The following is a 55,629-nucleotide window of genomic DNA, read 5'->3' as shown; positions in this document are numbered from 1 at the left end:
GTCAGTTCGGGAGGCGTTCGGCGAACGACGTGCGGGCGTGCACGCGTTCGATCGCGCCCAGGGTGAGGCGTTCGGACTCCTCGATGGCGACGCCAAGTCCGGCAAGGGTGGCGGCGGGCCGACGGGTGTAGTGCTCTCCCTGCAGGGGAATGCTGGCCAGCTCCACCATGCGTTGCGCCGCGCGGAACCACCACGAGGACGAGACCACGTGGTCGGCCAGCAGGAGGCTTCCGCCCGGCCGGAGCACGCGGAGCGCCTCGGCCAGCGCGGCGCGTTCGTCCGGTACGCAACACAGGGAGAAGGTCACGACCACGGTGTCGAAAGTGGCGGCGGGGAAGGGCAGTGCGCCCGCGTCGGCGCGCTGGAACGTGACGGCTCGCCCAACCTGGTCGGCCCGCTGCCGTGCGGCGTCGAGCATGGCGGGGCTCCAGTCGACCGCTGTCAACTCGACCTTGCCGGGGTAGTACCGCAGGTTGGCGCCGGTGCCGACGGCGACCTCGAGTGTGCGGCCGTGGGCGCGACCGCAGACCCAGCGGCGGCTGTCGGCGAGATAGCGGCGTTCCACGCCGGCCATCTTCGTGTCGTACGTGGGTGCGCGACGGTCCCACTGGCCGACGAGGGCTCGGGGCGACCTGCTCACGGCATACCGACGATCTGCGCGAGCGCGGACTTCACAGTTGTCAACCGGCCCTTGCCGACCACCTCGACCCAGCGGGACTCCAGGTCCGCGAAGTACTTCGTCGCGGTCTCCGCGGCCTGCGTACCGCGGTCGGCGTAGACGACGACCCGGCTCCGGCCGTCGGTCGGGTCGGGAACCCGCCGGACGTAGTCGTGGCGTTCGAGGTAGGTGACGAGCTCACCCATCGCCTGCGGTGTCATCCCGGCGCGCCTGGCCAGCGTGGTCGGCCGGGTGCCGTCGCAGTCCATGAAGCGGAAGACGTTCAGGTAGTGCGTGGGCCGCAGGTCGTCGTGGCCGGACTCCACCAGGTGCCGGTGCAGGTCGTCCATGAGGGTGGCGAACGCCTGGGCAATGAGCTGCGGCAGGAACGGATCCGAGCTCGGGTCGTTTGCTGGCATTTCCTAAGGTTACCTTCTAAGGTTGCCTGAGTACAGCTGGATGGAGAGAGGCGGGAGGTCGTCGTGAACGTACGCAGGATCGCGCGGATGCTGGTGGGTGCGGTTCTTGTCGCGCTCGGCGCCCTGTGGGTGTTGCAGGGAGCCGATCTCGTCCGCATCAAGCCCGTACTGTGCGTCGCCGACTGTCAACCGCTGGTTGGCGGGTCGCCGGTCTGGCTCGCCGTCGGCGTGGTGGCGTTCCTCGCAGGGCTGGCACTGCTGACCGTACGCCGGGGGAAGGCCCGGCCGAGGCAGGGTCAGGAGCGTCAGGAGTCGAGGGAGTATCAGGAGTAGAGGCAGAACGGGTGGCCCGCGGGGTCGAGCATCACGCGAACGTTGTCCTGCGGCTGGAAGCCCGCGACGACCGCGCCGAGTTCGACCGCGTGTTCCACGGCCGCCTTGAGGTCCTGCACCTCGATGTCCAGGTGCGACATCATCTGCTGCTGACCGGGCGCGCCCGGCCACACCGGCGGCACGTAGTCGGGCTCGCGCTGGATGGCGAGATAGGCCACGCCCTCACCGGGGTAGAGCGTCACCCAGTTCGGCTCGTCCCCCTTGATCTCCCAGCCCAGCACCGCGGCGTAGAAGGTGCCGAGCACCTGGGGATCGGGTGCGCCCAGCACGACACCCCAGTAGTCACTCCTCTTCGCCGGATCGGCCGAGGGATCCGGGGTTGCCCGTCCGCGCAGCATGCGGGCAAGCAGACCACCCCGGCCGCGGTCGGTCAAGAGGCGGGTGATCAGGGGTCGGGAGGTTCGAGCCCGCCGTGCGGGGCGGATGGTTCGTGGCCGGTACGGTCGACAGGTGACAACAGTCGAGATCGCCGTCGCCACCCCGGCCGACCGTGACCGGGTGATCGGTTCGCTGGTCGCCGCGTTTTCCGGCGACCCGGTACTGCGGTACCTGTTTCCGGACGAGGACACCTATCCGACGTACGCGGGGGCCTTCTTCGGAGACCTCTTCGACCGGCGCGTGCACAGTCGGACGATCTGGACGATCGGCGGCGCCTCGGTCGCGATGTGGCAGCCCCCGTCGATCGGAACCGGCCCGGCCGACCCGCTCGGCACAGCCGGCGACGAGTCCGGCGACCAGGCCGGCGACAATCTCGAGGCGCGGTTGCCGGCCGACGTGTGGGCACGCGTACGCACCTACGACGAGGCCGTGCACGTGGCGTTGCCGACCACGCCGTTCTGGTATCTCGGTGTCCTGGGCACCCACCCCGACAGCGCGGGCCGAGGGTTCGGCCACGCCGTCATGAACGCCGGCCTGCGGCGCGCCGCCGCCGACGGCCTCCCGGCGGTTCTGGAGACCAGCAACCCCGCCAACGTCGAGATGTACCGCCGTGCAGGCTGGCAGGTCACACACACGGTCGACGAGCCGTTGCCCATCTGGGTGATGACCCAGCTACCGCGCTGACGTCTCCGGCTCGGCTGACGGGAAGACCGTGAGCCGCAGCAGAGTGTTGCCGTACGGCACGAGCTCGATCCGCTCGGTCTCGTCCGCGAGGCGTTCGGCGAGGGTGTCCGGCGCGGGCAGCGGCGGTGTCAGGGTGAACCGGCCCTCGACCTCGTGCTCGACCATCCGGAACCGGCCGTTCTCGAACGACGGCAGCAGCCGGCTCACCCGGTCGGTCTCGGCCAGAGTCCAGTCGCGTACGCGCCGGGCCGGCACGCTGACCCGTACGGCCGGAGTCTCGACGTCCAGCGGGAACGCGCGGGTGCCGTCGGTGTCATCGGTGTCATAGGTGTCCGTCCACACCACCTCGGCGGCGTCGGCGAGGTTCGTCTCGTCGACGGCCAGCGCGTACGCCCACTCACCTTCCGGTACGAGCGTGTAGGCGGGGAAGTCGGGCAGCCGGCGCTGCGGTCCGGCCAGCCGGAACTCCACCGGGGTCCGCTCCCAATCGTCCTCGGTGTCGACGGTGAGGGTGGTGGCGATTGGCAGGCTCAGCGTCAACGGGCCGAGCTCGAGGCTGATCCCGCCGTCGGCCCAGCGCCGCGACGTCAGCGGGAAGGGCAGCCGCACCTCGACCCGGTCGCCTGGATGCCACTCGCGTTCGATTCGGCAGAAGGTGCCCGGGACGGGAGCCTGGTCGACAGGCTCACCACCGACGGTGACAACCGGCGCTTGACACCACTCCGGAATGCGTACCGTGAACGTGAAGCGGGCGGCGCGTTCCGGGGTCACGGTGAACGAAACGCCGGGCTCGAAGGGATACCGCGTCTGTTCCTCGATCGTCACCGTCGTGCCGGCAAGCGGCACCTCGATCCGGCTCGGGCCGAACAACGCGGCGACGATCTCCTCGCCGTGGCCGTCCTCGCCCCCGCCCGGACCTCTCATCCACATGCGTTCGACGTAGTTCGGCAACGCCCGCTGGACGTTTCCGGTGCAGCACTGCACCGGATGACCGGGGCGGAAGGACATCCGGTTGTCGCCGCGCGACATCGGGTTGTGGTTGCTGGTGCTGGTGGCGATCATCTGGTTGGCGCAGGAGAAGTACTGCAGCGCGGTGAAGTCCTTCGTCACCGCACCGGGAAGTGCGTTGAAAACAACGCGTTCGAGCCGGTCGGCGTAGCGTGCGTCGCCGGTGATCTGCAGCAGGTGACCCAGCGACCAGGTGTGGTCGGCGATGGTGCAGGTCTCGTGCGACTCCAGCGGCCCGTTGCCGCTCATCGCCTCCGCGCCGGAGTGCAGCCCGTCGGCCAGCAGGTGGTCGCGTTCCACCTTGGCGTACGCGTGCACGGTCGCGTCCAGGCTCTCCCGGTCACCGGTGGCGGCGTACATCAGGGCGCCGAGCTTGGCGAGTTCGTTGAACGACACGCCGTGCGTGGTGACCGGCCGGTCCGAACGCATGCCGGCCAGGGTGTAGTCGCGACCGTGCTCGCTGTCCTGGGCGTTGAACCGCGCGTACAGGTCGGTCGCCCTCTCCAGCAGGTCGGGCTCACCGGTCTCGGCGTACAGCGCCAGCAGGATCTCCACCCCGGACACGTCCCGCGCGAAGCCCATCGGGTGGGGCGTACTGCGGTAGTGGCGGACCAGCGCGTCGATCAGCCGCTGGTCGCCGGTGATGGCGTACTGCGTGAGCACGGCACGGAAGAAGACGAGGTACGCCCACCGGTGGGCGTCGCGGAACATCTCCGGGCCGATGAAGCCGTCCGGTGCGGCGTTCGCGATGGCGTCCTCGACCTGGGCCACCGCGAGCTTGCGTACCGACTCCTCACCTGCCAGGAAGCCCGCCTTGAGCGCGCCGTCCACCCAGTACGCCGTCTGTTCGTACGGCCACCAGGCCATCGCCGGGTCGGCCACGTCGGGCAGCCGGGACGGGTCGTCCCAGAAGGTGTGGTCCAGGGGATAGCCGCTGGCCTGCGGGTTGCCGGTGATCCCGGCGCACTGGCGGCGGAGGAACTCCAGCAGCCAGCCCTGAGGCCGGACCCCGGCCAGCCGGACGGGCTCGTACCGGGCGTGTGGCAGTGCGGCCATGAGGACTCCCGAGCGTGATCAAGGATCGGCGATCTCCGTCAGTCTCCCAGAGCAACGTCACAGGTGCCTGCCGACCGGTGTCCACGTGGTCGGGACCGGCCAGGACCTGGCCGGCCGCGGCAACCTCGCTGGAAGGGAGCGGCTTCCATGTCTGTCGCGCATCTCGTGGTCACCCTCTTCGCGGCCGTCTGGGTGGGTTTCTCCGCCTTCTCCATCTTCATCCGCGCGAAGTGGGTGGTGGAGCCGCTGTCGGAGTACGGCGTCCCCCGGTCCTGGTGGCCGTGGCTGGGCACGGCCAAGGCGGCCGGAGCGGTCGGGCTCGTGGTCGGCCTGTTCGTCCCGCTCCTCGGTGTGGCCGCGGGCGTCGGCCTGATCCTCTACTTCACCGGCGCCGTGATCACGGTCCTGCGGGCGCGGTCGTACGCCCACGTCCCGTTCCCGCTGCTGTATCTGGCCCCGGTCGCGGCCGCGCTGGCTCTGGGTCCGGGGATCTGAGCATCCGCGAACGCCCGCCACGTTTCGCCGCTTACGGCCCGTAGGTGAGGTCGGAGCACGCCGCGTCCGCGGCGGTGCGGGTCTGGGTGGCCGGAAGCGACAGGCGGGCGGAGCGTGTGCCGGTCGGTTTCGTGGACGTCGGCCGGTAGTCGCTGCCGAGCACGAGGTCGACCCCCGAGCCGGTGATCGGTTGCAGTCGGGCGTGCGGGACGGCTACGGCGAGGGCGCTCGCGTCAGCCTTCCGGCCAGGGCCGTACTCGACCAGAGTGGCGCCGTGGTCCTGCGACTTCGCGTTGGTGGTCCTGGTCACCTTGAAACCGTCCGCTCGAAGCCGGCCTGCTGCCGCAGCGGCGAGCCCCGAAGTCCTGGTGCCGTTGAAGACCGAGATCGTGATGCCGTGACCGGTGTTCGTGCCGCCGTTGTCACCGCCGGCATCCAAGGGCCGATCGGCCCGCAGCGCGGACCAGAGCTGCTCGGCGTCGGGCTGGACCATCCGGACGTGGGAACCTTCGAACTGCCACGGCACGGTGACGAACCTGATGTCGTGCAAGCCGAGGTTGCGCATCGACAGGGCGAAGGTGAGCAGCTTCGTCGCCGACCCCAGGTCGGGATCGACGGTGAGGGCCTTGGAGGCCGCATCCGCCAGCGGTGCCAGTTTGGTGGGATCGAACTCGGTCGCGCGGACCTTCGCGGCGAGGCTGGCAAGGAACGCCTGCTGGCGTTTGATCCGGCCGATGTCGGATCCGTCGCCGATGCCGTGGCGGACCCGCACGTAGTCCAGCGCGGTACGCCCCGAGACCGTCCGTATGCCCTTGCCGAGAACCAGCTTGCCGCGACGACCGAGATTCGGGTTCAGATCGCCGGCGTACACGTTGTTGGGCACGCAGACGCGAACCCCGCCGACCGCCTTCGTGATGGCGGCGAATCCTTCGAAGTCGACGACGATCGTGTGGTCGACCCGCATCCCGGTCAGCTTCTCGACGGTGTTCTGGGTGCACGCCGGGTTGCCGGCGACGGTGAGTCCCATCGTGAAGGCGGAGTTGAACATCGTCTGTGACTGCGGTGAGGACCACGTGCCGTCGGGCAGGCGGCAGTGCGGGATGTCGACGAGGGTGTCCCGCGGAATCGACACGGCCACCGCGTGCCGGTGGTCCGCGTACACGTGCACCAGGATGGCCGTGTCCGAACGCCCGATCGCCGCGCCTCCGCCGCCGAGGGTGCGGTTTCCGGCTCCCGCGCGTGTATCGGATCCGAGTAGGAGCACGTTCTCCGGTGTGTCCCCGGCGGTGTTCGCCTTCTGCGGTGGCGGTCGGTGCATGGCGAGGCCACGTGCATCGAAGGTGCTGACGTTCCCGCTCAACCGCGACAGGGCGAATCCGGCTACCACGGCGATGATCACCAGTACGACGGCGAGGACCAGCGCGGTCAGCCGGAGAGCCCGGCGCCGACGGGGTGCACGGGACGAGCGATCCGCCCGAGCTCCACCATCCATGCCTGATCCCTTCCGCCTGATGCCGGGTGTGCGCGGTGGCAATCTAGGCGGCAATGTTGTGAGTGGCCTGTGCGTCGCCGGATGGCAGCACCTTCGACACTCACAAAGGGCCGGCAAACGAGACGCAAAACTCCTCGTTTGTCCTAGGCTGTCCGGGTGAGCGAGCCGGAGTTCGCGGGGGAAGTCGTACGTGAGGATCCGCCCGTCGCGGCAGGGGAACGGGCGATGCTCGAGTCCTGGTTGGAGTTTCACCGGGCGACCCTCCTGACCAAGTGCGAGGGGCTCACCGAGGACCAGCTCAGGACCCGGTCGGTGCCGCCGTCCTCGCTCAGCCTGCTGGGGCTGCTCGGTCACCTGACCGGCGTCGAGCGGAACTGGTTCCGGTCGGCGTTCGCGCCCGCAGGCACGCCGGCGACAGACAGCCCCGACGTCCGTACGGACGACGATGTCGACGACGTGAAGGACATCGACGTCGACGACGTGAAGGAGGTCGACGCGGCCACCGTCCTGGCGCGCCTGCACGCCGAGGTCGCCCACAGCCGCCGGGTCGCGGCTGAGCAGCCGAGCCTGGACTCGCTCGGCACCGGGATCCGTGGCGGCGAGCGCATCGCACCCTCGCTGCGCTGGGTCTACGTGCACATGATCGAGGAGTACGCCCGGCACAACGGCCACGCCGACCTGCTGCGGGAACGCATCGACGGGGTCACCGGCGTCTGACCTACGCCGACAGCGCCGCCTCCGGCCGGGCACCGCCCGCCCGCGGCTTCGACCGCGCACGGCCGCGCTGCATCCGTGGTGCGGTGGCCGAGCTCACCGATCCGGATGACTTCCCGTTTCCGCTTGACCATCACACCGGTGTGAACGTTGACGATAGCTGGGTGACAACCACTTCGTCGCGGACACGGGAGGACATCATGGAGAACACGCTGTACGACTACAGACCGATCACCGAGCGCGCGCCCATCCACTGGCCGGACGGGAAGCGGGTGGCGTTCTACATAGGCCTGAACGTCGAGCACTTCCATCTGGACAAGCCGTCCACCAGCATCATCCAGGACACGTCCACGCTTCTGCCGGACGCGCTCAACTACGGGTGGCGCGACTACGGCGTACGTGTGGGCATCTGGCGGCTGATCGAGTCCATGGACCGGCACGGCATTCGCCCCAGCGTGCTGCTCAACTCCGAGGTCGCCCAGCACTACCCGCAGATCATCGAGGCGGGACGCAGGCGTGACTGGGCCTGGCTGGCCCACGGCCGCACCAACTCCGTGCTGCACACCGACCTGGAGCCGGAGGCCGAGCTGGCCGAGCTGACCGAGATCGTGGAGACGATCCAGAAGGCCACCGGGCAAAGGCCACTGGGCTGGATGGGGCCCGCGCTGACCGAGACGCTCGCCACGCCACGGCTGCTGGCCGACCTCGGGCTGCAGTACGTTCTGGACTGGACGGCCGACGACCAGCCCTTCGCGCTCAACGTCCCCGGCATGCTGAGCGTGCCGTACACCGTCGAACTCAACGACCTCGGCATCTTCGGCATCAAGGGCTTCACCGGGCCGGACTTCCTGCAGATGTTCACCGACCACCTCGACCAGCTGGTCGAGGACTCGGCCGACAGCGGCCGGGTGATGGCGCTTGCCCTGCACCCGTTCGTGATCGGGCAGCCGAGTCGGCACAAGTACCTCGACCAGGCCCTCGAGTACGCCGCGAACCACCCCGACGTCTGGCTGACGACCAGTGACGAGATCGCCGGCCACTACAGCCGGGAGGTTCTGGGAACGATCCCACAAGCGTGACCGTCAGGATGCCGGTCATGGAACGAGGTCAGGGCGTGGGCGAGTCGTCGAGCAGGTGCGCCAGGGTGCGCAGGCCCATCGTGCTCATGGCCGGGTTGGTGTGCTCGTAGTACCACACCACCCCCATCGCCTGTTCGAACGCCCACGCCTTGCCGCGTTCCCATTCCAGGTCGTCGCAGCCGAGTTCGCTGCGCAGGATCCGGCGCGGGCCGGCCTCGAGCAGGTGCCACGCGCCGACCAGTTCCAGGGCCGGGTCGGCGGGTCCCAGGCCACCCACGTCGAGTACACCGGCCAGCCTCCCGTCCGCGACGAGAACGTTGCCGGGGATGAGGTCTCCGTGGCTCATCACGTCAGGGTCGTCGCCGCGGGGCAGGTCCCGCCATCCGGCCCACAGCCGGCGCAGCCGCGGGACGTCGAGCAGGCGCTCGCTCTCCCGCAGGCAGGTCTCGATCCATTCCTCGTGGTCGGCGATCGTGCCGCCGCGTCCGGACCCGTTGAACGTGCGGCCGCGTACGTCGATCGTGCGTACGTCGCGAATGAACTCGACCAGGTCGTGCGCGAAGGCCTCCGACTCACCCGGGTCCTGCTCGGTGGCAGTGACGCCGGGCACCCAGGTCTGGACCGACCACGGCATCGGATAGCCGAAGCCGGGCTCGCCGAGGCCGAGCGGCTCAGGGGTGGGGAAGCGCGTACGCCCCAGCAGTTCGCGGGCCGCGTCGGCCTCGGCCTCCAGCCACCGCCGTGCCTCCTCGACGCCCGTCGGCCGCAACGGGAACCGTGCCGTCACGTGGTCACCGAGGCGAAAGATGGCGTTGACGGTGCCGGCCGACACGATCTGCCGGATGGGCAGGTCACCCCACTGTGGGAACTGGCTGCGAACGAGGTCGGACGCGGTGCCGGGCGAGATGGCGAGCTGGTCGGTATGCATCTGCACGCCCGAGAGGATGCCCTCTGCCGCCGTACCGTCGCAACGTCGTTTCCGAAACGCGCTTGTCTATTGACCGAGGAGCCACCCTGATGGAGCACACCCCACGCGCCACCCACGCCGAGGTGCGGACGGCCGTTCTCGACGGCCTCACCGACATCATCCTGGTGGCCATCCATGCCTGAACACCTGTTCGTGGACGTCGGGAAGGTGCGGCTGGCGTACCGCGTCGTGGGTGATCCGGAGGCTCCGCCGCTGGTCCTGCTGCACGGGGTCGGGTCCGACGGGTCGAGCTGGGATCCGGTGGTGCCGGGCCTCGCCCGGGACTGGCGGGTTTTCGTACCCGACCTCCGCGGGTTCGGCCGCAGCGACTGGCCGGGCGACTACTCGTTCGAGCTGATGGCAGCCGATCTGCTCGGCTTCCTGGACGCACTCGACCTGGACCGGGCGGTGCTCGCCGGCCACTCGATGGGCGGCGTCGTCTGCTACCTGCTCGCCCAGGACCACCCCGACCGGGTGAGCGCGCTCGTCCTGGTGGAGACCCCGCCACCTCTGCCGCAGCATCGCCCCGAACCGCAACGGCCGGACGAGCAGGACGGGCCACTCGGGTACGACTGGCCGGTTCGCCCCGCCATCGTCGGACAGGTCAACCGTCCCGATCCGCGTTGGTGGCACCGGCTCGCCGAGATCGCTGCGCCCGCGCTGGTCGTCGCCGGAGGTCCCACGAGCCCGTTCTCCCAGGAGGAGATCGCGGCGATGGCGGCGCGGCTGCCGGCCGCGCAGTTGGTGACGGTCGCCGTCGGCCACGGCGTGCACAAGGAGGCGCCGGAGGAGTTCCTCGCCGTGGTATGCCGATTCCTGGCCGGCGTACGACTCCGATGAGGTCACTCGTACGGGGGAGGAATCTCCCGAGACCGAGCGACGGAATGATCGGCCGGTCCGCGCAGGATGGGCGTCATGCGTACTGCGACGAGTGTGCCCGCCAGCGGAGGCTTCGGGCTTCAGGTGGGAAGCCTCGGCCCGCGGGACGGGCGCCGGCCTCCGCGATGGACCGTGCGGACGGCGCACCTGATCACGGTCATCCTGCTGCCGTCAGGATTGTGGCGTGTGGCCGTCGCCTTCGGGCTCACGATGGGCATCAGCAACGCGGCCGGCGTGGACGCCTCGCTCGGATTCGTGCCCGGCTGGCAGGCGGTTGCCATCCTCGGGTTGACGGCACTGTCGGAGGGGGTGGGCCTGCTGTCGCTGGGACTGGTCCGGCCGTGGGGCGAGGTGTTCCCGCGATGGATGCCGGTGATCGGCGGCCGGCGCGTTCCGCCCTTGGGGGCAACGGTTCTGGCGGCCACGGGCGCGATCGCACTGACGGCGATCTGGACCTTCGCGACGGTGAACTTCTTCCTACTCACGGTGTTCGGCCCACCAGGAAGGGGTTTCGCGTTCGTCAACGGCTGGTGGGAAGCTCTGCTCATCCTGTGTTACCTGCCCCTTCTGCTGTGGGGGCCGCTGCTGCTCGCTCTCACCTGGGCCTACTACCGCCGCAGGTGCCGGGACTGACAGGCCCGTGACAACCGTTTCCTGACGGGGGATCTTTTCCTGACGGGGGATTCGGTGGAAGGGCTAAGGTCTGTGGGGTGTTTCCCGCCGCGATCGACGACGTGCCGGTCCGCTATCTCGAACGACTGGGCGGGATCTTCGCCCGCTTCGGCGCCGACACCCAGGACTCCGGCAACGTCTCCTACGGCGTGGCCGCGGGCGGCCGGCGGTACTTCGTCAAGACGGCCGGCGATCCGGGTGACACCACCCCGTACCTCGACTTCGGCGGCCGGACAGCCCTTCTCCACAACGCTGCCTGGCTCGCCGAATCCGTTCAGCACCCGCTCCTGCCGGCCTTCCATGGGCTGATCGAGTCGCCGGGCGGCCCGCTTCTCGTCTACGACTGGAGGGACGGTGACCACCTCGGTACGCCGTCGGCTCGGCGCAACGATCCCGGTACCGCGTTCCAGCGTTTCCGTGCCCTGCCCGCCGAGGAGGTCCTGGCGGCTCTCGACGGGTTGCTCGACCTGCACCGGATGCTGGATGCCGCCGGCTGGGTGGCGGGGGACTTCTACGACGGTGCTCTGCTGTACGACTTCGGCCGGCGCCAACTCACCGTGGTCGACCTGGACTCCTACCGGCTCGGGCCGTACCGCAACGACATGGGGCGGATGTTCGGCTCCACCCGGTTCATGGCGCCGGAGGAGTTCTCGTTCGGCGCGCCGATCGACGGCCGCACCACCGCGTACGTGATGGCCCGAACGGTGCTCGTCCTCCTGGCGGACGGCTCACTGGACCGGGGCGCCTTCCGCGGACCGGACGCGGTGTACGCGGTCGTGCAGGAAGCGGTCACCGCGAGGTACACCTGCTACTCAGCCTTCCATCGTGCGTGGCTCGCGGCCAGAACCTGACTGCGACTCGCCCACGCGGTCAGCCGAAGACGATGCAGAACGGATGGCCGACGGGGTCGACGAAGACCCGGAAGCCCGTCTCGCGCTTGGCCGGCACACGACGTGCACCGAGCGCGAGAAGTTGGTGCTCGGCCGCATCGGCGTCGGCGACCCGCACGTCCAGGTGCATCTGCTGCGGATGGTCCGGGTCCGGCCAGCGCGGCGGGACCCACTGTTCGGTCCGCTGGAACGCCACCTGCCGCATGCCAGGCTCGGAGCCGATCACCACCCAGTCCTCGCTGTCCTCGTTGACCCGCATGCCGAGGATCCGGCAGTAGAAGTCGGCGAGGGCCCGGGGTTCGGGACAGTCGACGACGGTCTTCTCAAGCTGTCCGATCATCCCCGCAGTATGCGCCGTTCAGAAGTCGACGCGCATGACGGCGCGGTTCTTGGTGGGTCTGCTCACCTCGACCAGGCCCGCGGCGGCGAACGTCGCGGCGGTGCCGAGATGACTGGGCTCGCTGAGATGGGGATAGGCCTCCAGTGCACGGGCACCGCGTCGCCGGGCGAAGTCCACGGCGCTGCGGGCGAGGGACCGGCTGACCCCACGGCGGCGGAAGCCGGCACGGGTGAGGAGACAGGTCACCGCCCAGACGGTGTTGTCGTCCTTGTTCTCGTTCCGGCCCACCCAGGGGACCGGAACGTTGCGGAGCAAGCGGGGGTTGGCAGAGCGCGGGTCGACCGCGCACCAGCCGACGGGTTCTCCGTCGAGGTAGGCGACCAGCCCGCTCGTGGCCGGCGCGTCCGGGTGATCGCCGGCGGTCTGCTCGCGAAGGCGCGCGGCGAGCCGCTCCGGTCCGAGGTTTGCCCACGTCTCCCTGGGCAGCATCTTGAACCGCTGGCACCAGCATCTGGACGAATCTCCGCTCGACCCGAAGATCGCTTCCAGATCCTGCCAGGACGCCTCGTTCGCGGGGACGATCGAGAGCTGGTCGTCGGTGACCTGAGGGCCCCTCCGATTCGTCGGCCGGGCAGTGGGTGGGGTCGGCTTGCGGGGCGCCGCGGCCTTGCGCTGACGTCGACCGGCCGGCCGGTCGACGGTGGAGAGCCGGATCGTCACGGTGTCGCCGGGGCCGAGCTCCAGGGGTTTGCGTACGGCATCCTTCAGCGGGACGACGTAGCCGCCGTCCTTGGGCCACAGCGACGTCGACCACTCGGTGGAGGCGATCCGCGCCCGGACCGGGAGCATGCCCCATCCGTAGCTCGCGCCCTCCGGCGACCCGCGCAACGAGAGGCTTTCCTCCTTCGGCACGGTGACGAAGTGGTACGGCGCCGGGCCGCGCCACTCCCAGATCTCGCCGCTGAACTCAAGATCCATCTTCTGGTGCCTCTCCGTTCGCCGGACCGGCCGCACGCCGAGTGCCGTCGAGTATCGCGCACCGGAACGGTCCGAAGCGATGGGTTCGGTCGGACTCGCGACCCGGATCGTCGGCGAAAGTGGCTTGCTCGGGCTCGTCCTACGGAAGAGGCTGGGCAGATCGATTATTCGATGTAAATGCCTGGATTCCCGGATCGTCGGTGACGGACGAGGTGAGCGAATGAGTCCTGCGCAGAATGTGTTGTCCCTGACGCTGAGGCGACGTGGCGACGACGGTGAGCCGGTGACGTCGGTTCGGCAGGTTCCCGCGGCCCAGGCGGCGCTGGTGCTCTGCGACGTTTGGGACCGCCACTGGAGCCGAGGTGCGGCGGAGCGGGTCGAGGTGCTCGCGCCGGTCATCGACCAGGTTGCGCGCCACCTGCGGAGCCTGGGTGTGCTGGTCGTGCACGCGCCGTCGGACACACTCGACTTCTACGCCGGACACCCAGCACGTCAACGGGCGCTTGACGTTCCGGCGGTGGCACCACCGTCCGCACCCATCGCGCCCGAACCTCCGCTTCCCATCGACGACTCCGACGGCGGCTCCGACACCGGCGAAACGTCGATGCCGGCGGTGTGGACCCGGCAGCACCCCGCCATCGCGATCGAGGACGGCGACGCCATCTCCGACGACGGCGATGAGATCTACAGCCTGCTCCGGCAGGAGAAGCGCGACGTCGTGCTGCTCGCGGGGGTGCACACCAACATGTGCGTGCTCCGCCGCTCGTTCGGGCTGAGAAACCTGGTGCGCTGGGGATTGTCGCCGGTCCTGCTCCGCGATCTGACCGACGCGATGTACAACCCGGCCATGCCGCCGTACGTCAGCCACCAGCGCGGAACCGAACTCGTGGTGGAGCACATCGAACGCTACCTGTGCCCGACGGCCCTCGGCGCCGACCTGCTTCCACCCGCCTGACAAGCGGGGCGGACCGACCTCGGTGTCACCCCGCCGGGCCGTCCGTACCTTCAGACCAGGAACGCCTTGTCCAGCGCGGTGCAGCAGGTGTCGACCATGAGCCGGGTGACGACGTAGGGGTCGACGTTCGCGTTCGGGCGCCGGTCCTCGATGTAACCCTTCTTGTCGACCTCGACCTGCCACGGGATGCGGACCGAGGCACCGCGGTCGGAGACGCCGTAGCTGTACTCGTTCCACGGCGCGGTCTCGTGGGCGCCGGTCAGCCGAGCCTCGATGCCCGCGCCGTACTGCCGGATGTGCTCGAGCGGCTTGTCGTCGCGGCCGAGAGCCTCGCAGGCCTCGATGATCGCGTCGTAGCCCGACCGCATCGCCCTGGTGGAGAAGTTGGTGTGTGCACCCGCGCCGTTCCAGTCTCCCTCGGCAGGCTTGGGATCCAGGCTGGCGGAGACACCGAAGTCCTCGGCGGTGCGGTAGAGCAGCCACCGCGCGATCCACAACTGGTCCGCGACGTCCAGCGGGTTCAGCGGGCCGACCTGGAACTCCCACTGACCGGGCATGACCTCGGCATTGATGCCGGAGATGGTCAGCCCGGCGGCGAGGCAGTTGTCGAGGTGCTTCTCGACGATCTCCCGGCCGAAGATCTCATCCGCACCGACACCGCAGTAGTAGCCGCCCTGCGGAGCCGGGTAGCCGGCCTCGGGGAAACCGAGTGGCCGGGGGCCCTGGAAGAAGGTGTACTCCTGCTCGATGCCGAACAGCGGCTCCTGGTCCGCGAACTGCTCGGCGACTGGACGTAGCAGCGACCGGGTGTTGGAGCGGTGCGGCCTGTCGTCGACGGTGAAGACCTCGCAGAGTACGAGAACCGCGCTGCCGCCGCGGATCGGATCCGGGTAGGCGGAGACCGGCCTGAGTACGAGGTCCGAGAAGTTACCCGTGGCCTGGTTGGTGCTCGAACCGTCGAAGCCCCACGTGCCCGGCTCTGCGCCGTCATCGATGATCCTGGTCTTCGAGCGCAGTTTGGCAGTCGGCTCCGTACCGTCGATCCAGATGTACTCGGCCTTGTAGCTCACGGGGGCACCATCCTCAGGACGCGGGATCTCGCGGAAGTCGCGGATCACCCCAGCGTCACAACCGGCGGTTTCGAATCAGTTGCCCGGGTGTTACACAGCGGTGAACGGCTCCGTCGGAGCTGTCCGGCCTGTCGGGATGCCATGTGGCCCTGTCGCCTCCCGCGCGGGACGGGAGGCGACAGGGCCCTCTGGGTGCGCACCGGCTAGCAGTTGATGGCGACTCCGGTGAGATGATCGACGTTGCCGGTGCAGGTGTTGCCATTCCCGGCCTGGTAGCTCGCGACGTAGCCGTACTGGGCTCGGGCCATGCGGTTGTTGGTGATGTGGATGTTCGGACCGGCGCCGCTGTAGATGTTGTAGCCGCCGCCCAGCAACAGATTGTTGTTGACTGTGGCGTCGTGCGGCGTGCCGAAGTCGGAGAACAACGCCACGTTGCCGGTCTGCGGCAGCCCGGTCATGTTGATCGTGTTGTGGTCGATCACCGTGCCCGAGCAGTCGCCGTTGCACTGGAAACCGTCGACGTGTGCACCGGCCGGGTTCGCCAGATCGTGGATGTAGGAGTCGTACATCTTCACGTGCTCACCTTGCACGCAGTCCGAGCAGTTCGACATGTCCACGTTGCGGATGGTCACCTGTGCGGTGTCCAAACCGCGGATGGCGAACTGCGTCGACCCGGTGGTGGTGTCCCGGCCGGCGATGTCCGCGTAGCTGATCGTCGCCGACCCACCGGACCGAACGATGATCGGAGTGCTCACCCCGGTGGGGGAGGTGAACGTGAACCGCACGTTCCGGATCACCACGCCGGTCACGCCCTGCGGGACGTTGATGTCGCAGTCGACGAACGAGCGATCCTCGATGACCTGGTTCGTCGAGGCGGTGATGCAGCCGGACGGGGTGAGGGTGTGGCCGGGCTGCACACCGGTCGTCGACGCGTCCGGGAAGCCGGTCGGTGGCGGCGTGGGCGTGGGTGTCGGCGTGGTCGGAGTGGGCGTCGGCGTGGGCGTCGGGGTGGTGGTGGGCGTCGGTGAGGTAGGAGTAGGCGTGGGTGTGGGCGAGGCGGAGGCCTGGAACGCGGCGTAGGTGAACGTCACCGCTCCCACGTAGGCGGTGCCGTTGGTGGCCAGGACGCGCATCCGGAACGAGGAGATCGTCCGCCGGTCGACGGTGACGAAGCCTGCCGGCGACTGCAGGGTCACTCCGACGTGGGTCGGCGCCACTCCGAGGTTGTGCGGAACGACGCAGTACCCGCCACTGGTGGTGGTGCACGTGCGTGCGCCGACGTCGACCTCGTCCGGCGACTGGGAACTGGCCGTGTTGGCGATCACCGCGGTGAGAACCACCGCCAACGCCAGCGTCACAAATGCCGCGATCTTCGGGACGTGCTTCATGACGTGTGTTCCTGTTCTGCCCGCTCGATGGGCGGCTTCGGCCTTCCCGGCAAGGACTGCGGCGGCGGCTGCTGCGGCGGCTTCGGCGGTGATGGTGCGACGTGAACCGGCGTCCGGATGGACGGGCATCTGCCCTTGTTTTATTGAGCTTTTCGTCTCTCGTGAGGTACCGGCTCAGGTGATGGTTGGTCGCTTCCCGGGCGTCCGTCGGCACAAACGAGATTCGGTGGGGAAGCGGATAGCGGTTCGGCCGGCTCGCCCGCGGGGCGGTTTACGGGGCTGACCGCATACTGGGTTGACGAATGTGGCCGACCCGGCAAAGGTTCTGTCGCATGGTGTCCGAGGCGCAGATCGCCGCTTTCGTCCGCGACGGCTTCGTTCGAGTGTCGGTGGCCGTCCCGCGCCCGACCGTCGAGGCGTGTGTCGACGTGATCTGGGACCGGCTCGCCGAGCGCGGTGTTCTGCGTACGGACCGGTCGTCGTGGTCGGCGCCGGTCGTACGCATCGACTGTCCCGATGCCGGGACCGACGGTGAGCCGTTCGCCGCGGCGGGAACCTCGCCGGCGCTGTGGGAGGCGTACGACCAGCTGATCGGGCCGGACCGCTGGTGGAGGCGTCAGGGCGTCGGCGGGACCGTGCCCGTCCGCTTCCCCTCGGCCGAGGATCCCGGCGACACCGGATGGCACGTGGAAAGCAGTTTCCCGGTGGGTGACGCCTGGCACACCAACGTGCGCAGCCGCGACCGCGGGTTGCTCGCGCTCTTCCTCTTCACCGACGTGGGGCCCGACGACGCACCGACCCGGGTGCGCGTCGGTTCGCACGTGGACGCGGCGCGGGTGCTCGCCCGGCGAGGCGACGAGGGTTTCGAAGGGGCCGAACTGGGCCCACTCGTGCAACGGGCGAGTGCGAACCGGCCGCTCGCACAGGTCACCGGGGCGGCCGGCGACGTCTATCTCTGCCACCCGTTCCTGGTGCACGCCGCGTCCTGGCCGCACCGCGGCACGACGCCGCGGATCATGGCGCAACCCGGGGTTGCGCTGCTGGGATCGTTCCCGCTTGCCGACCGGGACGGTGCCTATCCAGTGGAGGCCGCGATCCTGGACGCGATCGGCACGCAGGCGGCGGAAGCTCCCACGACGTAGGGACGTCTGTTTCTCGATCGGCCGAGAGAGTGCTGTCAGCGGCTGGGGATCGGCGGCCCGTAGGACAGGTCGTCGCAGGGATTGTCGGCGGCGGTGCGCGGCCGGACCGCAGGAACGGAGGTGGGCGGCGCCTCGGCCCTGGTCGTACGGGCCGCGTAGTCGCGACCGAGAACGAGGTTCACGTCGGCACCATCCGTACCGTCCTTACCGTCCTTACCGTCCTTACCGTCCTTACCGTCCTTACCGTCCTTACCGTCCGCACCGCTCGCTTCGCCCGGTCCGGCCGTCGGCAGCAGTCGAGCGTGGGGGAACAGCGCGGCAAGGGTGAACGCGGCGGTCTGGTAGTCGGGAGCGTAGGTGATCGTGGTGGTCGCAACCTCGGCTGTCCCGCCGTCGACGATGGAGCCGCCGCTGAACCCGACCGTCTGCAGCTGGGTCGCGGCGGCCCGGGCGAGGCGCGGGATACCGGTGCCGTTGTAGACGGCGACCTGGGTGCCGAGGCCGGACCCCGGGGCACGGTTGTTGCTCACCCCTCCTCCCTGCGGGGTGCGCGGAGCTGTCAACGGACGGTTGCCGCCCGAAGGTTGCTCCCCACCCGACGGCGCGACGGCGCCCACCGGCCGGTCCGCTCGTAACGCTGCCCACAACCGTTCGGCGGCCGGCTGGACGAACGCGACCTTCGTCCGCCCGGCGTAGCGAGACGGCACGGTGACGAACTGGATGTCTTGCAGGCTCAGGTGGCGCAGCGACATGGCGAAACCGACCAGCCGTGGCGCGGATCCCAGCGTGGGGTCGACCGTGAGTGCTCCGGTGGCCGCTTCGGCAAGCGGTGCCAGCGTTGTGGGATCGATGCCGGACCTGCGGACCTTCGCGGCCACGGCGGCGAGGAATGCCTGCTGACGTTTGATCCTGCCGATGTCGGAGCCGTCGCCGATGCCGTGCCGAAGGCGTACGTAGTCCAGCGCCCGGCGCCCGGACACGGTCTGCATGCCCTTGGCGAACAGCAGGCTGCCGCGTGTGCGGAGGTAGGGGTTCAGGTCGCCGGCGTAGACGTCGTTGGGTACGCACACCCGGACCCCACCGACGGCGTTGGTGATCGCGGCGAAGCCCTTGAAGTCGACGACGATCGTGTGGTCGACCCGAAGCCCGGTCAGTCTCTCCACGGTGTTCTGGGTGCACGCCGGGTTGCCCGCGGCAGTTGATCCCGTGTTGAACGCGGCGTTGAACATCGTTTGCCGGCGTGGCGCCGCCCACCTGCCGTCCGGCAGCCGGCACCGGGGAATGTCGACTAGGGCGTCACGCGGGATCGACACCGCCACGGCACGCCGGCGGTCGGCGTACACGTGCACCACGATCGCGGTGTCGGACCGGCCGGCCACTCCGGTCCCGCCGGCAAGCCGGTCGTTCGCGCCGGCCCGGGAGTCCGAACCGATCAGCAACACGTTCTCCGCGGTGGCGCCGGCCCGGCCTGGTTTCGCGGGCGGTGGGCGGTTGGTGTCGACTCCTCGTCCGTCGAAGGTCCGGAGGTTGTCGCCGAGCCGGGACACGACCGTCCTGGCCGCCGCCACGGCGGCGACCATCACCACGACGAGCATCAGCACGGTCAGACATCTTCGGCGCCGGCGCGCACGGGCTGGGTGGTACTCCCGTGCGACGCCGCCCGACATGCTCAGACCCCGTGCCTTCCGGATCGTTCCGCCCGGTTCCCTGGCTCCCGGCCTGCGGACCGGGCTCCTGCTGACCAGAGTCGCATCGCCGTCGGGGTGTCGCACACCGATGCGCGCAACGCCTTCCGCCGCGGGCGCGGGGCCCTGCCACCTGTCACCGGACCCGCCCGGGCCAGGGCCGTTCGGCAGGCGTGCGGCAGCACACCGGGGGACACTGGGCGGGTGGCCCAGGAGGATCCCAAGGCGGCGTACGAGCGGCTGCGAGCCGCCCACCTGCACGACGTACGCGCCGCGCTCACCGATCACGTGGCGCGGCTCGCGTGGCCACGGGAGCGAATCGACCACTACCGGACCGAACGGCTGCGGTCCCTGCTCGGGTTCGCCCGCGAGCGTTCGGCCTTCCACGCCGCCAGGATCGGCGACGTCGATCCGGCCACGGCGACCGTCGACGGTCTCGCCCGCCTGCCGATGATGGTCAAGCAGGACGTCAACGCCGAGTGGGACCGGATCGTCACCGTGCCCGGGATCGACCGTGCCGGCGCGGAACGGGTCCTGGCCGAGGAGAGCTGGTTCTCCTACACGCCCTCGGGTCTGCAGGTGTTCAGCTCGGGTGGCTCCAGCGGCGTGCGCGGTGTGTACGTGTGGGACCGGGAGCAGTTCGTCACCCTGGCCTGTCTCGCCTGGCGGTGGCAGACGCGAGCTGAGCATCTTGCGAGCGCGGCCGACGGGCACCGTCAAGCGCGGCTTGCGGTGCTCGAGGCCGGCGAGCCACCCCATGCCAGCACGCCGTTGTTCGACATCGCCACCCTGCCGGGGATGGTGACCTTCGTGATTCCGGCGGCGGCACCGTTCGACGAGGTACTGCGCGCGGTGGCAGAGGTGCGGCCGACCCACCTCGTGGGCTACGCGTCGGTGGTGGGACGCCTCGCCCGGGCGGTGGTCGCGGGAGCGCTCGACCTTCGCCCGGTCCGGGTGAGCACGAACTCCGAACCGCTCGGCGAGGAGGACCGCGACGCGATCGACACCGCCTGGGGCGTACCCGTCCACAACCTCTGGGGCTCGACCGAGATCGGAGTCCAGGCGGTCGGGTGTGGTCAGGGCGAGGGTCTGCACATCTGTGAGGACGAGGTGATCCTGGAACGCGTCGACGCCTCAGGGCGGCCCGTCGCGCCCGGCGAACCGGCCGTACGCACCCTGGCCACCGGGCTCGCCGGCCGGGCGTTTCCCTTCATCCGTTACGACCTCGGCGACGAGGTCACCCTGCTGCCCGGACGGTGCGAGTGCGGCAGCGCGATGCGCCGGGTCGCGGACATCGCGGGCCGCCGCGACGACGACTTCCGCTATGGCGAGCAGGTGGTCCCGGCGGCCGCGTTCCGGCACGTGCTGGGCACCGACCCGCGGATCTCGGAGTACCAGGTACGCCAGACCACGGCCGGCGCGGAGGTGCTGGTGGTCGGCACACCGGACGTCGGTGACGTCCTCACGGAACTGGGCGTTTCCCTGCGCCCGTACGGCATCCCGGCCGCCGCGATCACCGTGCACGCCGTTGAGGAGATCCCGCGCACCGCCGCGACCGGAAAGCTCAGGCGCTTCGTCCCTCGCCAGCGGTGACGTCGTTCCGCGCCCCGCGTGATTTCGTACCCGGGCGGACGACGGGAGATCAGTCCACGATCGCGCCGCAGGTGATGTTGAGTTCGGCGCCGGTGATCGAGGCGGCACGGTCGGAGGCGGCGAACGCCGCGGCGTTCCCCACGTCCTCGAGGGTGGCTGTCCGGCCGAGCATGGTGGGCTCCTCCAGGGACTTCACCAGAGCCTCTCGCCCCTCGAAGTCTTCCGGGAGGGTCTCGGCCACCCCGCCGGTCTTCAGGCCGACGACGCGAACGCCGTAGGGACCGAGCTCGGCGGCAAGCTGCTTGCGAAGCGTGTCGCAGGCCCCGAGCGCAACCTGGAAGCCGCCGATGAAGTAGTCGCGAAGCGGATCGCCGACGCCGCCGAAGGTGAGGATGACACCGGATCGTTGCCGGATCATGTGCCGGGCCGCCGCCTTCGACGCCAGGAACGTCGTTCGAACGGCGGTGTGGACCGGACGCTCGAAGTCGTCCAGGGACATCTGCGCGAGCGGCGTGCCCTGGACGTCCCCGACGGAGATCAGGTTGATCGACACGTCGACGGTTCCGGCGCTCGTGGCAACGGAGTCGGCGTGCTCGGTGACAGCTGCCTCGTCCAGTGCGTCGACCTTCGCCGTCGTCACGGACCTGCCCAGCGAGCGGATCTCCTCGGCGATGCGATCCATGCGTTCGGACGTACGACTTGCCAGATGCACTGTCGCGCCCTCGCGGGCGAACCCGAGCGCGACCGCCCGTCCGATCGGCCCCGCTCCATAGACGATCGCGTTCTTGTTCTGCAGCAGCATCGGTGGTCCTCACTGTTCGAAGATCGATGACAGGTCGGCGAGCCAGGCCCGCCAGATCGCCTGCTCTCGTCGGGCGACGTCGGACGGTGTGCCGTACAGCCGCGCCATCACGTTCGCCGAGAGCGGCGCTCCGTCGGCCATCGGGAAGCAGGAGATCGCATACAGCGCCGCGTACGGCTGGGTCACACGCAGTAGTACATATCCCGGGTCGAGGTGTTCGACTGTTCCCTCCAGGGCGGGTGTGCCCGCGGGTGTGCGGAAGTCTTCACCGGCGGCGAGGCCGCTCAGTCCGAGCACGTCGAACAGGACTGCGGACGACTGGCGCCGTTCCGGCTCGGGAACGCGCAGGGGTGCGCTCGCATCGAGCTGCACCGCCCGTTGTCCGGCGAAGTGGGTGAGGTATGCCCGCAGGACGGTCAAGGACATTCGCCAACCTTCGCCCGCGCCCTCGACAAGATCCTCCCAGTCCTCGCCGTGGTCGCGGAACCCGCACACCACCCGGACGACGCAATGCCCGCCGTCCTTGGCCTGCACGAGAATCTCGGTGGTCAGGGGCTTGGCGTCCACACCGATCGGCTCGTCGTACTCGAAGCGCTCCGGAGGTGTCCAGGCCGTCACGGTGGCGTCGACGTCCTCGCCGTAGGGATGGCGGCGGATCACCATCGCGCCGCCATCCTCGGGTTCGATGTCGGCCGGAAAGATCCAGGCGGCGTGTCCCGGACCGGTGGCGATCGCCTCCCACACCTCCTCCGGTGTGCCCGGGACCTCGATCTCGTTCGACGCGAACCGGGCGGACGGGTCGATGCGGTCGTCGTCGCTCATCGGTGCCCCCGACCTTCCGCTGCGTCCACACTCGGTGTGCCGGGGTCGACGCCTTTCGGTACGGGATGCATCGAGATGGTCAACCGCTGCCAGCGTCCGTTCGGTGTGCGTTCGTCGTGGTACTTCGAGGCCAGCCGGTTCACCGCGGCCGTGAGCTCCTCCGCGAATGCCGCCCGATCGGCGGGTGAGGAGAAGCGGACCGCGGTGTCCAGACCGTAGACGGGCAACCGCTTACGCTGGCGTACGGCGGTGCGGGCCATCCCGCCGACCTCGGCGACCACCCGGGCGGCGAGGGCGACGACGTACGCGGCCGACATCCGGTCGGCTTCGTCCGCCTCAGCCCTGGGTGCGCTCGCGGCCGCGCCCAGGGCTTCCGGTGAGACGACGTATCCGGCGGCGGTGGCGACGAAGTGGCGTTCGGTCAGCCCACCCCAGGTGCGCTCGCCCGCCGCCTCCACCAGGCCGTGTTTCTCCAGCAGGCGCAGGTGGTAGTTGACCCGCTGCCGGGGCAGGCCGAGCCGGCCCGCCAGGGTGGACGCGGAGGCCGGCTCTCGCAACTCTGCCAGCAACCTGGCCCGGAGGGGATCCAGAGCGGTCACCGCGGAAGCCGGATCCGCGATCACGTCGACATCACGCATGCCATCACCGAACCATTGACAGAATAATTTGTCAATGGCGTCGACTTCCGCTTGCGAGCTCGCTCGGAAGGGGCCGGGCGTGCAGGACGGTCAGCGCGGAGACGGCGCGGGTGAGCGCGACGTACAGCCGGTTGAGTCCACGCGGCTCGGCATCCACGATCGTCGCGGGTTCGACCACGACCACGCCGTCGAACTCCAGCCCCTTTGCCAGCGAGGCGGGCACGCACACGAGCCGGAAGTGTTCCAGCGCGTTCTCGGAGTCGCCGAGCATGGCCGGTGTCAACCCGGCCTTGTCGAGCGCCGACCTGTTCGGCTCGGCGGCCAGGCGGTCGAAGATCCGCCGGATCTCCACGTCGGTGGCGATGACGCCGATCGATCCCGCACCGCCACCCTCCTCGTCGATCCGCAGGCAGGCCTGCAGAACGTCCTCGGCGGTCACCTCCGAACCGGCGGTCGCGGCGACGTCGAGGCCACCGGCTGCCCGGCGCAGGCTGACGGGCTTGGCGAGGTCGGGTTGCAGTGCGGGCAGCAGCCTGGCGGCGAACTCGATGATCGCGGCCGGCACCCGGAACCCGCGGGTGAGTTCCACGATCTCACTCGCCTCGCCCGCCTCTAGCTGGGCCAGGACGGACTCCCAGGAGGTGGAGGCGTACGGCGTCGTGGCCTGGGCCAGGTCGCCGAGCACGGTGGCCGTACGGCAACGCCGGCCGAGCGCACGCAACTGCATCGCGGACAGGTCCTGCGCCTCGTCGACGACCAGATGGCCGCGGCGGGGTTCGCGTTCGAGGAGTTCGCCCAGCTCGTCGAGGAGGACCAGGTCCGCCTCGGACCAGCGGGCCGACTTCACCGAGCGGTAGGGCTTGCGCCACAGCAGGGCCTTCTGCTCCTGCGCGGTGAGGTCGTCACCGGCCGCCTCCGCGAGGAAGCCGGCGTCGGACAGCAGCCGGTGCAGCACCTGCTCCGGCGTACGCTGCGGCCATACCTGGTTGAGGATTCGCCTGGCCGGGGCGGACCTGGCCACGGCGTTCTGGGTCCGGTCGTCGGGGGTGCCTCCGCGTTGTTCCATCCGCAGCAGGACAGCGTGCGCCAGCCGCTGCGCGAGCGTGGTGCGGCCGGGGGCGTAGCGGGTGGCGGTCTCGACCACACCAGCGGCGATCTCGCGTACCTCGTAGTCGGGCACCCGGAAGCGGCTCGCGCCCTTGCTGTAGACGAGCGCCTCGATGTCGTCACCGACTCCCACGCCTGACCACAGCGCACGCCGCAGCACGGCCGCCATCCGGGCGTCGCCCTTCACGGTGACCGTGGCGGTGTCCTCCTCGCTCTCGGTCATCGGGTGGTCGGGGTAGTAGCGGCGGATCAGGTCCGGGAACGTCAACTGCTGGACGAAGACCTCACCGAGTGCGGGGAGTACGTGCCGGATGTACTGCAGGAACGAGCGGTTCGGGCCGATGATCGCGATTCCGCCGTCGCGGGCCAGCCGGGTGCGTTCGGCGTACAGCAGGTAGGCGACCCGGTGCAGCCCGACCGCCGTCTTGCCGGTACCGGGTGCTCCCTGCACGCAGATCGTGGTGTCCAGCGGCGCCCGGACGAGTACGTCCTGGTCAGGCTGGATGGTGGCCACGATGTCGCGCATCGGACCCGAACGCGGCCGCTCGATCTCCGCCGACACCAGGTCGGAGAAGCCCTCCGTGGCGTCGACCTTCGCGCCGCTCACCGCTTCGTCCTCGTACGCCGTCACGTCGACGAAGCCGTCGGGCCCGGGCTCGTGGGCGAAGCCGTGCCGGCGGCGTACCAGCACTCGCTGCGGATCGGCGGGCCCGGCCCGGTAGAACGGCATCGCGACCCGGGCTCGCCAGTCGATCACCAGCGGCGCGCCGTCGGGCTCACGGATGTGCCGGCGGCCGATGTAGATCCGGTCGATGTCACCGTCGGGGCCTGGCACGCGGCCGTCGCCCTCGGCGTGGTCGAAGACCGCGCCCGGCTCGCAGTCCAGTCGCCCGAAGAACAACGGGATCCTCGGCAGGTCCAGCAGAACTTCGGCCCGGTGCTCGCGCGACCACTGGTAGAACTTGTTGTCCCAGTAGCTGTCGGTGTCGGAGTGGACGATGACCGGTGTCTCGGTGTCGACCACCTCGCCGTGCATGCGTTCCAGCGCCGCTCGAGCCATCCGCAGGTGCGCGCGTTCGGCGGCCAGTTCCGGATCCACGGTGGGCTCGGAGGTGCCGGTGGGGTTCGACGGGGCGGTGGGGTTCGACGGGGCGGTGGGGCTTGACGGGGCGGAGGGGGTGGATGGGGCAGGGGGCATGACGGAGCCTCCACGAGGGTTGTCAGGCACTCGCCAGCAGCGGGCGCGGGCCCCCGCTCCGGGGCCGCCTACGAAGGGGCGGCGCAACCGGCTCGGTTCGGTCCCTGCTCTCCGGCACTACTGCCTTACGACAAGCCATCGCACGTTACCAGCGAGCCCCGGGGAGCGGAACCCGTTTTCCCGCCCGTCGCCGACCGGCCGGCATTCCGGGTTGACCGGGCGCGGGCAGTGCGCCTAATCTCGCCCGTGGCAGCCCGGCACCCGCAAAGGTGCCCCAGGGTAGACCCCGCCCGGCGAGATTTGGTGGGCCAGCTCTGCGCCTCGCGCATTGACGCTGCCCGGTCCGAACCACCAGCGAAATCTCGAAAGCGGTGCCACCGTGACATCGGTTCACGCATCTACCGACCCAGCTCAGCCCGACGCCCGACCTCAGCCCGACCGGCCGACGGTCATCGCGGCTGCCGGGCTCACCAAGACCTACACGTTCCACGACCAGGGCGCCGGGCTGGCCGGTGCGGTCCGGAGCCTGGTCCGGCGCAGATACCAGACCCGCCTCGCGGTCGACAGCATCGACTTCACGATCGGCCGCGGCGAGGTCGTCGGCCTGCTCGGCCCGAACGGCGCCGGCAAGACCACGACCCTGAAGATGCTGTCCGGTCTGCTCTACCCCACCTCCGGCGAGCTGGAGATCCTCGGGCACACACCGTCGCGCCGCCGGCCGGACTATCTCCGCCGCATCGCCCTGGTCATGGGCCAGAAGACGATGCTGTGGTGGGACGTTCCGGCGATGGAGAGTCTCCTGCTGCACAAGGAGATGTACGACCTGTCGACGGCTGAGTTCGAGCGCAACGTCGACGAACTGGCCGAGTTGCTGGAGGTACGCGACCTGCTGAACGTCCAGGTGCGCAAGGTCTCTCTCGGCGAGCGGATGAAGCTCGAACTCATGGCCGCACTCGTACACCGCCCGGAGATCCTCTTCCTGGACGAGCCGACGATCGGCCTGGACGTGGTGGCCAAGGCCCGCGTTCGCGCGTTCCTCGCCGAGGTGACCAGGCGGCACGGCACCACGATCCTGGTCACCAGCCACGACATGGACGACATCGAGGCGCTCTGCTCGCGGGTGATGGTGATCGACCACGGCCGGCTGCAGTACGACGGAAGCCTGAGCGGGCTCGTCCACGCCGCGCGACCACGCAAACTGGTCCGGGCGACCTACGCACGGCCCGTCGACGCGAGCGCGCTGGCCGGTCTGGCAGACCTGGACGGGGTGGCGGTCGGGAGCGACGGCTCGGACCAGACCGTCTCGCTGGAGGTCGAGCGGGAGCGCACCGGAGAGGTTCTCGAACAGCTGACCAGACTCGGACCGCTGGTGGACCTCGACGTCGCGGACGCGGACGTCGAGGAGATCATGCGGGACCTGTTCCTTCGCCGGGGCACGGTCGGCACCGTCGGGACGGAGCAGGTGCGATGACCTCCGTACTCCGTAACCTCCGGATCCTCCGGCGGATGACCGCCGCCCACATCGCCATGTCACTGACCTACCGCGGCGAGTGGGTGGTCTTCATGGCGGCCAACATCAGTGTGCCGATCATCTCGCTGCTCATCTGGCGTACGGCGCTCGCGAACGGCGCGCAACTCCCGGTTGACGAGGACTACCTCACGACCTACTTCGTGTTGCTGAGCATGGTCACGATGGCCACCTCCTCGTGGATGACCGGCTTCCTGTCCCAGGCGATCAGGCTCGGCAAGCTCTCCAGCTGGATGGTGCGGCCCGCGTCGTTGCTGCTGGACTTCGTGGCGAACAACCTCTCCGAGAAGCTGCTCAAGACCTTCGCGCTGGTGCCGATGGTCGGTGTGCTGTGGTGGATCTTCCGGGACTCGATGCGCGTGCCGTCCGGGCCGGGGCACCTCGCGGTGTTCGTGGTCAGCGTCGTACTCGCCGCCGTCCTGGTGTTCACGATCGACATCCTGGTCGCCGCCCTGACGTTCTGGATGGACGACGTGACGGCGTTGCACCAGGCGCGGCTGATCATCGCGAACGTGCTGTCCGGTGCGATCGTCCCGCTGGCGTTGATGCCGGACTGGTCGCGGGGTTTCGTCGACCTGCAGCCGTTCCGCTACACCGTGTCGTTTCCGGTCGAGATCGTCTCCGGTCACCTGTCGAACGCCGAGATCCTCACCGGCATGGGCATTCAGCTCGGGTACGTCGTCGGGTTCGGTGTGCTCGCCCGCGTGGTCTGGGCGGCCGGGATCCGTGGCTACTCGGCGGTGGGCGCATGACGACACCTGTTTCGAAACCGACACCCACACAGGTGCGCACGTACGCCGACCCGAGGGACCCGATCGACCGGACCTGGCTGCGACGGCAGGCGCGGCATCTGCGGCTGTGGCGGCGGTTCCTGTCGCAGGCGATCGTGCGGGAGACCCACTACCGCGCGCACTTCGTGACCACGCTGGCCGTGGGGGTGGTGCAACTCGGGCTTGCGCTCGTTCCGATCCTTTTGCTGTACGGCTACACCGACGACCTGCGCGGCTGGTCGCAGGCGCAGGTCCTCACCCTCGTCGGTGTCTACCAGGTGGTGACGGGAGTGCTCGCGGCGTTCGTGGCGCCCAACCTGAACCGGATGACCACCTACATCACCGAGGGCGAGCTCGACGTGGTGCTCGTACGCCCGGTGTCCAGCCAGTTCTACCTGACGCTGCGATGGATCAACGTCGCCGAACTCGGCAACGTCGCCAGCGGCCTGGTGCTGCTGGTGTTCGGGCTCGTCCGCTCGGGGGTGACCCCGAACCCGCTGGAGATCGTCCAGGCGCTGGTGCTCGCGGCCTGCGGCACCGTGCTGCTGGCCGGCGTGTGGTGTGCGATGTCGTTCAGCGCGTTCTGGATCCAGTCGGTGAACCCGATCGGCATGCTCTACACGAGTCTGGCGGAGTCGGGCCGCTATCCGCTGGTGTTCTTCCCGTTCGCGGTGCGTACCTTCCTCACATTCGTGTTCCCGGTCGCGTTCGCGTCGACGCTGCCGGCGCAGGCGCTGCACGGCGGCGTCGGCTGGCTGCCGGTGGTCGGAGGGGTCGCCCTCACCGCGGTCGTGGTGGCGCTCGTGCGCGCGCAGTGGCGGCGCGGCCTGCGCTCCTACGCCAGCGCGAGTAGTTAGGACAGGCCCCGGTCGGGCAGGTCCTCCGGTGAGAGTGCGGACAGCTTCTCCAGGGCGCGCACGAAGGCGGTGCGTTCGGTCGGGGTGAGGGTGGCGAGCAGGCTCTCCTCCTTCGCCCTGATCTCCGCCCGCACCGCGCGGCGGAGCCGGCGGCCCTCGTCCGTGATCTCCAGCAGTCTGGCGCGACGGTCGTTCGGATCGGGCGTACGCGAGATCAGCCCGGCGTCCTGGAGTTCGTCGAGCGTGCCGATGATACGGGTCTTGTCCGCCCCGATCGCCTCCGCCAGCGTGGCCTGGGTGCGCACCGGCCCGTCGTCCAGGGCCGTGAGCACGCTGTAGCCCCACATCGAGACCTCGTGCGCGGCGAGGATCGGGAGTTCGACCGCGATCAGCAACCGCAGCACCGGATGAACCATCGCGCCGAGATCGCGACGATCACTCTCGCGGCGGGTGCTGTCGCGGCGTCTGCCGGCCCGGTCGGTCACGTACTCGAAGATAACAGTGGCGCGATGATGTGCTCCCGCATATGATACGCGCATGTCTACCAATCAGCAGGACTCGACCACCCAGTCATCCGACGCCCCGCTCGCCGCCGGCTCCACCGATCTCGTCGCGCTGGACGCGCACGCTGTCCGGGCCGGCGTCGACCTCCTGGCGCGGGCCACCCAGGCAGACCTGACCAGGCCGACACCATGCGTGGAGTGGACGCTGGAGGACCTGCTCACCCACATGGCCGTCCAGCACGACGGCTTCGCCGCCGCGTCCCGAGGTGAGGCGGACCCCGACCTGTGGAAAGTACGTCCGCTCGGCGACGATCCGATCGCGGCCTACCGTGCCTCCGCCGAACGACTCGTGGAGGCGTTCGCCGAGGACGGCGTACTGGAGCGGATGTTCCCACTCCCGGAGTTCCGCGAGGAGCCGTTCCCCGGCCGGCAAGCGGTCTCGTTCCACCTCGTCGACTACGTCGTGCACTCCTGGGACGTCGCGAAGTCCCTTGGCGTGGCGGTCGAGCTGGAGCCGGCGGTCGTGGAGGCGGCGTACGAGATCGCACAGATGGTGCCGACCGGCGAGGCCAGGCTGGTGCCCGGAGCTCCGTTCGGCCCGGAGATCGCCGTCAGCGGTGGGACGCGCCTGGACCAGGTCGTCGCCCACCTCGGCCGCTCACCGAACTGGCCCGGGTGAATCTGCCCGAAACGGCATCGCCCGATGGGGGAACCTCGTTTTCCCCCAAGAGCCCCGAACGGTCATGGCCCCAAGCCGGTACCGACCTCCCCGACGAAGGGACATCATGTCGACGTAGAAAGGACGCTCTCACCTGTGTGTGGAGGTATTCCTCATGGCGCTGAAGGTCGCGCCGCCGAAGGTCACCGCCGCCCGGACCAGCCAGGTGGTCAACGGTAGCTTCGACGCGGGCACGGATCCGTGGTGGTGGACGGCGAACGCAGCCGCGGGAGTCGTCAGCCGGCTGTCTGCGCGAGTACCAGGCGGTCTTGCGAACCCGTGGGACGTGATCATCGGCCAGAGTGACATTCGGCCGCAGAGTGGGCAGGCGTACACACTCAGCTTCGCCGCTTCGGCAACCACGCCGGTCACGGTTCGAGCGACGGTGCAACTTGCCGATCCGCCCTACACCGCCGAGCTGTCGGAGCCGGTAGGCCTGGGTGTCGAGCCGCAGACGTACACCTGCACCTTCACCGCCAAGACGGACACCGCTCGCGGCAGCGTGCAGTTCCAGCTCGGAGGGGCCGGCGAGCCGTGGACGTTCAGCCTGGGCGAGGTGTCCTTGGAGCCGGTCGTTGTCGACAACTCGGGCCGACTGCGGGTCAACCAGCTCGGCTACCTTCCCGACGGACCGAAGAAGGCCACGGTGGCGAGCGGGGCGACCGAGCCGATCACGTGGCACCTGCACGACCGGGACGGACAGGAGGTTGCCACCGGCCGGTCGACTCCCCGCGGGATCGACGAGTCGTCGGATCAGAACGTCCACACCATCGACTTCTCCGCCTACGACACACCGGGCGCGGGCTACACCCTCACCGCCGACGGGCAGACCAGCGACCCGTTCGACATCTCCGCTCGCCTGTACGACCAGCTGCGTTCGGACGCACTGCAGTTCTTCTACATTCAGCGCAGCGGTATCCCGATCGAAGCCGTCCTCGTCGGCAAGGCCTACGCCCGCCCTGCCGGACACCTCGGTGTGCCGCCCAACACCGGCGACACCGACGTCGGCTGCGTACCAGGCGTGTGTGACTACCGGCTGGACGTCCGCGGCGGCTGGTACGACGCCGGAGATCAAGGCAAGTACGTTGTCAACGGCGGGATCGCCGCCTACCAGCTGCTCAGCACCTGGGAACGCGCCCAGCATGCGCCCACCGGGCAGACCGCACCCCTGGACGACGGCCGGCTGCGAGTCCCAGAACACGGCGACGGCGTGCCCGACATCCTCGACGAGGCCCGGTGGGAGGTCGAGTTCCTTCTTCGTATGCAGGTGCCCGAAGGACACCCACTCGCCGGGATGGCACACCACAAGATCCACGACCGGGCCTGGACCGACCTGCCGACGCAGCCCCAGGACGACTCACAGCCGCGCGAGCTGCACGCACCGTCCACCGCGGCGACGTTGAACCTCGCTGCCGTGGCCGCGCAGGCCGCTCGCCTCTTCCGGCCCTACGACCCCGGCTTCTCCGTTCGCTGCCTGGCCGCGGCGACCCGCGCCTGGGCGGCGGCGAAGCCACATCCGGACATCCACGCAAGCGATGCCGACGCCAACGGCGGTGGTGCCTACGGCGATGCCGACGTCACGGACGAGTTCTACTGGGCTGCCGTGGAGCTCTACCTCACCATCGGCGACGACCACCTTCTGGAGCAGGCGCTCGCGTCCCCTGTGCACACCGCCGACGTCTTCCCTGCGAGCGGCTTCAGCTGGCAGGCGGTGGGCGCCCTCGGGCGACTGGACCTGGCGACGGTTCCGAGCGGTCTGCCGGAGAGCCAACTCGCCCAGGTGCGCACGTCGGTGGTCGATGCCGCCGACCGCTACCTGGCCACCCAGGCGGGACAGGCGTACGGGCAGCCGCTGCCGGGGAAGAAGGAGTTCTACGCCTGGGGGTCCAACTCCAGTGTCCTCAACAACATCGTCGTGATGGCCACCGCGTACGACCTGACCGGCAAAGCTGCCTACCGCGACGGCGCTCTTGAGGGCATGGACTACATCTTCGGACGCAATGCGCTCAACTACTCCTACGTCACCGGGTACGGCGCCAGAAGCGCCCACAACCAGCACTCCCGCATCTACGCTCACCAGCTCGATCCCAGGCTGCCCGCGCCGCCGAAGGGCTCAGTCGCCGGCGGCCCCAATGCCGCCCTGCAGGACCCGGTCGCCCAGCAACAACTGACCGGTCGCGCACCCCAGCTCTGCTACGTCGACGACATCTGGTCCTACTCCACCAACGAGGTCGCCATCAACTGGAACTCCGCCCTTGCCTGGGCCGCCTCGTTCGCCGCCTCCCAGGGCTGCCGGTAGCGGACCGGCGCCGTTCACCTCTGGGGGGCGATCCCGAACCTCTTGTCGAACTCCTGTCGCTGCTGGTCCACCGCCACGTCCCGTTCACCGACATCGACCGGCGGCTGCGTGTTCATGGTTTCCTGCTCGTTCTTGCCAAGCCGTGCGCCGTCGCGTTCGGACGACACGGGTATTCCGTCGACGACTCTTCGGGCCAGATCCCTGGCATCGCCTGCCTGCATGTTCCAGCGCGCGACGCAGTCGCTGAACTTCGAACTCCGGGTCGACCAGGCGTACTGCTTCTGAAGAAGTGCAGCGATAGCCGCAGCGGCAGTCATGACTCCGACCACGATCTTCGCCCACGTTGCGGGGCTGTTCGCCACGAGTGAGGAGAAGATGCTCACCGATGAGATCGCACTGACGATGAGGACGACGGTCGATGCGAGATTGTCCTTCTTCGACAGGCGTTCGGCTTCGCGGTAGTCGATCTCCTCGTACGCACGAGCCAGAGCCCAGTGGTCCTTGATGTCACCGAGGGGCAGTTGATCCTCGGCGGTGACGTCGGACTTGATCGTCATCTGCTGCCACCTCCCCGTTTCGGGCACCCCCACGTCCATGAAGCTTCAGGAGGCCACTGTCTGCAAGGGCACAAGGTCCGCCGGCAGCCAGGTCTCCCGGGTGGTCCGTGCTCGATCGCGGCCGGATCGACCCGAGATCCTGGCTCGTGTGACGCTCGCTCTCACAGGTCGAGGTCGACGACGATCGGGGCGTGGTCGGAGGGGCCTTTTCCCTTACGGGCCTCGCGGTCGACGTACGCGTCGGTGACCCGCGAGGCCTCCGGCCGGCTCGCGTACACCAGGTCGATGCGCATGCCCTGGTTCTTGTGGAACATCCCGGCGCGGTAGTCCCAGTACGTGTACGGCGTTCCGTGCTTGAGGGCCCGCGGTCGTACGTCCTCAAGTCCGAGCGCCCGAAGGTCGGCCAGCTCCCGGCGTTCGTCGTCGGTGACGTGGGTGGAGCCGATGAACGCCGACGGGTCCCAGACGTCCTCGTCGGTGGGCGCGACGTTGAAGTCCCCGGCGATGACGAACGGGTCGCCGGACCGCACTTCGGGCTCGACGGCGGCGCGCAGTGCGGCCAGCCAAGCCAGCTTGTACGGGAACTGGGGGCTGTCGAGCGTCCGCCCGTTGGGTACGTAGACCGACCACACGCGCAGCGACCCGCAGGTCGCGCCGATCGCACGGGCCTCGGGCGCCGACGAGCCCGGGACCTCGAGCAGCGTGGGGTCGCCGTCGGCCTGCGCGGGAGGCGCGAGGGGCTCGCCGGGGAACCCGCGGGAGATCTGTTCCAGCCCCACCCGGGACAGGATCGCGACGCCGTTCCAGCGCCCCTCGCCGTGGGCCGCGACCTGGTAACCCCGCTGGACCGCGCCCTCGCTCGGGAAGGCGTCCCCGGCGCACTTGGTCTCCTGCAGGCACAGCACGTCCGGCTGGGCGAGGTCGAGCCACTGCTCGAGCCGTGGCAGGCGCGCACCGACCGAGTTGACGTTCCAGGTCGCGAATCTCATAGCTATGCGTTATACCTCGCCCGTCTCCGGGCAACCGCGCCCGCCGGGCCGACGTGCGGGAGGGTCAGTGCTCGATCGCGGCCGGGTCGACGACGAGGAGTACGACGACGAGGACCGCGACGGCCAGGACGAGGTAGGCGAACCAGCGGCGCATCCGGCCGGCGTCCAACCGGGTGGCGGCACGGCCCGCGACGAGCGAGCCGACGATCGCGCTTCCGGCGAACGCCGCGGTGAGTCCCCAGTCGAGGGTCACCTGGCCGGCGTAGGCGGCGAACCCGGCCGCGGCGTTGACCGCGACGATGACGAGTGAGGTGCCGACGGCGGCCGTCATCGGCAGGCCGAGGAGGAGTACGAGTGCGGGGACGATGAGGAACCCGCCGCCGACGCCGAACAGCCCGGTCAGGAAGCCGACGACGGCTCCGGTGGCGATCGCCTTGGGCAGGCAGGTCTGCCAGTGGACACCGCCACCCGGCAGCGCGCAGGCCCCGCCCTCCTCGGAGGGTTCGCGCAGCATGCGCAGGCCGGCGGCCACCATCAGGACGGCGAAACCCGCGAGCACGACCCACGGAGGCAAGCTCCGGTTGACAGCGGCGCCGCCGAAGGCCGCTGCCGCGCCGGACAGCCCGAACACCGCGGCGATCCGCCACTGGATCTGCCCGGTCCGCAGACGTGGGACGAGACCGGTCAGGGCCGAGATGCCGACGACGACCAGCGACGTGGGAATCGCGGTACGCAACGGCATGCCCACGCCGTAGACCAGAGCGGGCACCGCGAGGATGGAACCGCCGCCGCCCAGCAGGCCCAGCAGGACGCCGATGAGCAACCCGAGCAGGAGTGCCGCGGTCATCGGGGCGGCACCCCCGGGATGGACGGCCGGGCCGTCATGCCGCCTTGCGCTTCGGGAGCCGGCCCAGAACCGTCTCGGCGCTGGGCTCCTCGCCCCGGTTGTACGGCAGGCGGGCCAGCAGGCGGCCCATCATGCAGTTGTCGGTGAGCCCGGCGAACGTCAGACCGGCGCCGACGAACACGGCGACGGCGAGCATCCACGGCACCACCAGGCTGGTCAGCGTGCCCACGAGGACCAGCAGGCCCGCGACCAGGCGTACCTGCCGCTCGATCGACCACCGACTGCGCCCGTACACGACGTTCCCACCGGCGGCGGCGTAGGCGGGCACGCCGCCGTCCAGGACGTGCAGGCCCTCCATGCCGACGGCGGCGAGGCGTTTCCGGGCCTGGTCGGCCCGGATGCCGGACTGGCACACGAGCACCACCCGGTGGCCGAGACGATCACGCAGCTGGTCGGCGTGCTCGTCGAGCAGTCGCAGCGGCACGTTGTAGGAGCCCCTGATGTGGGCGGACTCGAACTCCGCGGGCGTGCGGACGTCGACGACGGTCACCACGTCGCCACGTTCCGCGCCGGCCAGCCAGCCGGCGACGGTCGGTGCGTCGACCTGATGGATTGCCTGGGTCATGGGGTTCCTCACGGGGTTTCGGTGTCAAGCCCGGCTTTGCGGGCCGAAGCGTAACTGTCGTTGATGAGCACGACCTGACGGCCCGGCCGGTCGAGAACCGATGCCGCGATGGACGCGCGGTAACCGGAGCCGCAGTACACCCAGACCTCGCCGCCGGGCACCTCGTCCAGGCGGTCACCCAACTCGTGCAGCGGGATGTGCTGGGAGCCGGTCACGCCGCCCGCCCGCCGTTCGTCGTTGCGGCGGGCGTCCAGGACGTGAACGGCGCGATCTGCGCGTTCGCGGGCAAGTCCGGCAAAGTCGGAGACGGGGTAGGAACGCAGCTCCTGTCCGTCGGCGAGCGCGGCGATGTCGCCGACCGCCATGCCGGCCAGGGCGTCGACACCGATGCGGACGAGTTCGCGGCGGGCGTCGGCGATCTGGTCCTCGGAGTCTCCGACCAGGGTCAGTGGGGTGCCCCACTGGTAGAGCCAGCCGAGGTAGGTGACGAAGTTGGTGGACAACTCGAAACCGAGCGAGCCGGTCAGGTGTCCGGCGGCGAAAGCCGTGCGGTCACGCAGGTCGACCACCCACTCGCCCGCCTCGATCCGGCGCCGCAGCTCCGCCCCGTCGACCCGCTCGGGCAGTGAGAGGTCGACGGGTGCGGGTCCCTGGCGGTTGATCGGCGCCATCCGCGCGTAGTAGGTGGGGAACGCGTCCAGCCCGGCGATCAGGTCGTCGACGAACTCCTGCTCGGCCAGTGTCAAGGCAGGGTTGACGTTGCTCTCGTGCGCGATGCTCGACTCGTCCGCCTGGGACTGCGAGGCCGAACAGAAGCTGCCGAAACCGTGGGTGGGAAAGACCTTCGTCGGTGGCGGAAGCAGCTCGGCCAGTCGGCGGGCGGAGGCGTACTGCGCGTGGGTGAGTTCCTTGGTGAACTCCGGGCCCACCAGGTCCGTGCGCCCCGTGGTGCCGTACAGCAGGGACCCTCCGGTGAACACCGCCTCGGGGTTGCCGTCGCCGTCCTCGAGCACGTAGCTCAGGTGGTGGTGGGTGTGGCCGGGGGTGTGCAGCACCCGGATCCTGAGCCCGCCGGTGGTGAGCACGTCTCCGTCGGCGACCGGCTGCCGCTCGTAGGCGACCTCGTCGTCGGCGGACAGCACGTAGGCGGCGCCGAGCCTGCGGGCGAGCTCCAGGCCACCGGTCACGTAGTCGTTGTGGACGTGGGTCTCCAGCACGTGCGTGACGCGTACGCCGTGCCGCTCGACCAGCGCGAGCACCCGGTCGATGTCGCGCTGCGGGTCGACCACCACCGCGACCTCGCCGTCGGTGGCCAGATAGCTGCGGTCGCCCAGGCTGGACGTCTCGATCGTCTCGATCAGGTTCATGAGTACCACCTCCCGGTGGATCGGCTACGTCGGTCGGTCGGTCGGTCTCAGGCGAGGGACAGGAACAGCCGCTCCAGCTGGGCCTCGTCGATCTTCCGTTCGCCCTCTTCCTCCACCATGCACTGCCGCAGGCCGGTGGCGATGATCTTGAAGCCGGCACGGTCGAGCGCCCGGGCCGCGGCCGCGAGCTGGGTCACCACGTCGGCGCAGTCACGGCCTTCCTCGATCATCCGGATCACACCGCCAAGCTGGCCTTGCACCCGCTTCAGGCGGTTCACGACGTCCTTGAGCTGGTTTGCCTCGATCTCCATGCCCGCTCCCTCGTCTGGATACCCCGGGGGGTACAACCGCGACGCTAACAGGTGCATTCCCCGGGGGGTATCGCCGGGCGGGTCCGTCGAGGCGGTGTCGTCCCGCTGCCGAGCTAGCGGGGCTTGCGTTCCATGAACCAATTCGGCGTTCCGAGAACGTCCTGCCGGCCGGTGACCATGAAGCCGTGCCGCTGGTAGAGCGGGACGTTCTCGGGCTTGTCGGTCTCCAGATAGCCGAGCTGGTCGGTGGCGTCGAGCCGGCTGGTGTAGGCACGCAGCATCGTCGTACCGATGCCCCGCCCCTGCAGGTGAGCGTCCACCGCGAGCGGCCCGAAGTGGGAGTGCGCCTGGTGCGGGTCGTGCCGACCCCAGTCGCGCTGCCAGGCGCCGACGCGAGCCAGGGTCGCCGGGCCCAGCGGGAGCAGTGACCACGCCATCCGCGCGGTCTGCGCCGGGGACGGCCGGCAGGAGCCGGGGGCGGCGGCCACCATGAACCCGACGATCGCGTCGTCATCGTCGACCGCACAGATCCGCTGCTCGTGCCGCACCGCGCCGAACAGGCCGGTGAACATGCGCCGAAGCGCGCGCAGGCGGCGCTCGGGGTCGTCGCCGAACGCCGCGACGTGGCTCGGGTTGTCCCGCATGCCGCGGGCGAGCACAGCGACCGCGGCCGGCACCTCGTCGTCGCGCAACGCGCGCAGCCGGATGTCGTGCCTGTCCACCCGTGACCTCCTCGGCGTACTCAGGGCAGTCCTCGTTGCCGTCGCGGCTCGTAGGGACAAGGATGCAGGGGGAGGAGCGGAGGGAGAAGCCCGTGCCCCAACAGATTCTGGTCACCGGTGGCACCGGCCTGCTCGGCAGGCAGGTGGTCCGGCGGCTGCTCGACGCGGGTGCGCAGGTGCGGGTGATGAGCCGCCGCGCACGGCCCGCCGGGGACCACTCGCCGTACGCCTGGGCGACCGCGGACCTGCGGTCAGGTGCGGGCGTGGCGGAGGCCGTCGCCGGGGTGGATGCCGTCGTGCACTGTGCGACCGCGTTCGGCCGGCAGGCGGAGCTCCACCTCGTACGCACGCTGGTCAGCGCGGTCGGCCCGGCCGGCGCGGCCGGCCGCGATGGGCCGCCCCACCTGCTGTACACCTCGATCGTCGGTGTCGACCGCATCCCACTTCCTTACTACAAAGGGAAGTTGGCGGCCGAGCAGCTCGTTCAGCAGTCGGGTCTGCCGTACACCGTCCTGCGGGCCACGCAGTTTCACGACCTGCTGCGCGCGGTGTTCGCCGCGGCGGCGACGGTACCGGGCGTGATGGCGGTGCCCGGCTTCGACTTCCAGCCCGTCGACGCGGGCGAGGTGGCCGGCCGGCTCGCGTCGCTCGCGATCGCCCGCCCGGTGGGCCGTGCACCCGACTTCGCCGGACCCGAGGTGCGGCACGCGGGTGAGTTCGCAGCTATGTTCCTCGAGGCGAGCGGCCAACGGCGGCGCATCCTTCCGATCCGGCTTCCGGGCCGGACCTTCGGCGCCTACCGGGCCGGTGCGCACCTGGCCCCGGACCAGGCGGCCGGGAAGGTCACCTTCGCGGACTACCTCGCGGGGATCACCGACGTACGAGATCGCTCGTACCGTGCCCGGAGCTGACGGCCGCCCCGAACCCCACGGTCATGCCGGGCGGTCCGGCCGAATCCGGAACACCGGACAGCCGGCCGCGACCTTCTCGAAGTCCGATGGTGGGGCACACCGACGTCGGGGCAGTGCAGGCTGTCGACCGGATTGCGGAAGAAGTCACACCGCTTCGGTGTCCCGGGGTGGCCGGCAGTCATGATGGGACGGTGCCTCGACAGACCTCATCGAGCGGCCGCACCGGCCGGCCGGCAGTGACCTCCCGTCCGCAGATCCTGGCGGCGGCCCGTCGGATCATCGACCGGGACGGGTGGGAGAAGCCGACCGTCCGGCGCCTGGCCGCCGAACTCGGCATCGGGCCGACCACGCTGTACCACCATGTACGCGACCGCGAGGACCTGCTGATCCAGCTGCTCGACGGCCACTCCGACCAGACCCTGCACCCGGCTCTGCCGAGCGAGCCGCGCGATCGCATCGTCACCGCGGCCGCGGCCATCCGCAGTGTCTGGTGCTACACCGTCGGCGAGATCCTCGTCCGCGCCCACTCGTCGGGCCGGCCCCAGAACGGCGGATCCACCGGCGGCGGCACCTTCTTCGGCGGCATCGACGCCGCCCGGATGCCACGCCTGGCCGATATCGGTGACCGCTGGCCGGAGCTCGCCGTGCGGGACATCTACCGCCAGGCGCTCGAGGCGTTCGTCGACGGGCTGCTCGCCCAGGCCACCTCAGGGCGAAAGTCCAGGAAAACAAGGGGTTCCTGAGGATGCCGGCGGATCCGGCGGAGGGGCTCGACGCGGACGGGTTCATCGTCACCGGTGCGGACCTCGTCAACGTCCGCGGACCGTACGACGCCGTGCTGGCCGACGTTCGAACGACCGCCGAGACCGCGCTGGGTTCGCACCTGCACGGCCTCTACCTCTATGGGAGCGTTGCCACCGGTCAGGCCGTTCCGCCCTCCTCGGACCTCGACCTGTCGGCGATCGTCACTGATGCGGGCGCGGTCGAGACGTGTCGCCGGCTCGGCGCGGAGCTGTCGGCCCGGCATCGTTCCGTCGTACGAGAGGTGGGCATATCCCCTGGCCTGCTTGACGATCTGGTCGCCGACAACGACGCAGGCCGGGCGGAGCGCTGCTTCCTGAAGCACTACTGCGTCGGTGTCGCCGGCACCGACCTGCGCCCGGGTCTCCCGCGATGCCGGCCGGACAAGGCGATCGCCCGCGAGTTCGTCGGAGAGCTTGCTCCGAGGATCAGGCAGTTCACCGAACGACTGGACGCGGCAGCCACGCCCGCCGAGGTGGAGACGGTCGCGATACTGGTCGCCCGGCGCCTCCTGATGGCGGCCGCCGTGGTGTATTCCATCCCCGATCGCACCTGGACCACGGCGCGTGCCGCCGGGGCAGCCATGCTCGGCCGGCATCATCCCGCGTACGCCGTTCAGGTTTCTCGTGCGCTCGCGTGGGTCGGCCCGGACCGCCACGCGGATCCTCGGTACGTCCCGCCCAGCCGCGCGGCCGTCCGAACTCTGCTCGCCGACGTGGGGGCCTTGGTCATGTGCGACGTCGAGCGCTACCTCGCGTCCGGCGACTGAGCCGAAGCGTGCCGGCCGAGCCTCTCCGTGCGCTGCCGCAGGGTGCCGCCGGACTTGAAACGATCTTGACGCGAACATCGGCAACCTTTCGTTGACGCCGCGAGTCGTTCAGTCGCCCGACACCGCAGCAGCCACCGCCCGCCGCTCACCTCGGTTCCGTGGAAGGCGGACGACTACCCGAGGAGTCCATGTATGCGAACGATCCCGGTCGTCGCTCTCACCGCCGCGCTCACTGCCGGTCTCACAGGCGTCGCGACCGCCGCTCCGGCGCTCGCCGCCCCGACGACCCCGCCGATCACCGCGATCGGCATTCCCGGTGAGGATCTGGGCACACAGCCGGATGCCGGCGCGGTCGAGGTGCGGTACGCCGACGGCCGCCACCAGATCCTGTACCCCTCCGGCTACCACGCCGGCGACCGTTTCGGTACGGCCGTCACCGAGCTCGACGTCGACGGGGACTCCGTCTCCGACCTCGTGGTGGGCGCCCCCGGTCGCGACGTCGGCACCGCCGCGGACGCCGGAGCCGTCTACCTGTTCCACGGCTCGTCGACCGGACTGCGCCCGTGGAAGGTCCTGACCCAGGGCAGCGGCGGGGTTCCCGGCCAGGCCCAGGCCGGTGCGGCGTTCGGCTCCGCGCTGTCGTGGTCTGCGGGGTCGAGTTCGGTTCCGCGCAGCCTGACCGTCGGCGCACCCCGCTGGGACGTCGGCGGCGCGGCGGACGCGGGGGCGGTCGCGCTCCTGTCCCTCACCCAGTCTGCCGACCCGACCGTGACCGGCACCCTGCTCACCGAGAACTCACCCGAACTCGGCAGCTCCGCGCAGGCCGGCGACCGGCTCGGCGCCGCGGTCCAGGGGGCAGGAGCGCTGGCCGCACCGGGCCGGACGGTCGACGGTGCGAAGGGAGCCGGCGCCGTCTACGTACGCACCGACCCGCGAGTCGCGGCGTACACCCGAATCAGCCAGAACACTCCTGGCATGCCGGGTACGGCCGAGGCGGGCGACGGCTTCGGCAGTGCGCTCGCCTACGGCGCGCCGAGCGGCCTGTGGATCGGCGTACCCGGTGAGGACGCCGGCAGCCTGACCGACGCCGGCATGGTCAACACGTTCGGCGACACCAACGAGGACGGCGTTCCGGCCGAGCCGGGTCCGGCGTACACGCAGAACTCCACCGGACCCGGCGGACCGGTCGCGGGCACGGCCGAGGCGGGCGACCGGTTCGGCGCGGCCCTCGCGTCCTACCCGCCGAGCGAGCAGTCCGACGCCGACGTGGTGCTCGTCGGGGCGCCGGGGGAGGACCTCGGCACGATCCGCGACGCCGGCATGGTGAACGAGATCTGGGGCGGTGGCAGGTCGCTGACCCAGGCGAGCACGGCCGGGATCGAGGAGGCCGGTGACCGGTTCGGCTCCAGCCTGGTCGCGGGCAACGGAGCCGGCGGGAACTGGACCCCGCGCATCCTGGTCGGTGCGCCGGGCGAGGACGCCGGCGCCGGTGCCGTCGTGGTCGTGAGCAACGGCGCGGCGATCTGGAAACAGGTCACCGGAAGTCCCGAGGCCGGCGACGGGTACGGCACCGCACTGGACGCACGCCTCGGCTGAGCTACCGGCTCCCGCGGGTCCTCGGGGCCCGCGGGAGCCGCCGCGGTCACGAACGTGCGGACGCGCGCTCGGAGATCCGGCCGGGTGACGTACGGCCGATGAGGCGGACCTGGAGGACGCGCTCGCGTTCCCGGGCCTCCTGCTGGTCGCGGACCCGGCCGCCGAGCAACTGCGGCAGCGTCACGATCCCGGCCAGCGTGTCGGCGCCCTGCGGGTCGAACACCGGCAGGGTCGTGACGTCGTGCGCCGCCATCAGTTCGGCCGCGTGCCGGAGGGTCTGGTCTGCGTCGGTGGTGACCGGTGAGCGGACGACCAGCGATCCCACCGGCGTGGCCGGCGACGTGTCCTGCGCGTGGAAGAGCGCGCCGCGGGTGACCACCCCGAGCTGTCCGTCGGGGCCGACCACGGGATAGAGCTGCTGCTTCCAGGCGGCGTACTCGTCGTCGGGGTTGGCGAGCGCCCGGTAAGCCGTACCCGCGTCGAGGTCATGGTCGAACTCCACCAGCCGGGTGGTCATCACCTCGCTGACGAACATGATCTCCAGCGGGTCGACGTCGTACTCGCGACTGAGGTGGTAGCCGCGGCGGGCGATCTTCTCGGTGAGCACCGACCGCTTCAGCAGCAGCACGGAGATGGCGTACGCGGAGGTGGCGGCCACGACCAGGGGCAGCAGGGCGTCGAACCGGTGCGTGAGCTCGAGAGCGAACACCACACCGGTCAGCGGTGAGCGCATGACACCGCCGAGTACGCCGGCGAGGGCGATCAGCGCCCAGAATCCGACACCCACACTGGGGAACACGTGGGCTTCCAGGGCGCCGAGCGCTCCTCCGATCATGAACATCGGCGCCAGTACGCCGCCGGAGGTGCCCGAACCGAGGGACAGGGACCAGATCAGCGTCTTGACGACGAGGATCCCGGCGACCGCGCCGAGCGCGATGTGGCCGGTGAGCTCGGCGTCGATGACGTCGTAGCCCACGCCGAGTGCCCGGGGCTGGATCAGCCCGCCGATGCCGATCACCAGTCCGCCGATGGCGGGCCACCACATCCAGTGGATCGGCAGCCGTCGGAACGCGTCCTCCGACGCGTACACCAGAAGCGTCGCGACCACGGCGAGCAGTGCGGAGACGACCCCGGAGACCACGCACAGCGGGTAGGTGGACCAGGTCAGGTGCAGGGGTGCGGTGTTGAGGAAGATCGCGCCGTGCCCGAGCAGGGCGCCCCGGGCCACCGTGGCCACGGCGACCGAGGCGGTGACCGGCACCAGGCTGCGCGGCCGGAACTCGAAGAGCAGCAGTTCGGCGGCGAGCAGGATCGAGGCGAGCGGGGCGTTGAACGTCGCTGCCATCCCGCCGGCCGCACCGGCGACCAGCAGCGTCTTTCGCTCGTCCGCGGTCAGGTGGAGGAACTGCGCGACGATCGACCCGGCCGCCCCGCCGGTCATGATGATCGGCCCCTCGGCGCCGAACGGGCCACCGGTGCCGATCGCCACGGCGGCGGAGACCGGCTTGAGGAACGCGACCCGGGGCTGGACCTTGCTCCCGCCCATCAGGATCGCCTCGATGGCTTCCGGCATGCCGTGGCCCCGGATCTTCTCCGAGCCGTACCTCGCCATCAGTCCGATCACCAGACCGCCGGCCACCGGGGCGAGCAGCAGCAGCCAGGCCGGATGCGACCCGCTGCCGGGCGCGACCAGCGACGTCGCGAGGCGCTGGTAGAAGACGGCGTTGGTGATCAGTCCGATCAGCCGGAGCAGTGCCCAGGCCAGGCCGGCCGACAGAAGTCCAACGGGCACAGCGATCGCGACGATGGTCAGCATCCGCGCGGTGGCGGTGAAGTCGCCGAGATGGCGGACGTCGCGGATCGGGGATGACGAGGTACTCACGGACGCAAGATATATCGTAGTACGAGGTAATAGACTTGGCCGGGTGCCCACCGACACGCAGTACCGACAGCTGCTGGCGTTCCGTAACCAACTCCGTCGCTTCGACCGATGGAGCCGCGAAGCCGCCGCCGACTACGGACTGACGCACGCGCAGCACCAACTGCTGCTGGCGATCCGCGGGTCGACGACCCCGGGCGGGCCGACGATCGGCGAGATCGCGGACGCTCTGCTGATCAAGGCGCACAGCGCGGGCGAGCTCGTCGACCGGCTCGCGGTCCACGGGATGGTGACGCGCGAACGCGATGCCGACGACCACCGCCGCGTGCACCTGCGGCTCACCGAGGAGGGCGAACGCACGCTCGCCCAGCTCACCAAGGTCCACCTGGCCGAGTTGCGCGAACTCGCCGCGCTGATGCACGGCCTTCCCTCGGACACGTAGACGCCGGCGTCCCCCGGTTCGCCGTCCTGCTCCGCGAGGGCACTGTCGGTGCCATCGGGTAGGAAGGTGCCAGGCTGCTCTGCGCGGACAAGGTGACAAGGAGAACTGACATGGCCAGGCTGATCTACTCCGCACTCGCGTCACTGGACGGGTACGTCGAGGACGCGGACGGCGGGTTCGAGTGGGCCGCTCCCGACGAGGAGGTGCACGCGTACGTCAACGACCTCGAACGCCCGATCGGCACCTACCTCTACGGCCGCAGGATGTACGACACGATGATCTACTGGGAGACCGTGGACACCAGCGGTCAACCGGAGGTTGCGCAGGACTTCACCAAGCTCTGGCGGGCCGCCGACAAGATCGTGTACTCACGCACGCTCGAAACGCCGTCGAGTGCGCGGACCCGGATCGAGCGTGACTTCGACCCCGCGGCGATCCGAGCGCTCAAGGAGTCCTCGGCCCGCGACCTCTCGATCGGCGGCGCCGAGCTCGGGGCCCAGGCGATCGCCGCCGGCCTGGTCGACGAATACCACCTGTTCCTCAACCCGGTGATCGTCGGCGGTGGCAAGCGTGCGCTGCCCGACGGCGTTCACGTCCCGCTCCGGCTTCTGGACGAACATCGCTTCGGTAGTGGAGTCGTACACCTCCACTACGCGCTCGGTTGACCGTCGAGGATCAGCTGGTGGACGCGATGCCGCGGTCCGGTGACGAACAGGCGCAGCCACCCGCCGTACACACCTGTCGCCGGCGCCGACCTCGTCCTGGCGGTGTCCGGTACGAAGGTCCAGTCCGACCAGGTGCCGGTGTCCAGCGAGTACCGCGCCGTACGAACCCGGCCGGCGACACTGCGGACGAAGAGGCGGAGCTCGCCCCCGTAGACGACCGCTGCGGGTGCGGACGTGGTCGCTCTGGCCTTGCCTGGCAGGGATGTCCAGGCCGACCAGGCGTTCGTGCCCAGCGAAAACTGCGTGGTGCGGATCCGGCCGGCGGCGGCGCGGACGAAGAGCTGGATCTCGCCTCCGTAGACGACCGCCACGGGCGCGGAGCTCGCGTTGGCGTTGCCTGGTAGGGATGTCCAGGACGACCACGGGCTCGTGCCCGATGCGTACCGCGTGGTGCGGATCCGGCCCTCGGCCGCGCGGACGAAGAGGTGGATCTCGCCGCCGTAGACCACCGCGGTCGGTGCCGACCTTGCCCCTGCCGAGCCCGGCACGGTGGCCCACCCCGACCATGCGTTCGTCGAGAGCAAGTACCGGTTGACACGAATGGAACCGCCGACGTCCCGGACGAAGAGGTGAATCTCGCCGAGGAAGACGACCGCCACCGGTGCGGACGTGGCGTGGGCCTTGCCCGGCAGGGAGGTCCACGCCGACCAGGAGTCCGAGCCCAGCGAGTAGCGCGTGGTGCGGATCTCCCCGCCGGCGCCGCGGACGAACACGTGCAGATTCCCGCCGTAGACCGTGGTCGCCGGCGCGGAGGATGCCCGGGCCGAACCCGGCACCGGCGTCCAGTGGTCGCCCGGGTGGCCGCCGGACCCGCCGGTCGAAGCCGCGTATGCCGGAGCGCCGCCGACCAGGGTGGCGACCACGCCCGTGACCAGGGCGGCGAAGGCGGCGGCGAACAGGAAGAGCAGGCGTCTGGTGGACCTCGACCGACGGGGCAACTGCATGGCGGGCTCCCTCGTGACCTCCGCGCACGCTGATCGCGTTCGGGTGCCCCATGCTGCGCTCTCCCGGCGGCATTTGTACAGCTCTCGTTCGGTCGGCTCTCTGGTCACCTCCGGACGGGACTGCCAGACCGGCAGCCGGCCCGATGGACGAGCCGACCACCGGGGCCGGGGAGAGCGGCGGGCGTCGCGATGCGTGGGTGACCGCCGGTCAGCGGAGCACGCGGTAGGTCACGTGCGTGACCGAGCTCTTGGCCGGTGGCGCCTCCACCTGCTCCAGCTTCAGCGGCGGGACGCCGTCGAAGATCCGGGTGCCGGCACCGAGCATCGACGGCACGATGTGCAGCCGCAACTCGTCGATCAGGCCGGCGGCGAGGTACTGGTTGAGCGTGGTTGCCCCACCCAGGATCGACACGTCGCCGTCCCCCGCGGCCTCGCGCGCCTGTTTCAGCGCGGATTCGATCCCGTCGGTGACGAAGTGGAACGTCGTACCCCCGTCCATCGGTTGCGGGTCGCGCGGGTGGTGGGTGAGGACGAAGACCGGGACGTGAAACGGCGGGTCGTCGCCCCACCAGCCCTTCCACTCCCGGTCCCACTCGCCGCGTACGGGGCCGAACATGTTGCGGCCTATGACGAACGCGCCGGGCGCGGTCACCTCGCCCCGGGTGCCGGCAGTCTGTGCGTTACCGTCGCCGTCGGCCCGGTCCTCCTCGGGCGTCTCGAACATCCAGGCGTGCAGCTTGCGGCCCCAGCCGTCCCCGCCGTCGTCGCCGAACGGACGCTGCTCGGTCTGGTTCAGCCCGGCCGAGTAGCCGTCGACGGAGATCGAAAGGTCGCCGATCACCTTGCTCATGTGCGATCTGCCTCGCCGTAGGCCGCGGCGATGTCCTGTGAACCGGTCCATCGGCTGTACGTGGGCGCCTGGGGCCAGCCGTCGGGGGAGTCCTGCCACTCCTCCTGCCGGCCGTACGGCAGCAGGTCGATCAACGCGAAGGTGTGACTGAGCTGCTCGGTGCCCCGGCCGTTGGTGTGCCAGGTGCGGTAGACGGTGTCGCCGTCGCGCAAGAACACGTTGACAGCGAACCCGCCACCGGCCGGCGCACCGACGTCCTCACCGAACGTGCTGTTGGCGGTGGAGTACCACGTCATCTGGTTGCCGACCCGCCGCTTGTACGCGAGTGCCTCGTCGATCGGGCCCTGGGTGACGATGACGAAGCGGGCGTCGTAGTTGTCCAGGAACTCCAGCCGGGTGTACTGCGAGGTGAACCCGGTGCAGCCCGGGCACTGCCACTCCTCGCCCGGAAACCACATGTGGTTGTAGACGATCAGCTGCGACTTGCCGTCGAAGACGTCGGCCAGCCGGACCGGCCCGTCCTCGCCCTCGAGGGTGTAGTCGGGCATCTGGACGGCCGGCAGGTGGCGGCGCTGCGCGGCGATCGCGTCGAGCTCCCGGGTCGCTGCCTTCTCCCGGACGCGCAGCTCGTCGAGGTGGCGCTGCCAGGTCTCGGCGTCGACGATCTTCGGTAGTGCGGTGGCTGTCATGGGCTCCCCAACGATCTTCGTTCGTGTCCACGTGGACGTGGCTCCCGGGGTAGACCCGGTCCGCTCCCCGAACTCATCGCCTGCCAGTCAGATTTCTTTGCTGGGTCGGCTCACGTGTTCCGGCCTGCGAGTCCGGCCGGTACCGCCGGTAATGATCGTGCAGATTCCTCGAGCCAGGCCGCACGAAACTTACCCAGCAGGTAAGTTTCGTGTCGTTTCGGCGGTCCGGGGCGGCACTCCGCTGCTCCTTTGAGTAGTCGGTTCGCTACTTTTTGTCGTACCCGGTCTATCGTGCCCGGCGGGCGGGTGGCATGATCGGGCGGCATGGTGGCGATCTCGGTGAGTGAACCGATGGTCAGCGCGGTGGCCGACCCAGGGTCGTTCCAACGCGGACGGGACTACTTCCTGTCCGGCCGGGTTCGGGAGCTGAAGGTCGACGGCGTGGCAGTGTCCGCGATCGTCGACGGTGGTCGCGCCTACCGCGTACGCCTCGACCTGACGCCGACCGGTCTGGAAGGCCGGTGCAACTGCCCGTTCGGCGCCGAGGGATTCTTCTGCAAACACTGCGTCGCGGCGGCGCTGGCATGGCTGGACGGCGAGGACGCTCCCATCGCCACGACCGCAGGCAAGGGCACGGGCGGAGGAAAGAAGCGCACAGTGAAAAGCGCCGGAAAGGCCAAGGCGGGTACGAAGAGCAAGGGCGGGCGCGACCGCCGGCTGCGAAACTTCCTGCTCCGCCAGGACGGGCCGTGGCTGGTCGAGGAGCTGCTGCGGGCCGCGGACAGCGACCCGTTGCTGCGTGCACGGTTGGAGGTCGCTGCCGGCGTCGACGCCGGTGACGCGTTCGACAACCGGCACCTGCGCAGCCGCCTGGAGCAGGCCGTCGACGTCGGCTACTACGTCGACTACCGCGAGGCGGAGGGCTACTTCTGGGGCATCGAAGAAGTGCTGACCGAGGTGGCCAAGCTGATCGGGGAGGGTTTCCCGGACGCCGCGCGGGAGTTGGCGGCGTACGCGCTGGACCTGCTGGAGTCGGCCGCCGGTCTGGTCGACGACTCCGACGGTGGCCTGCGGGTGGCCATCGACCGGGCGGAAGAAATTCATCTCGAGGCGTGCTCGGCGTCCGCCCTGGACCCGGTGTCGCTGGCGGAGTTCCTCGTCGAACGCGCTCTTCGCAGCGAGTACGAAGTATTCATCACCGCTGTGCCCGACTACGTGCCGGTGCTCGGGCCCACCGGGATGGCGAGATACCGCGAGCTCGTCGAGGGCGCCTGGAACGCGTTGCCGCCCAAGCAGGGAAGCGACCACGGCAGTGGCAGGTTCACCGTCACGTACCTGATGGAACGCCTTGCCGAGTGCGAGGGCGGCACCGACGCCCTCGTCGAGGTGCTGTCCCGGGACGTCGCCGGTGCGTACGACATTCTGCGGATCGCCCAGCGGCTACACGAGGACGGGCGGGACGCGGAGGCTCTGGAGTGGGTCGATCGCGGCCTGTCGGACTTCCCGCCCGATCCCCGGTTGCGTCGTCTCGCCGCCGAATGTCACGTACGCACAGGCGACCGGGGCAAGGCCCAAGACCTGCTGTGGGACAACTTCGCCGAGAGCCCCAGCGTGGATGCCTACATCGCCCTGCGCAAGGTGGCGGGAAAGCGGTTCACCCGCTGGCGGGACCGTGCGATGGACGTGTTGCGCGACGAGCCGGCCGCGGGGCAACGCACCGATCTTCCGCCGTTCTCCGACGGCTACGGGCATTCCACGCTGGTGGAGGTGCTGCTGTGGGAAGGCGACATCGAGGGGGCGTGGGAGGCGGCCGTCGCCGGCGGATGCCGGTTCGGCCTGTGGCTCCAGCTGGCCCGTGCCCGCGCCGACGCCCATCCTGGTGACGCGATCGTGGTGTTGCGGGCCGCTGCCGAACTGGAGATCGAGAAGAAGGACCGACGTTCCTACCAGGAGGCGGCGAGCCTGCTGACGGAGGCGCGCACGCTGGCGGAGGGCAGCGGTCACCTGGACGAGTTCGACGCGCACCTGCGTGCGTTGCGTACGACCCACAAGGCCAAGCGTGCTCTGCGTGAGGAACTCGACCTGGCCGGCCTGCCCTGATTCGGAGTCTGCGGCCCGTCCACACTCGGGCAATCGGCGCAGTGTGGAGACCAACGGTGCCCATGACAACCGAAGGTCTTCACGCTTCCTCATGCGAAGCCGGGCCGGGCTGGAAGTGTGAAGACGCACGGTGCCTCTGAGCACCTGGAATCTTCACGCTTCACCAAGTCACCGGACCAGGCCAGGTACCCGACAGGAAACGGACCGCACCACGGTTGTCGAGATTCTTCCGCGGAAGAATCGGGCCCGGCCTCACGTGTGAGCGACGACCTGCTCAGACGGCAGGGGCGGCGGCGTACTCCTCGTCGGTGACCGGGTGAGCCAGTGCACGACGGGGTGGTCCTCGTCCGCCTCGTTGATGGCCACGTGCACCTTGGCGGTGTCGCTGGAGCTTCGGCTGACCTGTATGGGTGCTACTTCGCTTCCTCTACAGGGGTGTGAGTGACCTGGGGGTGGGTGGCTGCCCAGCTCGCGAGCAGCCTGAGCCGGTCCTCGGAGTCGGATCCGGGCTCGGCGGTGTAGATCGTCATGTCGAGCACCTCGTTCTCCGAGGGCGACAGCTGCATGGAGTGGTAGGTGATCTCGACCAGGCCGACGTCGGGGTGCAAGAAGCTCTTGACACCGCTGCGGTGGATGCGCACGTCGTGGGCGGCCCACCGGGAGCGGAAGTCCGCGCTGACGGTGGAGAGTTCACCGACGAGTTCGCGTAGTGCCTTGTCGTACGGATGACGGCCGGCTTCGGAGCGCAGCAGTGCGGCGGTGATGTTGGCGGCGCCGTCCCAGTCCGGGTAGTAGTCGTGGGCCCTGGGATCCAGGAACTGGAAGCGCGCGATGTTGACCTGGCCCCGCTCGCCGGTGGTCTCACTGTCGTACATCGGTGCGCACAGCGCCCGTCCCAGCGGGTTGATGGCGAGGATGTCCATCCGGCCGTTGCGGACGAACGCCGCCGACCCCGTCATCGAGTCGAGCATCCAGTGGAGCTCCGGGCGGACCTGGGCTTTGGTCCGTCGCTGCGTCGCGGTCCGCGACGGCTTGGTGGCACGGGCCAGGTCGAAGAGGTAGACGCGTTCGGCCTCGTCGAGTTGGAGCGCCCGGGCGACGGCGTCCAGGACGTCCTCGGAGACGCCGCCGGCGTGGCCCTTCTCCAGCCGGGTGTACCACTCCGTACTCACGCCTGCGAGGACGGCGACCTCCTCACGTCGCAGGCCGGGCACCCGGCGGCGCCCACCACCGGAGGGCAGCCCGACCTGCTCCGGGGTGAGCCGGGCACGCCGGGTGGCGAGGAAGTCACGGATGTCGGAACGGTTGTCCACGCCCCCACCGTACGACCGGTGCCGTCGGGTTCGCCGCCACCGAAGGGGGTCGAGCTTCTACCCCCACAAACGCGACCTCCCGCGCGGGCGGCGACCGGGCTTTCATGGGAGGTCCGGGGAGAACCTGGCCGCCGGCACCGTCACACCACCCGTGCCGCCGCATCGAACCTGTGAGGAAGTCCGATATGCGAGGAGCAGTTCTGAACGCCCCCGGCGACGTGCGCGTCGTGGACCGGGACCAGCCGAAGATCACCGAGCCGACCGACGCGATCATCCGGCTGTCCGCCGCCTGCGTGTGCGGCTCGGACCTGTGGCCCTACCGCGGGATCGAGGATGTGAACGGTCCCGCTCCGATGGGGCACGAGTACGTCGGCGTCGTCGAGGAGGTCGGTGCGCAGGTCACCACGATCGCGCCGGGACAGTTCGTCGTCGGCTCGTTCTTCGCCAGCGACAACACCTGCGAGAACTGCCGGGCCGGCTACCAGACCTCCTGCGTCAACCGGGTGCCCATGGGTGCGCTCGGTACGCAGGCGGAGTACCTCCGCGTCCCCCTCGCGGACGGCACCCTGGTCGCGACCCCGGGCCGGCCCGACGACGACCTGGTCCCGAGCCTGCTGGCCGCCTCCGACGTACTCGGCACCGGGTGGTTCGGCGCGGTGGCCGCACAGGCGGGCCCCGGCCGGACGGTCGCGGTCGTCGGCGACGGCGCGGTCGGCCTGCTCGGCGTACTCGCCGCCCGGCAGTTGGGCGCGGAGCGGGTCATCGCGATGAGCCGGCACGAGTCCCGCCAGAACCTCGCCCGCGAGTTCGGTGCCACCGACATCGTGGCCGAGCGCGGTGACGAGGGTGTTGCCCGGATCAAGGAGCTGACCGGAGGTCTCGGCGCGCACTCGGTGATCGAGGCGGTGGGTACGCAGGAGTCGATGATGCAGGCGATCCGGGCCACCCGTCCGGGCGGCCACGTCGGGTACGTCGGCGTCTCCCACGACGTCGCGCTGCCCGGCGCGGAACTGTTCTTCTCCCACGTGCACCTGCACGGCGGCCCGGCGCCGGTCCGGCAGTACCTCCCCGACCTGATCGAGCTGATCTGGAGCCGGAAGATCAACTCTGGAAGGGTTTTCGACCTGGAGCTGCCGCTGGAGAAGGCCGCCGAGGCGTACCAGGCGATGGACGAGCGGCGCGCGATCAAGGTGCTGCTCCGCCCATGATGGTCGCCGTTCTGTGCCTGCTGACCGTCTTCGGGCCGATCTCGATGGACCTCTACCTGCCGGTGCTGCCCGCGCTGACCGACGACCTCGGTGCGAGTACGTCGGCCGCGCAGCTCACCGTCACGGCCTGCCTGCTCGGGCTCGCCGCCGGTCAGGTCGTCGCCGGACCGCTCTCGGACCGGTTCGGGCGGCGCCGGCCGCTGCTGGTGGGCGTAACCGCCTACGTCGCCGCCTCGGTGCTGTGCGCGGTGAGCCCGACCATCGAGGCGCTCGTCGCAGCGCGGCTGGTGCAGGGGCTGGCCGGCGCGGTCGGCATCGTCATCGCCCAGGCGGCCGGCCGGGACCTGTACTCCGGCGCCCGGCTGCTGCGGTACTACGGCCGGCTCACCGTCCTCGCCGGGCTGGCGGCCATCGTCGGTCCGGTCATCGGTGGGCAGCTCGCCAAGCTGACCGACTGGCGGGGCGCGTTCGTCTTCCTCGCCGTCGTGGGCGTCGCGATCCTGGGCGTCAGTGCCGGCGTACTTCGGGAGACGCTTCCGCCGCAGCGGCGGCGCACCGGCGGTCTGGCCGACAGCGGCCGGGTCTTCCGCCGGCTGCTGACGGACAAGGTCTTCCTGGGAGCCGTTCTGCTCTCGGGTTTCGTCAACGCCGCGCTGTTCGCCTACCTAAGTGGTGCGACCTTCGTGCTGCAGGGCATCTACGGCCTTTCACCCCAGGGGTACTCCCTCGCGTTCGGCCTCAACTCGCTGGGATTCGCGACCTTCGGGTTTCTTGCCGCGCGTACGTCGGCGCGGTGGTCGGTGCGCGGCACCCTCGCCACCGGCCTGGTGATGGTCGTGGCCGGGGCGAGCGGGGTACTGGTCACGGCCGTCGTCAACCTGCCGTTGGCAGCGATCGTCGTCTCCCTGCTCACCATGGTCAGCGGGGTCGCGGTCACGACACCGCCGGCCACGTCGCTGGCGTTGGAGAATCATCCCGACGTCGCCGGATCGGCCTCCTCGCTGCTCGGCCTGGCCCGCTTCGCGTTCGGCGGCCTCGCCGCGCCGCTGGTCGGTCTCGCCGGCGCCGGATCCGCCGTACCGCTCGGGATCGTCGTCCTGACCGCGGCCCTGCTCAGCCTCACCGGCTACGCCCTGCTGCGCCGATCGACTCCGGTGGCGCGAAAGCAGGAGCCGGAACGCCGGCTGGAGTGCCCGGTGTCCTCGTGACCGGATGAGCAGGTGACAACGACGCGTTGACATCGGCGTACGGCAGGGTCGTTAGGCTGCGGCGGATGGCGGACCATCAGCTGCGCGCAATGACCTGGAACCTCTGGTGGCGGTTCGGGCCGCGATGGCGGGACCGGCAGGCAGGGATCCTCGCCACCATCGAGCGTTTCGCACCGGATGTCGTGGCGTTGCAGGAGGTCTGGGGCGCCGACGGCACGACCCAGGCACACGAACTCGCCAAGACGCTCGGGTTCCACGCGACCTTCGCCGCGCCCTCCTACCCCGCGGCACCCGATCCCGCCCGGCGGCCCGACCATGCCGGGGTGGAGCTGGGGGTGGCGCTGCTGAGCCGTTGGCCGGTCGTACGGCAGGACGTGATCGCGATGCCGGCCCGCCACCGCGCGTGGGATCCGGTGGTCCTCCGGGCGGCGGTCGCCCACCCGGCGGGTCCGTTGCCGATCCTGGTGGCCTGCCTGGAACACGCCACGACCTACAGCGACGACCGGCTGGCGCAGGCCGCCCTGCTCGCGGACCTCGCCACCGACCCCGCGGCGGACGGCCCCTGTCCGTCCCTGGCGATGGGTGATCTGAACGCCGCGCCCGACAGCGCCGTGCTGCGGCCGATGCGCGACGTCCTGACCGACGCCTGGCGGGCCGGCGGCGGCGCCGAGGATGCCGTCACGTTGCCGTCGACGCACCCGTCGGCTCCGCTGGAGGCCGGTCCGGAGCTGGTCGACCAGCGCATCGACCACATCTTCTTCCGTCCCGGCCAGAGGACCAGCTCGTCGACGTCGAGTCCGCGGTCATCGCCGGCGACGCGGTCGGCGGGGTCTTTCCGTCCGATCACCGGGCGGTGGTGTGCGACTTCCGCTGGCGCGACCGCTGATCAGGCCACGGCCGGACGGCGTTCACCCGAGGCGGCAGGGGAAACCGCGCACGGCCGTGACCTGAGCACGGCGATGTTCACCGCGATCAGCCACAGCATGGTGATCGCGCCCAGGCTGGCGGTGGTGCCCCACCCGTTGGCGGCGTAGAAGTTCGCCGGGTCGTTCCCGAAGAAGAGTGAGGGGACGAAGGCGAAGTTGACGACCGCGAGGACGTACGCCGAGCGGCCGGCCCCCCGCGGCAGCACGCCCGTGCGCAGGACGGTGTAGCCGAAGCTGAGCAGGAACAGACCCTCGAGCAGGCGGGCGATCGTGCCGTACAGGATGTACGTCCCGGTGACGGCGATCGTAGGGTCGATCGGCTTGTCGGCCGCGATGACGGCACCGACCTCCAAGCCGGTCGACACGAACAGCACGGTGACCCAGGCGAGGCCCGCCGTGGCGGCGAGGCTGCCCACCCACTCGTAGGCCGTGTCCTTGGTCAGGTGCCGGAAGCCGGTCATGAACACCACCAGCAGGGTCATGCCGAGCAACCCGAAGACCGAACGCATCAGCACGTTCGAGTCCGGCGGCGGACCGGAGTAGACGAAGTAGAGCGGAACCTCGATCAGCGTGAGGATCGCGGCGACGAGGCCGGCGGTGCCGGTGACGCGGCGGACGGCGTTGGCGTCCATGTCGTTTCTCCCTGAGAGGTCGACGAGCTAATTTCTATACGCCTTATAGTATGTGCCACACACTATGGTGGACCGCAAGCAACTTTCGGAGGTTCACGTGACGACGAAGGACGTACCTGCCGAAGCGGCTGCGGACGTGCCTGCCGACCTGCCCGCCGACGTGGCGCGGTTGTGGCGCCTGCCTGCCGGGCACCAGGGCATGACGGGCAGGCGCGGGCGGCCCGCCGAACTCACCGTCGACCGGGTGGTCGGCGCGGCGGTGGCCCTGGCCGAGGATCTCGGCCTCGCCGGCGTCACGTTGCCGAAGGTCGCCGAGGCCCTGCACGTCACCCCGATGTCGCTCTACCGCTACATCGGATCCAAGGACGAGTTGTTCGTCCTGATGGAGGACCTCGGCTGGGGGCCCGCGCCGCGGCTGCGGATCACGCGGGGGCGCTGGCGGTCCGGACTCGAACGCTGGGCGCTCGCGCAGCAGAGGGTGCTACGGGAGCATCCGTGGCTCGCTCACGTGCCGATCGGCGGCCCACCGCGCGGTCCCCATCTCATCGGGTGGATGGACGTGGGCCTGCGGGCGCTCCGCGACACCGGGCTGGACTGGGCGTCCCGGCTGGGCGCCCTCACGGTGGTCAGCGGTTACGTACGCCACTCCGAGCTGATGGCCCAGCAGCTCGCGGCCGGAAGGAAGGCCGCCGGGGTGGACCACCAGGAGCAGGTCGAGCACGCGTACGGGCGCGACCTGGCGCGACTGGTCGACGCCGACCGCTGTCCGGACGCGGCCGCGCTGTTCCGCTCCGGCCTGTTCGAGCCCTCGGGCGGCGAGCCGGCGGCGGACGCGGGGGGTGAGGAGTTCGCGTTCGGGCTGTCCGTCGTTCTCGACGGCATCGCGGCCACGATCGCCCGTACGACGGCATAGCGTCCGCGCGGAGGCCGAAACGGGTCAGCCGGCGGGACGGGAGACTCGCCCCGCCCGATGGCACCGGCGCCTCGACTACGGTGGCCATGACCGCACGAACGACTGGAGGCGTCGTCATGACCGCGACC

Annotated in this window: 56 protein-coding genes (1 of these 56 only partly in view); 28 read left to right on the top strand and 28 right to left on the bottom strand. The window is 70.0% G+C overall.

All coding sequences use genetic code 11. The features are described from left to right. Position 1: 1 nt before the first annotated feature. Positions 2-640 carry a class I SAM-dependent methyltransferase gene (locus tag FHR37_RS24995; protein WP_092885734.1) on the bottom strand — a complete coding sequence of 213 codons (639 nt, stop codon included), beginning with the start codon at positions 638-640 and terminating at the stop codon, positions 2-4. Then, a complete protein-coding gene (locus FHR37_RS24990) occupies positions 637-1,077 on the bottom strand; it encodes a MarR family winged helix-turn-helix transcriptional regulator (RefSeq protein ID WP_092885732.1) in 441 nt (146 codons plus the stop codon). The genes FHR37_RS24995 and FHR37_RS24990 overlap by 4 nt, the downstream gene beginning before the upstream one ends. A 63-nt stretch (positions 1,078-1,140) precedes the next feature. Between FHR37_RS24990 and FHR37_RS24985 the strand changes: the two genes are divergently transcribed. Then, a complete protein-coding gene (locus FHR37_RS24985) occupies positions 1,141-1,410 on the top strand; it encodes a hypothetical protein (RefSeq protein WP_092885730.1) in 270 nt (89 codons plus the stop codon). Here FHR37_RS24985 and FHR37_RS24980 read toward each other — a convergent pair. Then, complete coding sequence (locus FHR37_RS24980) at positions 1,401-1,808, bottom strand: VOC family protein (RefSeq protein WP_202818233.1); 408 nt, start codon at positions 1,806-1,808, stop codon at positions 1,401-1,403. The genes FHR37_RS24985 and FHR37_RS24980 overlap by 10 nt on opposite strands. A gap of 112 nt (positions 1,809-1,920) precedes the next feature. Here FHR37_RS24980 and FHR37_RS24975 point away from each other — a divergent pair, with 112 nt between their 5' ends. Beyond that, the gene (locus FHR37_RS24975) at positions 1,921-2,532 is read left to right on the top strand and encodes a GNAT family N-acetyltransferase (protein ID WP_175542648.1); all 612 of its coding nucleotides are present in this window, start codon (positions 1,921-1,923) and stop codon (positions 2,530-2,532) included. On the opposite strand, the gene FHR37_RS24970 is transcribed toward FHR37_RS24975, so the two are convergent. Further along, positions 2,521-4,596: a beta-L-arabinofuranosidase domain-containing protein gene (locus tag FHR37_RS24970; protein WP_092885726.1), complete on the bottom strand. Its 2,076-nt coding sequence runs from the start codon at positions 4,594-4,596 to the stop codon at positions 2,521-2,523. The two genes, FHR37_RS24975 and FHR37_RS24970, sit on opposite strands and share 12 nt — an antisense overlap. Before the next feature lie 147 nt (positions 4,597-4,743). On the opposite strand from FHR37_RS24970, the gene FHR37_RS24965 reads away from it, so the two are divergent. Then, positions 4,744-5,091, top strand: coding sequence for a DoxX family protein (locus tag FHR37_RS24965; protein ID WP_092885724.1), 348 nt, complete (start codon positions 4,744-4,746; stop codon positions 5,089-5,091). A 31-nt stretch (positions 5,092-5,122) separates the two neighbouring features. Here the strand turns inward: FHR37_RS24965 and FHR37_RS24960 are convergent, their stop codons facing one another. Next, positions 5,123-6,583, bottom strand: a complete 1,461-nt coding sequence (locus tag FHR37_RS24960) for an LCP family protein (protein WP_092885722.1) — start codon at positions 6,581-6,583, stop codon at positions 5,123-5,125. A gap of 156 nt (positions 6,584-6,739) precedes the next feature. Between FHR37_RS24960 and FHR37_RS24955 the strand changes: the two genes are divergently transcribed. Both FHR37_RS24955 and FHR37_RS24950 read left to right on the top strand, forming a co-directional pair. Then, positions 6,740-7,300 (top strand): DinB family protein, encoded by a 561-nt coding sequence (locus tag FHR37_RS24955; protein WP_237768949.1) that lies wholly within the window; start codon positions 6,740-6,742, stop codon positions 7,298-7,300. A 197-nt stretch (positions 7,301-7,497) separates the two neighbouring features. Further along, the gene (locus FHR37_RS24950) at positions 7,498-8,376 is read left to right on the top strand and encodes a polysaccharide deacetylase family protein (RefSeq protein ID WP_092885720.1); all 879 of its coding nucleotides are present in this window, start codon (positions 7,498-7,500) and stop codon (positions 8,374-8,376) included. A gap of 28 nt (positions 8,377-8,404) precedes the next feature. On the opposite strand, the gene FHR37_RS24945 is transcribed toward FHR37_RS24950, so the two are convergent. Continuing rightward, positions 8,405-9,304 carry an aminoglycoside phosphotransferase family protein gene (locus tag FHR37_RS24945; protein ID WP_092885896.1) on the bottom strand — a complete coding sequence of 300 codons (900 nt, stop codon included), beginning with the start codon at positions 9,302-9,304 and terminating at the stop codon, positions 8,405-8,407. A 174-nt stretch (positions 9,305-9,478) separates the two neighbouring features. Here FHR37_RS24945 and FHR37_RS24940 point away from each other — a divergent pair, with 174 nt between their 5' ends. The 3 genes from FHR37_RS24940 to FHR37_RS24930 all read left to right on the top strand — a co-directional run bounded on the left by FHR37_RS24940 (position 9,479) and on the right by FHR37_RS24930 (position 11,745). Further along, complete coding sequence (locus FHR37_RS24940) at positions 9,479-10,183, top strand: alpha/beta fold hydrolase (RefSeq protein ID WP_092885718.1); 705 nt, start codon at positions 9,479-9,481, stop codon at positions 10,181-10,183. Between the two features lie 75 nt (positions 10,184-10,258). Beyond that, positions 10,259-10,855 carry a hypothetical protein gene (locus FHR37_RS24935; protein ID WP_202818232.1) on the top strand — a complete coding sequence of 199 codons (597 nt, stop codon included), beginning with the start codon at positions 10,259-10,261 and terminating at the stop codon, positions 10,853-10,855. 77 nt (positions 10,856-10,932) lie between these two features. Further along, positions 10,933-11,745 carry a hypothetical protein gene (locus tag FHR37_RS24930; protein WP_092885716.1) on the top strand — a complete coding sequence of 271 codons (813 nt, stop codon included), beginning with the start codon at positions 10,933-10,935 and terminating at the stop codon, positions 11,743-11,745. A gap of 19 nt (positions 11,746-11,764) precedes the next feature. Here the strand turns inward: FHR37_RS24930 and FHR37_RS24925 are convergent, their stop codons facing one another. Both FHR37_RS24925 and FHR37_RS31050 read right to left on the bottom strand, forming a co-directional pair. Beyond that, positions 11,765-12,124, bottom strand: coding sequence for a VOC family protein (locus FHR37_RS24925; RefSeq protein WP_092885714.1), 360 nt, complete (start codon positions 12,122-12,124; stop codon positions 11,765-11,767). An 18-nt stretch (positions 12,125-12,142) separates the two neighbouring features. Beyond that, complete coding sequence (locus FHR37_RS31050; protein WP_202818231.1) at positions 12,143-13,102, bottom strand: GNAT family N-acetyltransferase; 960 nt, start codon at positions 13,100-13,102, stop codon at positions 12,143-12,145. Positions 13,103-13,322: 220 nt separating this feature from the next. Here FHR37_RS31050 and FHR37_RS24910 point away from each other — a divergent pair, with 220 nt between their 5' ends. Further along, complete coding sequence (locus tag FHR37_RS24910) at positions 13,323-14,057, top strand: cysteine hydrolase family protein (RefSeq protein WP_139239075.1); 735 nt, start codon at positions 13,323-13,325, stop codon at positions 14,055-14,057. Positions 14,058-14,107: 50 nt separating this feature from the next. Here the strand turns inward: FHR37_RS24910 and glnII are convergent, their stop codons facing one another. Both glnII and FHR37_RS24900 read right to left on the bottom strand, forming a co-directional pair. Beyond that, positions 14,108-15,127, bottom strand: coding sequence for a glutamine synthetase (glnII, locus tag FHR37_RS24905; protein WP_092885712.1), 1,020 nt, complete (start codon positions 15,125-15,127; stop codon positions 14,108-14,110). Positions 15,128-15,330: 203 nt separating this feature from the next. Further along, positions 15,331-16,515, bottom strand: coding sequence for a right-handed parallel beta-helix repeat-containing protein (locus FHR37_RS24900; protein ID WP_092885710.1), 1,185 nt, complete (start codon positions 16,513-16,515; stop codon positions 15,331-15,333). Positions 16,516-16,847: 332 nt separating this feature from the next. Between FHR37_RS24900 and FHR37_RS24895 the strand changes: the two genes are divergently transcribed. After that, the gene (locus FHR37_RS24895) at positions 16,848-17,657 is read left to right on the top strand and encodes a phytanoyl-CoA dioxygenase family protein (RefSeq protein WP_092885708.1); all 810 of its coding nucleotides are present in this window, start codon (positions 16,848-16,850) and stop codon (positions 17,655-17,657) included. Positions 17,658-17,692: 35 nt separating this feature from the next. On the opposite strand, the gene FHR37_RS24890 is transcribed toward FHR37_RS24895, so the two are convergent. Then, on the bottom strand, positions 17,693-19,252 hold the full coding sequence (locus tag FHR37_RS24890) for an LCP family protein (RefSeq protein ID WP_237768956.1): 1,560 nt from the start codon (positions 19,250-19,252) through the stop codon (positions 17,693-17,695). 294 nt (positions 19,253-19,546) lie between these two features. Here FHR37_RS24890 and FHR37_RS24885 point away from each other — a divergent pair, with 294 nt between their 5' ends. Then, the gene (locus FHR37_RS24885; RefSeq protein WP_092885704.1) at positions 19,547-20,935 is read left to right on the top strand and encodes a phenylacetate--CoA ligase family protein; all 1,389 of its coding nucleotides are present in this window, start codon (positions 19,547-19,549) and stop codon (positions 20,933-20,935) included. A 49-nt stretch (positions 20,936-20,984) separates the two neighbouring features. On the opposite strand, the gene FHR37_RS24880 is transcribed toward FHR37_RS24885, so the two are convergent. Genes FHR37_RS24880 through FHR37_RS24865 form a run of 4 tightly spaced genes read right to left on the bottom strand, consistent with a single transcriptional unit; the run spans position 20,985 to position 25,502 of the window. Next, entirely contained in the window at positions 20,985-21,737 is a 753-nt protein-coding gene (locus tag FHR37_RS24880; RefSeq protein WP_092885703.1) for an SDR family NAD(P)-dependent oxidoreductase, read from the bottom strand. A 9-nt stretch (positions 21,738-21,746) separates the two neighbouring features. Then, complete coding sequence (locus FHR37_RS24875; protein ID WP_092885701.1) at positions 21,747-22,559, bottom strand: SRPBCC family protein; 813 nt, start codon at positions 22,557-22,559, stop codon at positions 21,747-21,749. Beyond that, on the bottom strand, positions 22,556-23,197 hold the full coding sequence (locus FHR37_RS24870; RefSeq protein ID WP_092885699.1) for an ArsR/SmtB family transcription factor: 642 nt from the start codon (positions 23,195-23,197) through the stop codon (positions 22,556-22,558). The genes FHR37_RS24875 and FHR37_RS24870 overlap by 4 nt, the downstream gene beginning before the upstream one ends. A 31-nt stretch (positions 23,198-23,228) precedes the next feature. Continuing rightward, positions 23,229-25,502 carry a HelD family protein gene (locus FHR37_RS24865; RefSeq protein WP_139239074.1) on the bottom strand — a complete coding sequence of 758 codons (2,274 nt, stop codon included), beginning with the start codon at positions 25,500-25,502 and terminating at the stop codon, positions 23,229-23,231. A 379-nt stretch (positions 25,503-25,881) separates the two neighbouring features. Here FHR37_RS24865 and FHR37_RS24860 point away from each other — a divergent pair, with 379 nt between their 5' ends. Genes FHR37_RS24860 through FHR37_RS24850 form a run of 3 tightly spaced genes read left to right on the top strand, consistent with a single transcriptional unit; the run spans position 25,882 to position 28,657 of the window. Further along, entirely contained in the window at positions 25,882-26,973 is a 1,092-nt protein-coding gene (locus FHR37_RS24860; protein ID WP_092885695.1) for an ABC transporter ATP-binding protein, read from the top strand. Continuing rightward, positions 26,970-27,782, top strand: coding sequence for an ABC transporter permease (locus FHR37_RS24855; protein ID WP_092885693.1), 813 nt, complete (start codon positions 26,970-26,972; stop codon positions 27,780-27,782). The genes FHR37_RS24860 and FHR37_RS24855 overlap by 4 nt, the downstream gene beginning before the upstream one ends. Continuing rightward, a complete protein-coding gene (locus FHR37_RS24850) occupies positions 27,779-28,657 on the top strand; it encodes an ABC transporter permease (RefSeq protein ID WP_092885691.1) in 879 nt (292 codons plus the stop codon). Before FHR37_RS24855 ends, FHR37_RS24850 begins: the two co-directional genes overlap by 4 nt. On the opposite strand, the gene FHR37_RS24845 is transcribed toward FHR37_RS24850, so the two are convergent. Continuing rightward, complete coding sequence (locus FHR37_RS24845) at positions 28,654-29,142, bottom strand: MarR family winged helix-turn-helix transcriptional regulator (RefSeq protein WP_237768947.1); 489 nt, start codon at positions 29,140-29,142, stop codon at positions 28,654-28,656. The genes FHR37_RS24850 and FHR37_RS24845 overlap by 4 nt on opposite strands. 52 nt (positions 29,143-29,194) lie before the next feature. Here FHR37_RS24845 and FHR37_RS24840 point away from each other — a divergent pair, with 52 nt between their 5' ends. Next, complete coding sequence (locus FHR37_RS24840; protein ID WP_092885687.1) at positions 29,195-29,839, top strand: TIGR03086 family metal-binding protein; 645 nt, start codon at positions 29,195-29,197, stop codon at positions 29,837-29,839. Positions 29,840-29,993: 154 nt separating this feature from the next. Next, on the top strand, positions 29,994-32,177 hold the full coding sequence (locus FHR37_RS24835; RefSeq protein ID WP_092885685.1) for a glycoside hydrolase family 9 protein: 2,184 nt from the start codon (positions 29,994-29,996) through the stop codon (positions 32,175-32,177). A gap of 14 nt (positions 32,178-32,191) precedes the next feature. Here the strand turns inward: FHR37_RS24835 and FHR37_RS24830 are convergent, their stop codons facing one another. The 7 genes from FHR37_RS24830 to FHR37_RS24800 all read right to left on the bottom strand — a co-directional run bounded on the left by FHR37_RS24830 (position 32,192) and on the right by FHR37_RS24800 (position 37,595). Beyond that, positions 32,192-32,734, bottom strand: a complete 543-nt coding sequence (locus FHR37_RS24830; protein ID WP_092885683.1) for a hypothetical protein — start codon at positions 32,732-32,734, stop codon at positions 32,192-32,194. Between the two features lie 161 nt (positions 32,735-32,895). Next, positions 32,896-33,723, bottom strand: coding sequence for an exodeoxyribonuclease III (locus FHR37_RS24825; RefSeq protein WP_092885681.1), 828 nt, complete (start codon positions 33,721-33,723; stop codon positions 32,896-32,898). 64 nt (positions 33,724-33,787) lie between these two features. Next, positions 33,788-34,570, bottom strand: coding sequence for a sulfite exporter TauE/SafE family protein (locus FHR37_RS24820; RefSeq protein WP_092885679.1), 783 nt, complete (start codon positions 34,568-34,570; stop codon positions 33,788-33,790). A gap of 34 nt (positions 34,571-34,604) precedes the next feature. Further along, positions 34,605-35,195, bottom strand: a complete 591-nt coding sequence (locus FHR37_RS24815; protein WP_092885677.1) for a rhodanese-like domain-containing protein — start codon at positions 35,193-35,195, stop codon at positions 34,605-34,607. An 8-nt stretch (positions 35,196-35,203) separates the two neighbouring features. Then, positions 35,204-36,562, bottom strand: coding sequence for an MBL fold metallo-hydrolase (locus FHR37_RS24810; protein WP_092885888.1), 1,359 nt, complete (start codon positions 36,560-36,562; stop codon positions 35,204-35,206). A gap of 47 nt (positions 36,563-36,609) precedes the next feature. Next, entirely contained in the window at positions 36,610-36,873 is a 264-nt protein-coding gene (locus FHR37_RS24805; RefSeq protein ID WP_092885675.1) for a metal-sensitive transcriptional regulator, read from the bottom strand. A gap of 113 nt (positions 36,874-36,986) precedes the next feature. Next, positions 36,987-37,595: a GNAT family N-acetyltransferase gene (locus FHR37_RS24800; protein WP_092885673.1), complete on the bottom strand. Its 609-nt coding sequence runs from the start codon at positions 37,593-37,595 to the stop codon at positions 36,987-36,989. A 92-nt stretch (positions 37,596-37,687) separates the two neighbouring features. On the opposite strand from FHR37_RS24800, the gene FHR37_RS24795 reads away from it, so the two are divergent. The 4 genes from FHR37_RS24795 (at position 37,688) to FHR37_RS24780 (ending at position 41,672) form a co-directional block, all read left to right on the top strand. Continuing rightward, complete coding sequence (locus FHR37_RS24795) at positions 37,688-38,506, top strand: SDR family oxidoreductase (protein ID WP_202818229.1); 819 nt, start codon at positions 37,688-37,690, stop codon at positions 38,504-38,506. Positions 38,507-38,697: 191 nt separating this feature from the next. Continuing rightward, the gene (locus tag FHR37_RS24790) at positions 38,698-39,249 is read left to right on the top strand and encodes a TetR/AcrR family transcriptional regulator (RefSeq protein WP_202818228.1); all 552 of its coding nucleotides are present in this window, start codon (positions 38,698-38,700) and stop codon (positions 39,247-39,249) included. 2 nt (positions 39,250-39,251) lie between these two features. Beyond that, the gene (locus FHR37_RS24785) at positions 39,252-40,076 is read left to right on the top strand and encodes a nucleotidyltransferase family protein (RefSeq protein WP_092885668.1); all 825 of its coding nucleotides are present in this window, start codon (positions 39,252-39,254) and stop codon (positions 40,074-40,076) included. Between the two features lie 192 nt (positions 40,077-40,268). Continuing rightward, positions 40,269-41,672, top strand: coding sequence for an integrin alpha (locus tag FHR37_RS24780; RefSeq protein WP_092885666.1), 1,404 nt, complete (start codon positions 40,269-40,271; stop codon positions 41,670-41,672). Positions 41,673-41,718: 46 nt separating this feature from the next. Here the strand turns inward: FHR37_RS24780 and FHR37_RS24775 are convergent, their stop codons facing one another. Further along, positions 41,719-43,554: a chloride channel protein gene (locus FHR37_RS24775; RefSeq protein WP_202818227.1), complete on the bottom strand. Its 1,836-nt coding sequence runs from the start codon at positions 43,552-43,554 to the stop codon at positions 41,719-41,721. Positions 43,555-43,597: 43 nt separating this feature from the next. On the opposite strand from FHR37_RS24775, the gene FHR37_RS24770 reads away from it, so the two are divergent. Both FHR37_RS24770 and FHR37_RS24765 read left to right on the top strand, forming a co-directional pair. Further along, positions 43,598-43,993 (top strand): MarR family winged helix-turn-helix transcriptional regulator, encoded by a 396-nt coding sequence (locus FHR37_RS24770; protein WP_202818226.1) that lies wholly within the window; start codon positions 43,598-43,600, stop codon positions 43,991-43,993. Between the two features lie 110 nt (positions 43,994-44,103). Then, positions 44,104-44,658: a dihydrofolate reductase family protein gene (locus tag FHR37_RS24765; protein ID WP_092885659.1), complete on the top strand. Its 555-nt coding sequence runs from the start codon at positions 44,104-44,106 to the stop codon at positions 44,656-44,658. Here the strand turns inward: FHR37_RS24765 and FHR37_RS24760 are convergent. The 3 genes from FHR37_RS24760 to FHR37_RS24750 all read right to left on the bottom strand — a co-directional run bounded on the left by FHR37_RS24760 (position 44,643) and on the right by FHR37_RS24750 (position 47,201). Continuing rightward, positions 44,643-45,662, bottom strand: a complete 1,020-nt coding sequence (locus tag FHR37_RS24760; protein WP_092885657.1) for a hypothetical protein — start codon at positions 45,660-45,662, stop codon at positions 44,643-44,645. The two genes, FHR37_RS24765 and FHR37_RS24760, sit on opposite strands and share 16 nt — an antisense overlap. Before the next feature lie 208 nt (positions 45,663-45,870). After that, a complete protein-coding gene (locus FHR37_RS24755) occupies positions 45,871-46,512 on the bottom strand; it encodes a dihydrofolate reductase family protein (RefSeq protein WP_092885655.1) in 642 nt (213 codons plus the stop codon). Further along, on the bottom strand, positions 46,509-47,201 hold the full coding sequence (locus FHR37_RS24750; RefSeq protein WP_092885653.1) for a DUF899 domain-containing protein: 693 nt from the start codon (positions 47,199-47,201) through the stop codon (positions 46,509-46,511). The genes FHR37_RS24755 and FHR37_RS24750 overlap by 4 nt, the downstream gene beginning before the upstream one ends. Positions 47,202-47,540: 339 nt before the next feature. Here FHR37_RS24750 and FHR37_RS24745 point away from each other — a divergent pair, with 339 nt between their 5' ends. After that, on the top strand, positions 47,541-49,301 hold the full coding sequence (locus FHR37_RS24745) for an SWIM zinc finger family protein (protein WP_175542647.1): 1,761 nt from the start codon (positions 47,541-47,543) through the stop codon (positions 49,299-49,301). A gap of 413 nt (positions 49,302-49,714) precedes the next feature. Here FHR37_RS24745 and FHR37_RS24735 read toward each other — a convergent pair whose 3' ends face one another. Next, positions 49,715-50,614, bottom strand: coding sequence for a helix-turn-helix transcriptional regulator (locus tag FHR37_RS24735; RefSeq protein ID WP_092885649.1), 900 nt, complete (start codon positions 50,612-50,614; stop codon positions 49,715-49,717). A gap of 185 nt (positions 50,615-50,799) precedes the next feature. Between FHR37_RS24735 and FHR37_RS24730 the strand changes: the two genes are divergently transcribed. The 5 genes from FHR37_RS24730 to FHR37_RS24710 form a co-directional block, all read left to right on the top strand. Next, positions 50,800-51,822, top strand: a complete 1,023-nt coding sequence (locus FHR37_RS24730; protein ID WP_092885647.1) for a zinc-dependent alcohol dehydrogenase family protein — start codon at positions 50,800-50,802, stop codon at positions 51,820-51,822. Next, positions 51,819-53,030 (top strand): multidrug effflux MFS transporter, encoded by a 1,212-nt coding sequence (locus FHR37_RS24725; RefSeq protein WP_092885645.1) that lies wholly within the window; start codon positions 51,819-51,821, stop codon positions 53,028-53,030. The genes FHR37_RS24730 and FHR37_RS24725 overlap by 4 nt, the downstream gene beginning before the upstream one ends. A gap of 65 nt (positions 53,031-53,095) precedes the next feature. Then, the gene (locus FHR37_RS31045; protein WP_092885643.1) at positions 53,096-54,064 is read left to right on the top strand and encodes an endonuclease/exonuclease/phosphatase family protein; all 969 of its coding nucleotides are present in this window, start codon (positions 53,096-53,098) and stop codon (positions 54,062-54,064) included. Between the two features lie 621 nt (positions 54,065-54,685). Further along, complete coding sequence (locus FHR37_RS24715) at positions 54,686-55,501, top strand: TetR/AcrR family transcriptional regulator (protein WP_237768946.1); 816 nt, start codon at positions 54,686-54,688, stop codon at positions 55,499-55,501. Positions 55,502-55,617: 116 nt separating this feature from the next. Continuing rightward, a protein-coding gene (locus tag FHR37_RS24710) for a phytanoyl-CoA dioxygenase family protein (protein WP_092885639.1) crosses the window boundary here: on the top strand, positions 55,618-55,629 show its 5' end (the start). 804 nt of this gene lie beyond the right edge of the window; the window shows 12 of its 816 coding nt (coding positions 1-12); its start codon is at positions 55,618-55,620; its stop codon lies off the right edge, out of view.

Source organism: Actinopolymorpha cephalotaxi, from assembly GCF_013408535.1.
Lineage (GTDB): Bacteria > Actinomycetota > Actinomycetes > Propionibacteriales > Actinopolymorphaceae > Actinopolymorpha > Actinopolymorpha cephalotaxi.
The sequence above is the reverse complement of the archived record's forward strand: the minus strand, read 5'-3'. Positions and strand labels throughout refer to the sequence as shown.

Bases quoted from the DNA above. Each gene is read 5' to 3' on its own strand.
- FHR37_RS24910 (WP_139239075.1), top strand. From the start codon at position 13,323: ATGAGTCCTGCGCAGAATGTGTTGTCCCTGACGCTGAGGCGACGTGGC.
- FHR37_RS24965 (WP_092885724.1), top strand. From the start codon at position 4,744: ATGTCTGTCGCGCATCTCGTGGTCACCCTCTTCGCGGCCGTCTGGGTG.
- FHR37_RS24805 (WP_092885675.1), bottom strand. From the start codon at position 36,873: ATGGAGATCGAGGCAAACCAGCTCAAGGACGTCGTGAACCGCCTGAAG.
- FHR37_RS24945 (WP_092885896.1), bottom strand. From the start codon at position 9,304: ATGCATACCGACCAGCTCGCCATCTCGCCCGGCACCGCGTCCGACCTC.
- FHR37_RS24730 (WP_092885647.1), top strand. From the start codon at position 50,800: ATGCGAGGAGCAGTTCTGAACGCCCCCGGCGACGTGCGCGTCGTGGAC.
- FHR37_RS24755 (WP_092885655.1), bottom strand. From the start codon at position 46,512: ATGAGCAAGGTGATCGGCGACCTTTCGATCTCCGTCGACGGCTACTCG.
- FHR37_RS24875 (WP_092885701.1), bottom strand. From the start codon at position 22,559: ATGAGCGACGACGACCGCATCGACCCGTCCGCCCGGTTCGCGTCGAAC.
- FHR37_RS24890 (WP_237768956.1), bottom strand. From the start codon at position 19,252: ATGCTCGTCGTGGTGATGGTCGCCGCCGTGGCGGCGGCCAGGACGGTC.
- FHR37_RS24750 (WP_092885653.1), bottom strand. From the start codon at position 47,201: ATGACAGCCACCGCACTACCGAAGATCGTCGACGCCGAGACCTGGCAG.
- FHR37_RS24820 (WP_092885679.1), bottom strand. From the start codon at position 34,570: ATGACCGCGGCACTCCTGCTCGGGTTGCTCATCGGCGTCCTGCTGGGC.
- FHR37_RS24960 (WP_092885722.1), bottom strand. From the start codon at position 6,583: ATGGATGGTGGAGCTCGGGCGGATCGCTCGTCCCGTGCACCCCGTCGG.
- FHR37_RS24810 (WP_092885888.1), bottom strand. From the start codon at position 36,562: ATGAACCTGATCGAGACGATCGAGACGTCCAGCCTGGGCGACCGCAGC.
- FHR37_RS24840 (WP_092885687.1), top strand. From the start codon at position 29,195: ATGTCTACCAATCAGCAGGACTCGACCACCCAGTCATCCGACGCCCCG.
- FHR37_RS24785 (WP_092885668.1), top strand. From the start codon at position 39,252: ATGCCGGCGGATCCGGCGGAGGGGCTCGACGCGGACGGGTTCATCGTC.
- FHR37_RS31050 (WP_202818231.1), bottom strand. From the start codon at position 13,102: ATGGATCTTGAGTTCAGCGGCGAGATCTGGGAGTGGCGCGGCCCGGCG.
- FHR37_RS24865 (WP_139239074.1), bottom strand. From the start codon at position 25,502: ATGCCCCCTGCCCCATCCACCCCCTCCGCCCCGTCAAGCCCCACCGCC.
- FHR37_RS24870 (WP_092885699.1), bottom strand. From the start codon at position 23,197: ATGCGTGATGTCGACGTGATCGCGGATCCGGCTTCCGCGGTGACCGCT.
- FHR37_RS24925 (WP_092885714.1), bottom strand. From the start codon at position 12,124: ATGATCGGACAGCTTGAGAAGACCGTCGTCGACTGTCCCGAACCCCGG.
- FHR37_RS24765 (WP_092885659.1), top strand. From the start codon at position 44,104: ATGGCCAGGCTGATCTACTCCGCACTCGCGTCACTGGACGGGTACGTC.
- FHR37_RS24855 (WP_092885693.1), top strand. From the start codon at position 26,970: ATGACCTCCGTACTCCGTAACCTCCGGATCCTCCGGCGGATGACCGCC.
- FHR37_RS24900 (WP_092885710.1), bottom strand. From the start codon at position 16,515: ATGAAGCACGTCCCGAAGATCGCGGCATTTGTGACGCTGGCGTTGGCG.
- FHR37_RS31045 (WP_092885643.1), top strand. From the start codon at position 53,096: ATGGCGGACCATCAGCTGCGCGCAATGACCTGGAACCTCTGGTGGCGG.
- FHR37_RS24815 (WP_092885677.1), bottom strand. From the start codon at position 35,195: ATGACCCAGGCAATCCATCAGGTCGACGCACCGACCGTCGCCGGCTGG.
- FHR37_RS24935 (WP_202818232.1), top strand. From the start codon at position 10,259: ATGCGTACTGCGACGAGTGTGCCCGCCAGCGGAGGCTTCGGGCTTCAG.
- FHR37_RS24950 (WP_092885720.1), top strand. From the start codon at position 7,498: ATGGAGAACACGCTGTACGACTACAGACCGATCACCGAGCGCGCGCCC.
- FHR37_RS24850 (WP_092885691.1), top strand. From the start codon at position 27,779: ATGACGACACCTGTTTCGAAACCGACACCCACACAGGTGCGCACGTAC.
- FHR37_RS24780 (WP_092885666.1), top strand. From the start codon at position 40,269: ATGCGAACGATCCCGGTCGTCGCTCTCACCGCCGCGCTCACTGCCGGT.
- FHR37_RS24830 (WP_092885683.1), bottom strand. From the start codon at position 32,734: ATGACGATCAAGTCCGACGTCACCGCCGAGGATCAACTGCCCCTCGGT.
- FHR37_RS24895 (WP_092885708.1), top strand. From the start codon at position 16,848: ATGGTGTCCGAGGCGCAGATCGCCGCTTTCGTCCGCGACGGCTTCGTT.
- FHR37_RS24835 (WP_092885685.1), top strand. From the start codon at position 29,994: ATGGCGCTGAAGGTCGCGCCGCCGAAGGTCACCGCCGCCCGGACCAGC.
- FHR37_RS24970 (WP_092885726.1), bottom strand. From the start codon at position 4,596: ATGGCCGCACTGCCACACGCCCGGTACGAGCCCGTCCGGCTGGCCGGG.
- FHR37_RS24825 (WP_092885681.1), bottom strand. From the start codon at position 33,723: ATGAGATTCGCGACCTGGAACGTCAACTCGGTCGGTGCGCGCCTGCCA.
- FHR37_RS24990 (WP_092885732.1), bottom strand. From the start codon at position 1,077: ATGCCAGCAAACGACCCGAGCTCGGATCCGTTCCTGCCGCAGCTCATT.
- FHR37_RS24760 (WP_092885657.1), bottom strand. From the start codon at position 45,662: ATGCAGTTGCCCCGTCGGTCGAGGTCCACCAGACGCCTGCTCTTCCTG.
- FHR37_RS24725 (WP_092885645.1), top strand. From the start codon at position 51,819: ATGATGGTCGCCGTTCTGTGCCTGCTGACCGTCTTCGGGCCGATCTCG.
- FHR37_RS24880 (WP_092885703.1), bottom strand. From the start codon at position 21,737: ATGCTGCTGCAGAACAAGAACGCGATCGTCTATGGAGCGGGGCCGATC.
- FHR37_RS24980 (WP_202818233.1), bottom strand. From the start codon at position 1,808: ATGCTGCGCGGACGGGCAACCCCGGATCCCTCGGCCGATCCGGCGAAG.
- FHR37_RS24940 (WP_092885718.1), top strand. From the start codon at position 9,479: ATGCCTGAACACCTGTTCGTGGACGTCGGGAAGGTGCGGCTGGCGTAC.